Genomic DNA, 57,333 nt, shown 5'->3' with positions numbered 1-57,333 from the left:
TTAAAATTCACAGGCGATTCTTCACTTAATTTCTGCTGCACTTCTTTAATCGTAATACCTTTGTTAGACCAAACAATCTCCATAATTTTCGCTTCAAGCGGTCCAAAGAAATGATTTAACCCGTGCTCATTTAATTTATAGTTTTGAGTAAACATAGTATGACTCCTTTCACACTACGAATTGTAGTACAAATTAAATAAAAGGTCAAACACGAATGAGATACACTAAAATTCACTACTTATAAATACGTACGCCATTCCATTAATTATAAGCCTAACTTATCTCCAAATGTATCAAAAAGATACTGCTCTAATATTTGTACACTAAACTTCTCATTACGCCCAAGTGCAAATAATTCCCGATCTTTCGCTACGATAGTATCTAACGGAATAGCTACATTATCCACTATTTTTGTAATTTCAATTATATTACTTTTTACATTTACTTCTGTTTTAAATTCAACATTTTCTAACACTATATGTGAACGTCTTCCTGATGCAAAAAAAGTAAAATTAGGATTTTTAACAACGCCAATTTCAGTCTCTAACGCATATAAATAGTGAAAAATTACATCTCTGTGCCCATCTTTTATTATTTTTTCATCCTTCTCATCGTCTAAGTATTCTTTCAGCTTCGTTGTAAATTCAAATCGAAAATCCACTTTTTTCACGCTCCTTCTTTGTATTTCATATTAAATAAATATATTGAAATAATTTTACCATATTGTAATACAACTTCCTATTAAAAGTAAAAACTGTTTTGGAAAATCGCTATTATTTCCGATTTCCTTTTAAAATATAAATATAAATTCAATATGAATTAATACTTCATTATATCTATTTAAACATATTTTTCCATTTTTTGAAACATTAGTATGAAATATTATATATCAATGAATGGTTTCTAATTCACTGATATATATAATCAGTGTTTTCTTTACTATTCCGATATACTTAAGCTACATTTTCTAATTATTGATTACATTACAGAAGGAATGTAACTCTCTTCTATCGAATTTTTATATAACAAAAATGATTAGGTGGTGCTTTACTATGAAATTAGCTGTCATTGGTGGCGGTGATTTACAAGATTCAAATCACTTGCCTATTAATGAACGCCTTATAGAATTAACAAATAAACAGTATCCAAAAGTATTGTTTATTCCAACGGCAAGTCATGATGATGAAAGCTATATAAAATTATTTTTAGACACGTTTGAAAAACAATTACATTGTGAAGTACAAATTTTACGTACTACAACAGATTCACCTTCTAAGTATGAAATAGACGAGATGATTCATTCAGCCGATTTAATTTATCTAGGTGGCGGGAATTATATTTATATGTTTACGCAATGGAAAGAACATAGACTCGATGAAAAATTATTATTGGCTCTGCAACAAGGAACACTTATTGCTGGTTATAGCGCTGGTGCTATGTGTTGGTTCACGTCTAGTATCCGATCAGATTATGAAGGTTCTGGTTATATAGAGAGTAACGGATGGGGGATTGTTAATAAAAGATTTTGTCCACATTATAATCAATTAAATAGAATGAACGCCTTCCATTCCTTTTTACAAAATCATCAAGGGAATATAGAAGGAATTGCACTGGAGGATAATTGCGCTTTATATATTACAGAGGAATCCTTTGAGATTATCGGTGAACCAGAAAAAGCGTGGGAGTTTTATATGAGTGATAAAACACTCATTAGACAACATTTTGATATAACTTTAAAAAGCTATTTGTAAACCTGCACCTACAAAAAAATGTCCCTAAGTCAAATAACTTAGAGACATTTTTTCTATTTAACTAACTAATCGTGTAATTCGTTTCTTTTGCCATGAAAGCTTATAATATGCATACTGTAGTATTAAGCTGACAATAAATGCTGCTGGATACCCGATCCAGATCCCTTCTATTCCAAGACTTGTATGGTAAGAAAGATAATATGCTACGGGTACTTCCACAAGCCAAATTGAAACAACTCCAATAACAGTTGGCCAAAGTACTGTACCACTCGCTCGCATTGTCGCACTAATAATTTGTGCATGACCGAAAATTAAATAACTCCATAACGTAATCATAACTAAGCTATGAGCAATTTCAATTGTAGTTTGACTCGTTAAAAATAGTGATAAAATGTCTCTTGAGAATAAGTAAATAAGAGCTATTAACACACCACCGATGACGTAGTTCATAATAATTCCGACCTTCACAACTTTCTGCAATCGATCAAATTGATTCGCCCCAATTGATTGTGCTGCAAAAATAGAAACTGTAATACCAAGGCTAACTGCTGGCATTTGTACATAACTTGCAACTTGATTCACAACTCCGTAAGCAGCTGTTGCATCCGAACCGTAACGATTTACAAACGCGATTACAGCAATTTCAGATAATGAAACTAATATCATATTAATACTCGCTGGAATACCGAGCCTTAGCAATAGCTTTAATAACTCCCCATCCATTCGAAGGTATTTTCTAACCGTGCTGTCTAGTTGTAATGGGTGATTTTTCTTCTTTAAATACAAAAGCATGACAATAAACGTAATAACTGTAGATATAACAGAGGCATAGGCTGCTCCATACACATCTAATTTCGGAGCTCCTAACCATCCAAAAATAAGAATTGGTAATAAGATCATATTTAGCGCTGTACTTACAATTAAAAAGTAAAATGGCGTTTTAGAATCTCCTGTACCTCTCATAAATGTTGTGTATGCGAAATATAAAAATAATACTGGCATCGATATAAATAAAATTCGTGCATAATGTACACTTATTTCAATAATATTTTCTGGCGTTCCCATTAGACGCATAATATCCATCGCAAAAATACTGCCTATTATCGCCAACACAACTCCAATAATAAAGGTAAATGTCAGCGTCGTACCAACGATAGCTTTTAAACGATCTTCGTTTTTAGCACCAAACGCCTGACCAATTAAAATAGAGCTTCCTGAACCGATACCAATTACAAATGAAACGAGCAAGAAAAATAATGGGAAGAATGCTGATATAGCCGCTAAATCATTAACTCCAAGCCATCTTCCTACTACTACCATACCAAATAATTGTCCAACTGATTGTAGTACATTACTTAATAATAATGGTACTAAAAACATCGACATCGATTTCCAAATCGGTTTACTCTCACTTTCCAACTTATGTGACTCCGCACCTTCTTTATTGTTATCTGCAGGTGGTTTCAAATTTCATTTCTCCTTTTATTAAAAATCAATTTTCAATATCTATCTCTTTGTATAGTTGTTATAATACTGTGCTTCTATTCACTTTCTTTTCGTATGATTATAACTTCACCCAATATTGACTTCCATCGGCTGTTCGATCTAAAAATCCATACTCGATTAAATATCTTCTTAAAGTTACGAAATCAGGGTATACATTTTCTATCACTGTATTTACTTCTTTTTCAGTATACTTTTTATTACTATCAAACTTCTTTACTAAATGACGTAATATAATTAATTTACGCTTTTGTTTTTTCGGAAATTTAGAAAGAGGTCCATCTAATCCTTCTGTAAAATGAGCTTTTAATACTTCATCATTTTCTTCTTCCGTAATATTGTATCGATCATCCACCATCGTTGCTGTTCTATGAATTGGTACAAATTTCGTTTGTACTTTTGATTTTTCTTCTGATAATTCCATTAGAGCTAAAAATACTTTTGCTTGCTTCATTTTCTCTCGCAGTGTAAATCGATGATTACGAATTGTTGATGTACTTCCGCCATCCAACTCTTTTACAATTTCTTTATCATTCAGTCCCATATGGAAAAACTGAACCATTTTCTTTTGTAAATCCGTTAAACCAGTAAATTTCTTATCCATATTTAACAAATAATCAAACATAGACGTATGCTCATTTTGAATATGCAATCGGACGAACTTCTCTGCTTCATACAAAACTTGATTATCTTGATAAATAACACCTTTAATAAATGTTTCACCACAAGCTAAGCAAATGTACTCCTCTTTTTCTCCATCAAACACATACCCTTTCTTTAATTCCTCTATTGACGCATCCCAAAACTTCTCTGAAATACCACTCATACTAAACACTCCTTCAAAATGTTTATTCAAAAACCAAACAAATCACTATAACGTTTATTACCACTTCACCATCTTATCATAACACAAACAAACATTTCAACATTTCGTTTACCCATTTTATAAACTTTTATAAAAACATCTACCGAAAGGGTTTAATACAACGAAAAGCGAATGTGTTTATAGAAATTCATTTTATATGATGTGGATTAGAACATGGATATTCTTCAAGACTCTTGGTTTACCGTTAAGCAAATTGCACAGAATACATATGCGATTAGTGAATATGGAACCGGTATTCATCCATTACAAAACTTCAGTATTCAATTTCAACTACAAAAAAGATGTTTCCGTATAAGAAAACACCTTTTACTTTTTATCCCACATTTAAGGGCAGTAAGACTCCCACATCAAAATTCAGCGGAAGCAAAGAAGTTAAATGAGGGCGGGCTGCCCTTAAAAGCCCGATTGGTGAGGGCTAATAATCAGTTGATTAAAGTTTCAATTTATATATTCTATTTACAGTCTCTACTAAAACCTTACTTGCTTGTACAAATGTATGCTTTCGATTTCTATCTTCAACAAATTTATTAGCACAACTACTCATAATCATCATACAACTAATTATGACTAACACTATCTTTCTATTCTTGTAAGTCACTTCATGTCACTCCACTATTACAAAACTTCTTTTGAATTTATCCTATCAAGAAATTTTACATGAATAATAAAACGTGTGAATATGCAATTCTGCATATTCACACGTTTTATCACAATGTTATGATTTAATTTAGTTAAAGAACAAGTATACCGAGGTGACTAACTTGAAATTTAAAGCGAAAAAAAATCCATTCCACGTCATTTTCATTACTTTATTTCTAATTATTTTTTTCGTTTCGTTATTCTTCCAAAATGAAAATTCTATTTTTTTCACTCTCATGATGCTATTAAATATCGTGAATCTTTCTTCATTCTATTTCTCTCACTACAACGTAACGGAATCATCTCTTGTTGTAAAACACGGTTTCATACTTCATACTGAAATCCCATTTAAAGACATTCGCCATATTAAGTACTCTGGCAAAAAACTTCGTTCAAAAAAATGGACTAGGCAACAATTAGAAATTAATTATAATTTATTTGACTCAGTGACCACTTTCGTACCACAAGAAGAAGAAAAATTCATTTCACTCTTAAAAGAGAACTGCCCACAGATGAAAGTAATGAATACGCCTGCTAACAAATAATATATTTTGAAGCTTGCAGTATTGCAAGTAGATGAAACATAAAAATGAACATCAAAAAAGCCAAGATTCTATACTAAGAACCTTGGCTTTTTCTATTACTCTTTTGGAGCAATCATTTTCTTTGGATCTACAATTTCATCAAATTGCCCTTCTGTTAGTAGCCCAGATTGCAATGCTGCTTCTTTTAAAGTTAATCCCTCTTTATGAGCATACTTCGCAATTTTCGCTGCATTTTCATATCCGATATGTGGGTTTAGCGCTGTTACAAGCATTAGTGAACGATTCACATTTTCATTAATTACTTCTTCATCTGCTTCAATACCAACTGCACAATTGTCATTAAACGAAACAATTGCATCCGCTAATAAGTGAGCTGATTGTAAGAAGTTATAAGCAATAACAGGTTTAAATACGTTTAACTCAAAGTTACCTTGGCTCGCAGCAAATCCGATTGTTGCATCATTCCCCATCACTTGCGCTACAACCATCGTTAATGCTTCACTTTGCGTTGGATTTACTTTACCTGGCATAATAGAGCTTCCTGGTTCATTGGCTGGAATAATAATTTCTCCAAGACCACTACGTGGACCACTTGCAAGCCAACGTACATCGTTAGCGATCTTCATTAGATCTGCAGCTAATGCTTTTAATGCACCGTGAGTATATACAACTTCATCATGGCTCGTTAATGCATGGAACTTATTTGGTGCAGAAACAAATTGTTTACCTGTAAATTGACTAATTTCCTCTGATACCATCTCACCAAATTTAGGATGAGCATTAATACCTGTTCCAACCGCAGTTCCACCAATTGCTAACTCTTTCATATATGTATTGCTCTCTGCAATCATACGCTCTGTTTTTTCAAGCATACGGTGCCATCCGCTAATTTCTTGCCCTAAAGTTAACGGTGTTGCATCTTGTAAATGTGTACGACCAATTTTTATAATATGTTCAAATGCAGTTACTTTTTCTGCTAAAGTTCCTTTTAATTTCCTGATTGCTGGTAATACGTGATTTTCTACTGCGATTACACAAGCTACATGGAGCGCCGTTGGAAATGTATCATTTGAACTTTGTGACATGTTCACATCATCATTTGGATGAATATGTACGTCAGATCCATTCTCTTTCAAAATTTGATTCCCACGATTTGCAATTACTTCATTCACATTCATGTTTGACTGTGTACCACTACCTGTTTGCCATACGACAAGCGGAAAATGTTCATTCCATTTCCCTGCAATCACTTCATCAGCAGCTTCTACAATTGCTTCTGCTTTTTCTTCTGATAACTTTCCTAATTTTTGATTGCTAAGCGCTGCACTCTTCTTTAAAATTGCAAATGCTTTTACAATTTCAAGCGGCATTTGCTCTGTTCCAATTGGAAAGTTTTCTTTACTACGTTGTGTTTGTGCTGCCCATAATTTATCAGCTGGAACTTTTATTTCTCCTAATGTATCTCTTTCAATTCTGTACTCCATGTTTTCATCCCCTTGAAAATATAATACCTACATCTCTTATAATAACAGACTTTTTCTTAAATGATAAGAATTCTCACTCTTATATATAGATATTTTATATTTATTTTAAAAAATTCCTCTTGACCTAAACTTAAGTTTAGGCTGTATCCTTTCCATTGTAACCTACTATAACACTACTGGAGGAATTCAATATGAAAAAATATGCTTTTATAACAGGTGCGAATAAAGGAATTGGATATGAACTTGTTCGTCAATTAGCAGAAAAAAATTATCACGTATTTTTAGGTGCTCGTAATGAACAACTTGGACAACAAGCCGTAGACTCTTTAAATGTTTCAAACGTTTCCTATATTCAAGTAGATATTTCAAATTCACAATCCATTCAAGAAGCAACAAAGAAAATTCACGAAACGACTGACCATTTACATTTATTAATTAATAACGCAGGCATTGCATTAGACTTCAATACGCTACCTAGTGAATTAAATATTGAAACTTTACGCCAAGGATTTGAAGTTAACTTTTTTGGAACTTTCCAAATGATACAAGCCTTTTTACCATTATTAAAGAATTCAAGCAACAGTAAAATACTAAATGTAACAACTGACATGGCCTCACTAACAATGTTTGCTAATGGTGAAACACATCCAATCAATACACTAGGATATAATTCTTCCAAAACTGCTATTAATGCTTTAACATTAGCTTTTAGTAAAGAATTTGCTACTAACGGTCCAGAAGTATTTGGGATAACTCCTGGTTTTACAACTACTGATCTTAATGGAAATTCCCCTGGTGGCCATACAACTATTGAAAGTGCTAAAATTATTATTAAATATGCATTAAGTGAAACAAACTATAATGGTAAAATACTAAATAAAAATGGCATTATACCTTGGTAACAAAAGGATGAATGATATGTATTATACAATTGGGCAAGTCGCCAAAATGCAACACTTAACTATTTCTCAAATACGTTATTATGATAAACAAGGACTGTTCCCTTTTCTGCAAAGAAATGAAAAAGGAGATCGAGCTTTTGATGAAGAAGCACTCAAATACTTAGAAATGATTTTGTGTTTAAAAAACACTGGTATGCCTATTCAAAAAATAAAACAATTTATCGACTGGTCTATGGAAGGAGAATCTACCATCTTTCAACGGTTGGAATTAATGAAACAACAAGAGACCAATGTCTTACAGCTCATCCAAGACACTGAAAAAAACTTAAAAAAGATACAACAAAAAATTGCTAAATATGAGAATGAAGTAACTTCAGCAGATGCTATTACAAAATAAAAAATCACCTTCTACATATTGTAGAAGGTGATTTTTATTTTATGATGCTTGCTTTCCTTTATCTGCATCATCTACATACCAGATGAATTTGCCTGTATATCCGTAAATAACTGCTAAAATTAACGATACGAAGCTTAACCACATAAACGGAACGTATGAGAACGTTGCTACACCTAAAATACCCGCCATAAAAATACCATTATCAGACCATGGAACCATACCTGAAGTTAACGTTCCACCTACTTCTGAGTTACGCGCTAATACACGACGGTCTATTTTTAATTTATCATAGCTATCTTCCATAATTTTTGGTGTTAAAATTAGTGATACATACATCGCACAACCAAATATATTAGCTAAGAATGCCACGATTAATGTAGACAATGTTACATTACCTGCAGAATTTAATTTCTTCTCAAATTTTGATACGATTACTTTTAAAACACCTAGTTTTTCAAGTAATCCACCAAATCCTAAACCGAAAATAATAACAGCTACTGAGCCAAGCATGCCGTTAATTCCACCACGGTTTAATAACTTGTCAACAAACTCAACACCAGATTGAATTGAGAATCCGTTATAAGCTGTTCCAATCGCCTCTCCAAAGTTCATCCCTTGGAAAAGAGTTGCCCAAATTGCACCAATTAAAGCTCCCATTGCAATTGTTGGCATAGACGGTTTCTTCATCGCTAATAGAACGATAACAATGACCGCTGGAATAAGCATCCATATTTTAATATCAAATTGCTTTAATAAAGCTTCTTTTAAAAATTCTACTCGATTCAAATCTACATTATCGCCGCCATACATCCAACCAGCTACAGTAAACATAATACTAGTAATAATATAAGCTGGAACATCTAATACGAGCATAGCTCGAACGTGAGCAATAACATCTACTTTCGCCATAGAAGCTGCAAGAACTGTGCTATCAGAAAGTGGTGATAATTTGTCGCCGAAATAAGCTCCTGAAAGAACTGCACCAGCAACAAGCGGAAGTGGTAAACCAAGTCCTTCACCAATCGCCATCATAGCAATACCTGCTGTTCCCACTGTTCCCCAAGACGTTCCTGTTGCGATAGAAGTTATAGAACAAATAATTAATGTTGCTAATAGGAATATGCTAGGGTGAATAAATTCTAATCCATAATAGATTAATGTTGGTACTACCCCACCAGCAATCCACGTTCCAATTAAAGCACCTACTGCAACTAAAATCAGTATTGCTTCTAATCCGTTAGAAATCCCTTTCGTAATTGCATCTTGCAATTCTTGATAACGAAATCCTAATCTTAATCCAAGCGCAATTACTAAAAACCATGAAATAAATAGCGCTAATTGAATTGGGAGATCAAAAATCGTTTGGAAGGAAAAGACAACAGCAAGAAATAGTAATAAAAGAACTATGATTTCTAGCATCGATGGTAATCTTACACTTTTCATTTTTTTCTCTCCTTACAAGTCGATAACATGACGTATGTCGTCTTACATGTATGTAATATACAATTAGCGAAGACAAAACAAAATTTTCATATTATTTCGATTTATTTTTCCAGTATAATATATTCACAACCCTTTCTATTGTAAAAGTAGATTACGTTTTTCGCAATGAAAAATATAAAAAATGTTGTATTTTTATTTATCCCGATATTTTCGGCCAATAAGACCTCCGCCTTAAAATTCAGTAAGCGCAAAGCACTTAGATAAGAAATTAACTACTGTAAAATTCCGAATTGATATGAACGTATTAAAGCTTCACTTTATTTACAAAGAACAATCCCATACTAACTTTTTTAATATTTGCTGCAACAAAACTTTTTACAACTATCTTCACTTTTTAATTAACACCATTATTTTCTACACAAAAAATAGGGCACACATCATTAAAATGATGCATGCCCTATCTTTATTTATACATATTTTGTATTTCTTCTTTATTTTTAAGTATTTCCTCAAACTTATCACTACAACCCTTCGGAAATAACACTCCCAGTCCATATGAATGCGCAAATTGAAAATGAGGGTACTTCGCTTTTACCTCATCCCAAAACTGATATACGCCGAAATCACCACTTCTAACTTCAATATCATGAAATAATACAATACCGTTTTTCGCGACTTTCGGTAGCCATGTGTTATAATCGTGAGAAACAGCTTCATACGTATGATAGCCATCAATATGCAAAAGATTTATCGTTTCATCTTGAAACTGGTCTACAGCATCATCAAAAGTAGATCGAATTAAATTTCCTATATTAAGGTAGTTATCGCTCACTACTTTTTCTACTATTTGAAAAACCCCTTCTCCATATGGACCTGTATGCCCATCTCCAGCCCAAGTATCTACTGCAAAGCATTTAGTCGATAACCCTCCATCTTTTACTCCCTGACAAAAACTGAAGAAAGAAGCACCTAGATGTGTACCTAACTCAACTAAAGTTTCTGGTTTTTCAAATCTTACTAAGTCATATGCAAAATCTAAATGTCCACTCCACGCAGATTGTGACCGAATAATAGGACTAAATGTCTCAAATTCAAATGATGGTTTATGAGTAACCCAGTTCATCGCATAACTCCTTCTGCACATATTTTTAACAAACCAAATTACTCTTATCTTTATTTTTTTATCGCCATGATTATGATTCTATTTCATGAAAATATGAAGAATTTATTCTTTTCTATTGAGGTAAAGCGTCATATACATATGGTTCAGTTGGCTTATCAATTTTCTCGATTTTGTTTACTTTTACAAGTGGAAAGACTGTTCCTTTATATGTCGTTTCATCTAATAATCCTGTTATTTTCACCCATGTTTCTTTTGGAATTTTCCCAACGTTTTTCCCGGTAACAATCATCCCCCAGACTGATGCATCCGCAATACAACAAGTTATGCCATATCGAGCCACTACTGCTTTATTACCCGTCACATCCTTATCATTATATATAAACCCTGAGAATATAATTTCTTTCCCTTTAAACCCTTTTACATCTTGACCAATTATACTCATTGTTTGAACATAATCCTTATCCTCTACTTGTAGTTTATGCTGTCCTAACATACTTTTTACTACTTGCTCTTCCGTTTCATAAGTCGTTGATACATTTGATGTTTCATCTGGATCATCGAATACCTCTCGCCCATCAAAATCATCCTGTTTCCCCTCTTTTTCATTCCCTTCCATACTTCTCGCCTGTACACTTTGATTCATACCCCTTTTTCCTGCTAAACTTCCATCAATTGTTACATTTCCAAATAGAAAAGCACTAATAATCGGAACAACAAATAAAACATATACAAAGAAACTTTTCATCCCTGATTTTAATGCTGTATGATGCTTACAACAATTACAATCATCCTCTTTTTCTCTCCCATCTCTCCAAACTTGTAAAGAACCAAGAAGTAAAATCACTACAAAAGCTATATACGTAAATTTAATCATTTTTGGAGCGATAAAATTATAAATATTCCCTGTTACAAGTAGTTTAAATAAGAGCATTGCTAAACCAATTAAAATAATACCACGAATATAGCGATGATATGCCTTCTGCTCCTCTTTCTCCATTCTTTCTCACCTCCTATAACATTATAATTTGCAGGATGGTATACACAGATACAATGACAATTCCCATTAAAAAGAATACAAATTTCTTTTGAAAATATGCAAATAGCATTAACGTATTTTTCATATCAAGCATCGGCCCAAACACAAGAAATGCGAGAAGTGCCTTTACTGAGAAAACATGTCCAAAAGATGCCGCTATAAAAGCATCGGCTGCAGAGCAAATTGATAAAACATAACCAAATCCCATCATAATAAAGGGGGCAATTACTTCGTTATGTGCTACTGCATCCAGTACATTCCGATCAAAAAACGTTTGAAATACACTTGCTAAAAAAGCACCAATCAATAAATACTTACCAGTATCAAAAAACTCATCTACAGTGTGATTCATAACATCTTTCCAACTCTTTTTTTTGCTTGTTTGAACTGAAACCTCTACGTCTTTTAAAACATTTCTTTCGCGATAGCAATAATACACAATTAGACCTATGAATAGAGCAACTAAAATTGTTATCCCAAAGCGTGCATATACAACATAATCATTTTTTTGAAACGCATATACAGTAGATAAAAAAACGACTGGATTCATAATGGGTGCACTCAGTAAAATAACAATGCCTACATGAAGTGGTAACCCCTTTTGAATGAGCCTTCTTACAATTGGTATAATGACACATTCACACATTGGAAAAAGAACTCCCACAAATACTGCTGGAATCATTGCAACAATCGGAGATTTCGGCATTACTTTTTGAATCATATCTTCCGTCACAAACACTTGAATAAATGAAGAAACAATTACCCCTAATAAAATAAAGGGTATTGCTTCAAAAATGATACTTAAAAATACTGTATTCACATTCAACCATTCCTGTGGTATATTTTTGTGCAAATTTGCTAGACTTGTAAAATCTACAAAAAATAATAAAAAGAGAAACATAGCGATAAGAGCTATGCCTACTAATTCTTTTGAAACTCTATTAAAGACCAAGCTTCTCGCCTCCATTTTATTTATATGTAAACATGTGCTTGTCCAAATGCTTCATACTACAGCACAAATTTTATAGTCTATTTCTATTCTCAAATCGTAATCATTATGATTTATTATTGATTTTTCTTTTTCCATCGTTCAATATAAAACGTAATCATTACGATTTAAGGGGAGATCATTTCATGAAAAAAGTACCTATCACTGTATTAAGTGGGTTTTTAGGATCTGGAAAAACTACCTTACTACATCACATTTTGACTAATAAGAACAACTTAAAAGTAGCTGTTATCGTTAATGATATGAGCGAAGTAAACATTGATGCATCTCTTATAAAAAAGGGTGGTTTTTCACGTACGGAAGAGAAATTAGTAGAAATTCAAAATGGTTGCATCTGCTGTACACTACGAGAAGATTTAATGATAGAAGTGGATCGTCTTGTTGAAAATGGTGATATTGACTATATTATTATTGAATCTTCTGGTATAAGTGAGCCTATTCCAGTTGCTCAAACGTTTACTTATACAGACGAAGTTCTTAACATTGATTTAACGAGAAATTGTCGCCTCGATACGATGGTTACAGTTGTAGATGCAAATAGGTTTTGGGATGATTTTGCAGATGGAGAAAGTTTATTAGACCGAAAACAAGCAATCGATGAGAATGATACCCGGGAAGTTATTGATTTATTAATAGATCAAATTGAGTTTGCAAACGTAATTATTCTTAATAAAATAGATTTGCTAGAAAAAGAAGATGTGATAGAGCTTCATCATTTACTAAAAAAATTAAATCCTAATGCAAAAGTTCTTAAATCTTCGTTTAGCAAAGTACCATTACAAGAAATTTTAAACACAAATCTATTTAATTATGAAGAAGCCAGTCAATCGGCCGGCTGGATACAAGAATTAAATAGTGAACATCATACACCGGAAACGGAAGAATACGGTATCAATTCCTTTGTTTACCGTCGCAAATATCCTTTCCATCCCGAGCGCCTTATGAATTGGCTAGAAAAATGGCCTTTAGATGTTGTAAGAGCGAAAGGATTCTTCTGGCTCGCATCTCGTAATAATATGATAGGGCTTCTATCTCAAGCAGGTTCCTCTATTACAATTCAAGGAGCCGGTGAATGGATAGCCGCATTACCTGAAACTGAAAGAAATCAAATGATTGCAGAAGAACCAGAAGTATTAAAAAACTGGGACGAGCGATATGGAGATCGAATAACTGAGCTCGTATTTATCGGTATTGATATGAATCGTTCTGTGATTGAACAATCATTAGATGATTGTCTATTAACAGAAAAGGAAATGGAACAAAAGTGGAATACATTTATTGATCCTATTCCGGCTTTTACTTATACTTCATAATAATTAATAAAAGGCTTCAGTAGAATGAAGCCTTTTTATTTTATAGCACTCTTATTTAATAGGTTTGCTTTAATTATAAATACAACTGTACCTAAAACAATTAATATAGTATATATGTTACCAACTACATCACCTATTTTTTCTAAGCCAAGCGGTAATATTATAGTAGCAACTCCGACTATATAAGAAAATGCTCCTGAAAGCTTCACTAATTTATTTTTATCTCCAACAAACGTTTCTTCTTGATATCCTGCTAACAAAAACAACCTCTAAAGAACAGCACCCTATTATTCAAGCGCTACAAAAACAAGATGAAAAACAAATGGAACAAATGATGTCTCAAAACTGGCTCCGTCCCATGAAAGAAATATAAAAAATGATTTCTATGAAATAATAAAGCTGGCTACACAAAAGTGTAACCAGCTCCTTATTTACTAATCTATGTGCTATGCCTGAATATTTGCGTAATCCTCAATATCTTCATACTCTTTTTCTAATTCCTCTAAAGACAGCTCGTATAATTGTCGGTCACGAATTTTAAACACACCTGCTCCAATTAACTCATCAATTAAATGCCTCTTACGATTTTCAACAGCAAAACGGAGTTGACTACTCATCTTTAAAAAAACTCCTTTCCACGATCATTGAAAATGATAATCTTTATCAATTACCACTTTTGATTATAAAAGATGACTCTTTATAAGTAAAGTAATTTCATGAAATATTTACCTGACAAAGTATTTGTGGCCACATTATATATATGTATGCCGTGCGAAAAATGTTATGACACATTTTCTTATCCTTTTTCTTTCATACTTTGCAGGTTGTCTCACTATGATTAAATTCACCATCTATTTCTACTTGAATGGTGACATGTTCTACATGAAACTTCTCCTTTAATACATCCGTAGCCTCTTTTAATACATTTTGCGTTTCATCACCTTTAATAATCAAATGGCAAGTTAATACTTGAAAATCAGATGTGACAGACCATATGTGCAAATCATGAACTTCTTTTACAACCGTAATATTTAATAATGTACTTTTTACCTCTTCAACATTTATGTGCTGGGGTGCACCTTCCATTAATATATGGACGGTATCACGTGTTACACGCCATCCACTAATAATGACTAAAATAGACACAAGAATACTAGCAATCGCATCAGCAACCGTCCATCCGAAAAATTTAATACATAGCGCTGCAATAATCGCTCCGACTGATCCTAATAGATCGCCTAATACGTGGAGGAAAGCACTTCTTAAATTCAAGTTCCCCTTCACATCTCCGCCTCTCATTAATATCCAAGCTGATAAAATATTAATAAGCAGACCAAGTACAGCAATAATGAGCATCCCATTACTAGCAATCTCAACTGGTTCTTTAAAACGGCGGATTGCTTCAATAAAAATGTATACCGAAATGACAATAAGAACGACACCGTTACATAATGCTGCTAACATTTCGACTCGCTTATATCCATATGTTTTCGCAGTTGTTGCTGTTTTTTCTCCGAGCTTAAACGCAAGTAAACTTAAGGCTAAAGATACCGCATCACTTAACATATGCCCCGCGTCAGATAATAGTGCTAAGCTATTTGTTACAAATCCACCAACAACTTCTGCAATCATAAAACTTGTTGTTAGTAGGAAGGCAATTAGTAACGCCTTTTTATTTTTTGAATGACCATGATCATGCGAATGTCCCATACGAATACTCCTTTAAGTACAATATCTGTATGTTAGTATGAAACAAACTCCCCATCTTTATCCCGAATTGACTGATTGTAAACGCCCGCTTCCTCTGTATACACACTTCGCTTCTTTTTAAACAATCCCTTTTTCTCAAATAAAACAAGACTACTTCTTTTTTATTTTCATATTGTTTACTAATGAAAGAATTTTTAAGGAGGTTACTAAAATGAAACGTTTATTTCTCTGTATGGAACGTGAACTTGTTGTAGTGAAAGAACAATATGATGACTATGAAACGACTTACCACTTACAAAATATGCAACCTACCTGTATCGCTGTTGATCCATTTCAAAAAAATCGTGTATATTGCGGAACATTTGGACGAGGTCTATGGTTAAGTGACAATAGCGGGGATTCATGGAGACCAATTGGAGATTCTTATCGTTACTTTGATTTTCCTAAAGAAGATGGTATTTTGCACTCCTCTATCACTTCCATAACAATAAGCTCAAATGAACAAGTTAACGGATATGGTGTCGTTTATGTTGGCACAGAACCGAGCGCTTTATTCCGCTCTGAAAATGGTGGTGAAACGTGGACTGAACTTAAAAATATGAAATCATTATTATCTTCTTATACGTGGGCATTTCCGCCTAGACCTTTTACCCATCACGTACGCTGGATTACAGTTGATCCAAACAACCCTAATACAATACACGTTTCAATCGAAGCTGGTGCTGTTATTCAAAGTAATGATAAAGGGCATACATGGATCGATAAAAAATTCGGTGCCCCTATCGATGCTCATCAATTACTTATGCACCCTGAAGCACCAAATCGCCTTTATGCATCATGTGGTGACGGATTTATGGGCGGACCTGATCGTGCATATCTTGAAAGTTATAACAATGGAAACAGCTGGATCTCATGCAGTGAAGGACTTGAACATCATTATTTATACAGCATGGCTATCGATCCCGCTGATTGCAATACGATTCTCGTTTCAGCTGCACCGAGTGCTGATCTCGCTCATCACCATATTCCTTATGAATCTTATATTTATCGAAAAACGAAAGATACTCCTTTCCAGCAAGTACAACAAGGACTACCATCCGCAATCGGTACAGTCATTTCGATGTTTGCGACAAACAAGGCAGAACCACATACGTTTTACACGTTAAATAACAACGGCGTGTTTCAATCCAATGATAGCGGCGAATCGTGGGAACAACTAAACATTCCGTGGAAAGATGAGTATAAAACGCAGCATCCACATGCGTTACTCGTAACTAGTTTTTAGCGAAAAGAGAGACTGCCTAATGTTTTTAGGCAGTCTCTCTTCTATTTCTTTAAATCAATTATGATATCATCTAGAACAATATCTTTACTCTTCGCTTCTTTTTTCGGCACTTCAATTTTCTTCTCTTTTCCATTCACATACTCCACTCCACCATGATTTTCAGGTGTATGCACTCGCAAATTCACATGAGGCGTAACGATAAGCTTTGTAGCATTTTTATTCAATTTTTGGAATGTAGTACTCCAACTACTTTTATGTGGTTCTGCTACTGTACCCGTTCCGCCATTTCCTTCACCAGCGTATTGATTTCCTAAATCATCTTTTATTTCTAGCTCAACATCTGCACTATCCCATATGCGCCTTAATGCCTTAGATTCTTCCTGATTATAAAAAACGATAAATGACATAGGTGTTACTTCCATTTTGTCTATATTTACTTTTATACCTTCTTTTTCGGAAATCCCATTAACTTTTATATCCTTACTATCCATCGCCTTTAAAGTAAGAGCAAAATTCCAATTCCCTTTTATTGATTTTTTTTCTTCGTACATATTAATTGATTCCATATTCCATCTAACATTTGCAACGTCCATTCTTTTACTACCAAGATCACTTGTTGTAGTCATACCTACATATTTTTTATCTCCTACTTTCGTAGTTTTAGAACTTCCAGCCGCACCATTAGACATGCTTACTTGCGGGGAACCAAATATGCTCGGATGCTCTCCTAAATCTTTTTCACTTTCGATAGAATACGTTATCGTTACAGTTCTCCCATCAAACACAGCATCATTAATTGTAACCTTAACCCCATTACTCTCTCTCGTCATATTCAATTCAGTCGAAAACTCTTTATAATTTTCATGTAGCCCTGTTCTACCATTATCTAAAAATCGGAATATATCTCCTACTATAGGAAGACCTCCAGCATAGGTTGGAAAACCAATACCAAGTGTTGCAACTGATAGTCCTACTAAAATAGATGCAGCAGCGACACCTTTTTTCCAACTTTTCATCTTTTTCTTCGTACGTATCGATTGTTTTACATTACGCTTCACTTTTTCTTTTTCAATTTCAGAAGCCTCAATTTCCTCTAGTTCTTTTTCATCTATATCAATATTATTCAATAGTTCATAAATGTCTTTCATATTGCACTACCTCCAAAACTAATTTTCGTAGCATTTTGTTGTAGTTTCTTTTTCCCCCGGTACACTCGATTATCTATAGCTGCTCGAGTTAATCTTAATTTTTCTCCAATTTCCTCTGTCTTCATACCGAGGAGATATTTCATAATGAATACCTTTTGATCTAACGGTTCTAATTGATTAATGAGCTTCAATAATTCTTCCCTATCTTCCATAACGATTAATTCGTCTTCTGCTGATTTTTCTGTACTGATATGAAACTCATCTGAAATAATTTCTACTTTTTTAGTCGCTTTTCGGTAATAATCAATTGCTTTAAACTTTGCAATCGCTGCAATCCACTTTTTAAAATCACTCGGCTCTCCATGGAATTTATTTGCGTTATTCCAAATGGAAAGAAATATATCATTTATACATTCCTCTATGAGTCCATCATTTTGAATTGGAAGTAGAACTTTATGCGTAATCCCCTTTATGAGTGGTAAGTATGTATCGACAACAAATTCTAACGCGTCTTCTTTTTGCCGCTGTAATCTTTTTATAAAATTTTTCTCATTTGATTTCATGTAGCGATTCCCCTTATTGTTTTGTAAAAGCTTTTACACCCTATATAACGTCTGAAGAAATTTTTTCTCTCATCTTTTTTATTTTTTGTATGTAATGGAATACTTCCCCTTAGCCATTGTCTCACATGACTATGCGTTCAAAGAAAATTTTCTCAAGTCCACAATTTAATTCATGTAGTACACTATTTATATAGTCATTCTTTAATTTGGTGTACATTTTATTTCATTAATATATTTTTAAAATTAGGAGATGAGATGTGTATGTGTGGAATTACAGGTTGGGTAAATTGGAATAAGGATCTCTCCAATGAACATGTTATTTTAGAAAAGATGGCAAATAGTATCCAGCATCGTGGTCCTGATGCTGAAGGATTTTGGTTTTCACCTCGCGCGGCCTTTGCACACCGACGTTTAATTGTTATTGATCCAGAAGGCGGGACGCAGCCGAAGACATTTCGTGCTGGTGATTATACGTATGCTCTTACTTATAATGGAGAAATTTATAATTTCCGTGAACTGAGAGAGCAACTTCAAAAATGTGGTCATACATTTGAAACCCATTCAGATACAGAAGTATTACTACATGCTTATTTAGAATGGAAAGAAGACTGCGTACGACATTTAAACGGAATTTTCGCTTTTGCATTATGGGATGAACAGAAGCAACAATTGTTTTTAGCACGAGATCATTTAGGTGTAAAACCGCTCTTTTTTACAGAAAGAAATGGCAGTATTATTTTCGGCTCTGAAATTAAAGCATTATTAGCGCATCCATCTGTCCCTGCTGAAATTGATGCGGATGGAATAAATGAAATATTTGGATTAGGCTTATTTCGCACTCCAGGATGTGGTGTGTTTAAGCATATTCAAGAAGTACGTGCTGGACATTCTATAACATTTACACGTCATAAAAAAGTAGTTACGAAGTATTGGAATTTAGAAAGTAAGATCCATACAGACTCTATAGAAGATACATCTTCGCATATTTTATCTATTTTACAAGACACAGTAAAAAGACAATTAATTGCCGATGTTCCTCTCGTTTGTATGTTATCAGGCGGATTAGACTCTAGCGGTATTACTGCACTTGCAGGTAAAGAATTTGCAGAGGAGCACGAAACACTTCACACGTATTCAATCGACTTTTTAAATAGCGCCAAAGATTTCGAGCTGACATTTGCTCGCACTGGCTTAGACGCTCCTTGGGTAAAACGTGTTTCCGAACATGTAGGGACATCGCATCATGACATTATTGTGAATGCTGAAGAATTAGCAAATCACTTATTCGTTCCCCTCCATGCGAAAGATTTGCCAAGTGCAGGCGAAATGGAAACTTCACTATATTTACTATTTTGCGAAATGAAAAAAGATGCAACCGTAGCTTTATCTGGTGAATCGGCTGATGAAGTATTCGGGGGATATCCTTGGTTTCATCAAGAAGAACTACTGTATGTAGATAAGTTTCCATGGTTAACAAACTGGAAAAACACATCTTCTCTATTATTAAACGAAGTAACAAAGCAATGTAATCCTGAACACTATATCAATAAAAGATTCCATGAAGCTGTTCATGAAGTACCTACTCTTGAAGGGGAAAGTAAAAAATCCGCGAAACAACGCCAAATGTTTTATTTATTTTTAACGAGATTCCTTCCTTTCTTACTTGACCGTAAAGATCGTATGAGTATGGCTGTTGGTTTTGAAGTTCGTGTACCGTTTTGCGATTATAGATTAGTTGAATATTTATGGAATGTTCCTTTCAACATAAAAAGTATTGATAATATTGAAAAAGGCATTTTACGTAGAGCACTACAACCAGCTTTACCTGACGATGTACGCAATAGAAGAAAAAGTGCTTATCCAACTTCACAAGATCCACACTACTTACAAACAATCCGTAATTTAACACTTGATATGTGTAGCAATAAAAACAATCCTATTTTCTCACTTATTAACCATTCCATCTTACTTTCAATTGCTAATCAAAGTAATAAAGAGATTAACAATTTTGAGGCAAGAAGTGCCATGGAGTATATGCTACAAGTAAATGAATGGTTGAAAACATATCATATTCATATTGCTTAACAAAAAAGAGTTCAAGGATAAAAACCTTGAACTCCTTTTATATTAATTAGCACATTGTTTATTATCAGTATCAATAGACCATCCAATAATCGTGGCACAATCTCTACCTTTCCACTGCAATACATTTGTTAATACGGGCTCAATCTGCAAGCAACTTCCGTCGTGTAATATTTCTACTAAAGATTGATCATCATCAAACCTTCGTTTGTCACACTCTAAAATACCATCTGTTGCCATTACAATGTGATTCATTCCTTTTTCTAATCCTCTTACACCTGACGTAAAGCAAGGTGTATTTGCTGCAAAAATATTTTTCCTACCAATATATTCGTAATTTTTCCGTTTATTTAATCGTCCTTTTCCATTTTTCGTTTTCTCAGAATGGAATAAATACGCGAAACAATCACCAACTGATAACCAATATAAAAATTCGCCTTTTCGTAAACAAATTAAGCAAGCGAGTTCCTCATCATCTTGATCACATTTTTTAATAAATAACTCATCTGTAAATAACGCTAATAAGTACATATGTGTATGATGAAAAGCTAAATGTATTGGATATGAGAATAACTCTTTTAGTTTTTCTTTTCTTGCCGAAATCGCTTCTATTATATAATCTATATTTTTTGTTTTGTGATGTGTATCAAAAATCATAACAAATTCAAATTGTAATTCAGGATCCCACCAAGCAAGCACCGCATCTCCTCGTTCATATGCATCACTCTCTTGATTCCCCCCATATACGCCGACTGAAAGAGGACCACATTTTTCAACATGTATTTCATCTACATACATCTGTTCATGACTAATCCATTTGAATGTATTCACAGCTATCATCCTCTCTCTTGCTAAATGTATACCTTTACACATAGATTACCTTATATTTCAATAAAAATAAACTTTTTCAACATTTTTTATCCAAATAAAAGGATTTTATTTCTAAAATAACGAATATATCTTACTATACGATATAAAAAGGGGATTTATTATTATGAACAACATTAATCAACATTGGGAGAGCATTTATTATCACTTACGATACGAATACGAGGACAACCTTTCCCACCAAGCAATTCGTATTTTACAAATCGTTTCTCGTGAGAAAGATATAACAATTGGAAAAGTCGCTACTGAGCTTAGTCTTTCTCATAACACAGCGTCTGAACACATAAAGCGCCTTATTCAAAAGGGCTTCATCGTTAAAGAGAGAAATAAACAAGATGAAAGAGTGGTAAACCTTACATTAACAATTGAAGGGATTGAAGTATTAGAAAAACATACTTTACTGGATAAAGAAAAGATAAAAATATTAGAATCACAGTTATCAAAAGAAGAACAACAATTAATTGAAAAAGCATTTTCGTTATTAGCGAAGGAGGCAAAATATGCATTTCCTCGTTAAAGTAATCGTTTCGGCACTTATTATCGGCGTTATCACTGAAGTTGCTAAACATTTCAGTACGATAGGTGGCTTTATTGCTGCCCTTCCACTCGTTAGTTTACTTAGTCTATTTTGGATTTCATTCGAAGGCGGGAATAAACAAGAATTAAGTCAATTTGCTTTAGGGGTATTATATGGATTCCCCGCATCAGCACTACTATTATTTATCGTCTATATTGGTTTAAAAAATTCATTTACACTTAGTACATCTGTCCTACTCGGTATAGGTGTTTGGTGTATCGTTTTTGCTTGTCAAAAATTATTTCAAGCTTAGGAGGAATTAACATTCATAAATTTGTAGAAATAATGGGGCAAAATATAGAAGTACATATAAAAGGAAGTGGTAAACAAACTGTAGTCATTCAAACCGGAATGAGTTGCTCATTTTATGATTGGTTTCCTATTATAGAAAAGCTTTCAGAGTACTTTACAGTCGTTTCATACCATCGCCCAGGTTACGGAAAAAGTGATGTAGGCCATCAGCCGCGTACAATAAGGCAAGTTACAAAAGAGCTACATATGTTACTAAACAAACTAGCTATTCAAGAGCCATTTATTCTAATCGGTCATTCCTACGGAGGATTATGTGCACAACATTTTGCGATGTTACATGAAGATAAGCTGCAAGCACTTATTTTAGTTGATTCTACTTCGATGAACTTACACCGTTTAGATGAACTTCATTTACCAATTTCTGATCAAACTGATTCTGATGATGTTTGGTTTCAAAAATATAATATGTATTCCAAAATGGATGTAGACACACTTTATAATGAACTAAAATCTATGCTCGCCAATCAATCAAAACAGCAAATTGAATTCTCTACCTCCGCCTCATTATATAAAGCGACAGCTTCTGAACTATCTGAGTGGAAAAACTGTGCTCTCTCACTAAAAGAGCTATGTAAAACATTAGAAATACCATTAATCGTTATCGGTAGAGATCCTCAATATTCTATTACTCAATTGACTAATGGTGGCATGCCAAAAGAGGAAGCAACACAACTTGAAGCAATGTGGCAAGAACTAATTCATGAACAATTACACCTCTCAACTAACAGCCACTATATTCTTGCCCAACATGCTAGTCACGGTATAGAAAATGATCGACCAGATATTATTATTGAAGCAATTCATTTCTTACAAATCAAAAAAGGAAGCAACTAAAGCTGCTTCCTTACTTATCTTCTATTCATAATCTTCTTCATCATCGATTTCTTCGTAATATGAACTACCATTACTTACATATATAGGGCCATTCGCAACATCAATACGTAGTACCCACGCCCATGGCACAGCTAAACGTTTATGTATCGCTCGCCAAAAGCTCATTGATTTTCTTTCGTACTCCTGGAACTCCTGAAGTAACTCTTTGTAGGAGGAACCGTCTAACTGAATATTTGCTTCTAACAAACGAGAATGAGCATAGTACTGTAACTCTAGTTCAGCAGCAATTTCCATTTCTTCTTCCGTTGCCATACCAATAATTGTTCCATCTTCTGGTGCAATTTCATATACGTTTTGAACTTCAATAAGCCCTTCTTTCTCTTTCTCAAACATGTAAACAGCCTCCTTTAACATATATTTTTTATGTTACAAAGTCATACTTCTACAATAACTTCTCTGTTTCCTCTTTTTTTGATAAACTTTTACAAAATATTTAACCGATGACCTGTTTTCTCTATTCTTTCAGCAGAAATGAAGCGATTTTTATCAAAATTTAATTTATACACATCAGGCATATGAAGTGTTTTCCAAAACTCAAAATCATATTTCGAATTAAAATAATTCATTAGTAATACCATAATATTCCCATGCGTACCTATTACAATGTTCTTACCTTCATATTGTTTTAATATATTTTGCATACATATTACAGCGCGCCTTTGTGCGACATCACTCGATTCTCCGCCTTCGTATGCAAAACTCCAATCTTTCCACACATTCTGCATAGCAACATTAAAATCTGCTACTGGCTCTGTACTCAATAATCTTTCACGCAAATCTTCTTCTGTTTGTATTAATAATTTATATGTATTCGCAATTCCTTGTACAGTTTGGATCGCTCTTTTGTACGGACTAGAAATAACAACATCAATATGTTTATCTTTTAATAAATGCGTTACATTCTCTGCATCACAGTGCCCTTTTTCAGATAAAGGTCGTTCCCTTTCTTCTTTTGTATATGTAGAGTGGGCATGGCGAACGAAATAGATTGTCGTCATTTATTCATCTCCCTTTTCCGTTTTTATCCAAATTCAATACATTACCATCAAATCCCTTTACCTTTATTATAAGTACTGTCAAATTTAAATGTTGATTTTCATATTAATAAAAGGGAAACACCTCATATGGTATTTCCCTCAATTAAAATAGACTACATCCAATTAAATACTTTATCAATTTTATTTCTATCGTATTCTAATATCCAATCATTATATGTATTATAAATATCCCTAATTGTATCAGGAGAGATAGCTAATACATCACAACCTCTATCATCATAAACGTGAAATATAGTATTCTTGTTAACATTTATAAAATACACCCTATGAAAAATACTCGGTTTTATTCCCATATCTTGATTACAAATTGCTTTTAACATAGGAATGTATGTAAAGTCAGAGATTTCACATTTCAAAGTATATCTATGTGTTTTATATGCTCCATCTTCATCTTCATCTGGAAAAACATAAGGGATTGTATTTTTCTGTAACTTAAACAAATCGGACTTCTCTTTGACATACTTAGAAAAGATATTCAATTTCTGTTTGAAAGTTTCACCGTTTGCATGGTCATTTACATCCACTACAATATAAATATCATCTTTTGTTGAATGTAAAGACTGAAATAAAGTAATCGTCCTTTTATAAACGCCTTCTAAATATAGACAATTTTCATAAATGTTATTACAATCATAGTCCACACCTAATCTAAAACGAATACCAATATCCCAATTATAAAATAGAGGTGGTCTAAGTTCTAAATTCGGAAACGTTTCAAGCATATACTCATTCAACCTCATCTCAATACCTACCTTTAATAGCATGTTGTTTACATAATAAAATTATTTCATTATAATTTATTTCTAAACTCTTCATCTGTTATAGCATCTTGAATAAAATAATTTATATTATTTCTCAGCTTTTGATATACAACTTGATTTTCTATATCGTTAAACATAATGACAGCTTCTATCTTATTACCTTTCTTATCTGTACTATACAAACTTTTGGTCAATACGAATGCGGTAGATCCACCTTTTTGCCCCGCAAATTCTAACTTACTATTATCAACTGTGCCTTTGAAAATATTCTCGATTTCTTCTTGCATTAATTTAGGAAAATAATTTCTACTATTTATTTTTTCCATTATACTCATATAATCTTTAGCGTTTGCACCCACTAATCGATCTGACCAAATTCGCTGAAATTCCATATCTACTTTTAATGGAATATCCCGCTTTTTCCATTCTTCCTCATCTTTCATCCATTCCTGTATTTGTAACACATGTTTATTATATTCATCTTTTGACATGTTACGTAACGTTTTTAATGACTGATTTTCTGGCACATGAAGTTCTTTTTCTACGTATCCTCTCATATATAGTGCAGCCGTATAAGAAGTGAACTTATCATGACTAGTAAGCTCTAACTCTTTTATACTTTCATTTACTCTTTCTATTCCAAGCTTTTCTAACAAATATGTTGTATTTGCATTAGAACTATAATGAATCATTCCTTTAGCGACTTCTTCTAAAGCGATTTGTCCATTTTTCACTAATTCTCTCGCTTTGGCATCTTCTAACCAGTTAGGATGTGCTCCACCATCAGTATCTTTAACGTAATATTTTTCTAGCTCGTGCAATGAAATTTGTTCATCACGACTTATTTTTCCTTCTGAAACTTGCTTAGCAAATTCAACTGCTATTACGATTTTTGCCATACTTGCTAATGGCAATTTTTTATTTTCATTTATAGAAGTTAATACTTCTCCATTTCTTTTAATAAGTAATGAACATGTTTCATCTTCTTTATGTTCTTTTATGTACTTTAATACGTAATCAGGATCTTCTTTTGACAAATAGTAATTCATAATAACAAAGAAAGCTATAACAGCTACTATAATGACTCCTGCAATTATTCCTATAATCTTTAATATGTTCACAATATACCCCCTCTAACAAATTTCCTTCTATATCATAATTATACCGAACTAAATTACAAAATTATACAAAAACGAATAAATATTCCTACAAGCAAAGAATCATTTTTTTATTTCACACTGTATTGTATGGAAAATCTCATGAATATGTCTAACTTTCACACAACAAAAAAACATGCCTTCATTAGGAAAGCATGTTTTGTGATATCCTTCACATTGTTTCGTTAAAAAATTATCTTTTTATTTACCATGATGTAACATTAAATCACTAAGTTCTTCTTCAATGTGATTTAATTTCGCAACGCTTTCTTTCCATTTATGAATATAACGTGAAACCCCAACAAAAAACAAAACAATAATTGTGGAAAGAATAATACCATATACGATTGCTACAGTACTCATAGTTACACTTCCTTATAATTAGTAATGTGGTTATTAGTTATATTTTTATTATAAACCTTTTTCTTTTAAAATACTTCAATTTCAACTTTTTGTAACAAAATTGATTTTTCTAATATTTCATTCGTAAAAATGGCATATTTTTCACAAATTATACAAAACTTCACCATATGTACTATTACCATATGAGTTATATTATTAAATAGAATAAAGGGGATGATTACTATGACGACTTGGTTTATTGTAATGTTAGTTGTATTTGGGGCATTTAAAATTATCGTTTCTAGCCTTCCTAACACTGTTATTGAATCCATTATTAGCAAGTACGAAACACATCCAAAACTTGAAGAAGAGAATGTGACTATTACAATTCACGGAAATAACGTAGAAGGCGAACAGAAATCAAAAATTATTCATGATTTTAACGAAGGTTTATTTTTAGATCGCTATTATGCACCACCCCATAATGAAGGCACTCCTTTAATTATCAATGCAAAACGTGGTAAAAAAGATTTCACATTTTATATTTACAGTCATGAAGAGCATGTTGATGTTGTAAAACAATATAAAACGAAGGTAGTTGCTTATAGTTTACGCTCTAAAAATCTTCAAAATAGTGATATGTTCGTGTCAGCTGATTTAGCTTAATACTCATATATAAAAAGGAATCCATGGCATATGGATTCCTTTTTACTATTTACTGAAAAATAAGCTCTGTCTTCAAACTATCTTTCGGTAACAACCAGCCTTTTTTCTCTAAACTCGCCATTAATAATTCCCTTTGTTTTGTCGCAATACTTTCTTCATTTGTTTTAAATGACACTTCTATTACGAAGTCATCTTCTAATTTTCCGGTATTACTTAATGGCCAAATTTCAATATTTGCTTTTATGTTTTCAAACTCTCCTGTATATCGTTTCATTAATACAGGACCGTAAATACGGGAATTCTTTAACATCTCTTCTCCCCAATTTGTATACAACCATCTGTTCATTTTCCCTGGTAATTTTTCCATTAACATATTTTGAGCAGCTTGTTCATTTGGTAAATCAAGTATTCCATATCCTTTAGCACTGTAACTTTTCTTATTTGAAATGCTTAATGTTTTCTTCTCAAATCCCCAATCTATTTCCGCCTCATAACTATCCGTATTACTATCGAATCCTTCTTTTTTAGCTACTTCTAGTGCATCTTGAATTACACCATTTTGAATAGGATATCTTTTTTTATATGTTAGTTCAAAATCTTTACTAAATTCTTTCTTTCGAATTCTAGCAAACCAACCTTCATCACTTAAACTTTTATTTGCAGTATCTAAAAATTGTACTTGTATTCTTTCATATTTTGTACCAGCCTGGAAATGTTCTAGCACCTCTTGCTTCATCTCTTTGTTATAACCTAATACTTGTTCTGGCTTCAATAATAACTTTACTTCAAAACTAGGTTTCATTGGACTAGCAGCAAACCCTTCCTTAACGTTATAAAGAAAACAACAAAAGAAAATACTTACGAATACAAATACTTTTTTCATATACCTATCCCCTTTACATTTTAAATGACTTCTATACGTTCCATTGCAAGTGAATATACATTTTCATATCCTGCTGTACTTAGCTTTTGTTGTAATCGATCCGTATCCTCTTTCAAAGCATGCACTAGCACCGTATGTTCTGGTAATAATGTATTTAACATCTCTTTAACGTCTTTTATACTTTGGTGAACTTTATACGGAACTCGCTTCACCCTACATGTACTCCTTACATGTTCTTTCATAACTCTTTCTGCAAAACTCCCTTTCGCAATATGCCCAGTAAAAATAACGGAATTACGTTTTTCATTCCGAAGCTGTTCATAGCATAACTGTGCTCGTTTCGTTTGCATATTCGCATCACTCATTACAACTATTCCATAACTATTTTGCATACTAATGTCATTATCCATCACTATTATGTTTCTTTTTAAACTCTCCATAATCCATTTAAGTTCTTCATTATTTTTTATCCAATCTTTATATATGAACATCTCTTCAAATCCAGCCAAAATTTCTTTATCTACTATAAGCGGAAATTCTTTATATCGTTCATATAAATACAATACTATATCTTGCGCCCTACCAAGTTGTGGAAGCGGTAGCAATGCTATTCCTTTATTCTGCATAACTCGCTCAATTTCTGCACATAGATCATCTAATCTTTCATTTTGCGAAACATCATCTGTGTGGTAAGCGGCATCTACAATTGCAACTTTTATATTGTGGCCCAATTTCTCAGGTAAATTAGCTCGTAGTATATTAGACTCTGCTGAATAATCGCCGGAATAGAACACGTATGTATTACACAAATCAACTAAAAACCAAACAGCTCCTAATACATGCCCACTATATCCCCACTGAAACCGCAATGTAGGAGTAATTTGTATCCATTCATTTGGATTACTAATCTCATCAATACATACATAATTTAAATCTTTTATGTGTTGGTCGCTATAAGGTAAATTCCACCCTTGCATCACATTATAGTTTCTCCATTTTTCATAATATAACGGCAGTTGCTCCTTCGTATAACGAGTCGTCCAAATTTTTTTCTTATATCCATACTTCGCTAATAAAGGTAAACCCATCGTATGATCTTCATGAATATGTGATAAAAATACCGCATCTAAAAATGGAACAGCTTCTCTCTCTATTTTTGGATAACTATCCTCATAAGATCGATTAATACCACAATCAAATACTATTTTCGTCTCTTTATTTTTTACAAAATAGCAGGAGCGACCGTATTCTCCTGCCCCACCCCATACTTCTATCCTCATCATGCTACCCCTTTTCGCTTTTGCTCCATATGTTGTAGCAGTAATAAGCACATTGTTGTAAGTCCAACAGAAACAACGGCCATCGCCATGCCTATAGATACTTCACCCTGTTCAAATTGAGCAAAAATAAACGTTGCTGACGTTTCTACTGATGGAGGTAATACGAGAAGCGATGCTACTAACTCTCTTATCGAAATTGTAAATGTCATCGCCCATCCAGCAAGAATGCCTGGGATAATAAGAGGCAATATTATTTTTCTAAAAATATAAATATAATTTCCCGAAAAAACACTTCCTGCCTGCATGAGAGAATCATCAATTTGTCCGAGTGATGATTTTACATATTGCACCGTGTAAGGTAAAAACAGCACAACATACGTTACGATAACCATGACTGGTGTATTGTAAATTGACAGGGGCATATATGGTGAATTCCAAAATAGAATAAGACCTACAACCATAACGATTCCTGGTACCATATTGGGTAACATACCGCACATATCGAGCCATTTTTCAGAGTTTTTTTTCCCCTTTCGAATCATAAGTGCCAAAAAGACTCCAATCATTACCGCAATAATCGCTGTTACGAGTGAAAAAAGAAAACTATTCCATAAAGCCTCTAATCCCGGAGATCCCATTGTAAACAATGCCTCATAATGGCTTGTTGTAAAGTTATTTACATGTAAACCGCCGCCTCTTAATTTTGACAAAGAAGCAATCAGTATAGAAAAGTATGGAATTCCAATTGATACGATTAATAAACCAATTACATACATCCATGCTACAACGCGCGTAAATATAGACAAAGTATATCTTTTAGATTTCACACCTTTTCCACTAACCATTGCATATGAATACTTTCGATTCAATACATTTTGCATATACCAAATGAGCATACAAGCACTAAGTAATAAAGAAGATAATGCTGTTGCACTACTAAAATCAATTGGCCAACTCGAAATAAATTTATGGATTTCTGATGTTAACACGTGGAATCCTATTCTACGTCCGAATGTAGCCGGTGTTCCAAATTCAGCAATCGTCTTTACGAAAATGAGTAAAGCACCCATTACATAACTTGATACTAATAACGGCAATATTATTTTTCTTAAACGATAGAGAAAACTTCCGCCATGAACTGCTGCAGCTTCTTCTTTACTACTCCCAATCTGAAGTAACGTGTTTTTCAGCATGAAATAAAGGAATGGGAATAAATGCAGACTCATAATTAAGACCATACCTCCTAAACTAAAAAACGATGATGAAACTGTCTTTAGCATCGGAAAAAATTGTTCAAAATAGCCGTTAGGTTGCATGAACAAAATCCAGCCCATTGATCCAATATACGGCGGTGTCATAAATGGAATCATAAAAACAATATCTAACTTACTATACTTTCCTACATCTGTTTTCCTCATAATAAACGCCAATGGAAATGCAAATATTGTAGCTCCTATTACAACGAGTACACCTAGAAGCATCGAGTTTAGAAAAATCCCAGCTAATCCACCACTCTGCATCACTTCAAAAGGCTTTAAAAAGTTCCAGCTGCTATTTTCATATATACTAGAAAATAAAATGAGAAAAAGCGGAATGACGATTAACATCGCCACAAGTAATAACGCTACCGTCATTCCAACTTGTCTTACTGATATGAATCGATTTACCATGGAATCACCATCTTATTGAAATACTTTCTTAAATTGTTTTCCTATTTCATCTTGCTCTTTCTCAACTGTTTTCCAATCAATATTTAATACTGGAATCTCTTCTACATTCGGTCTATTTTCAGCTTTTATATCTGTTCTACCTGGCAATAAATACGCTTTAGCAACTTGTTTTTGCACATCATCTGATAATAAATAATCAATAAACTCTTTTGCACCCTCTACATTTTTACTATCCTTCATAATCCCCGCTGCACGTGGGCTAATAACTGTTCCGCTTTTTGGATATACGATATCAACCGGTTCACCCTTTACTTTTGCGCTGTACGTCATATAATCAACACCTGCAATTACCATATCTTTCGCACCTGTTACTACTGGATCTAAAGCTTCTTGATTTGCTCCTGCTACTGTAACTTCATTTTTCTTAAGCTGTTCAAATAAATTCCATCCATCTTTTCCATTCTTTTTCACATATCCTGTTACAAAGTCTAAAGCTGAACCTGAAAGTGCTGGATCTGGAAGATTCACTTTTCCTTTCCATTCCCCTTTCGTTATATCGCTCCAATCTTCAGGCGCTGTCTTCACATTTTTTGTATTGTACACAATCCCTAATGCTGAAGCACTATACCCGAAATAATGTCCTTTATCATCTGACCATTCAGAACGCAGCTTATCAGCTTGTTTCGCTTCTTTATAAGCTAACGTTTGACCCTCTTTCTTTAATCCTTCCATCGCTGGTAATGATGCAAGTACGACTACATCAACGACTGGATTTTTCTTTTCAGCTTCCATTCTCGCTAAAATCTTACCTGTTGTTCCTTGAAACATTTCTACTTTTATACCTGTTTTCTTTTCAAAGTCTTTTTGAATTTTTTCTGCTAACCCTTTTGGCCCTGCACTATATACAACAATTTTCTTTTCATTCGTATTTTTACTTTTTGCATCTGCATTGCCTGTCTTTGAACTACACCCTGTTACTACAGCCGAAAATAATAAAGTACATACAAATAAAGACTTAAGCGAACTGAATTTCTTCATACGATTCTCCCCCTATATGATGAATACATTTTTTTGGCACATATAACGATACTGGTTTACCGATGCTTAATTTACTATTGTGATAAGCTGTCCATATTCCGAGTGCCCCCATGTTTACTTTTATTTCATACCGTTCTCCTACATATGTAACGTGCTTAATTTCACCTGTATACATTTCGCACACTTCATTTTTCGTCCAGCTCACATGCTCTGGACGAACCATTTTTTTACCCTCTACAAGCCAATTCGCCTTACCAACAAATTTGGCAACAAATTCATGAGACGGTTTAACATAAATATCTTCCGGTGTTCCTTTTTGTAATACTTCTCCTTGTTTCATGACAATAATTTGGTCTGACATTGACATTGCTTCTGTTTGATCGTGAGTGACATACAGTGCAGTTAAACCAATGGAATGAACGATATCCATAAGCTCTATTCTCATTTCTTCTCGCAAAATTGCATCGAGTGCACTTAGCGGTTCATCAAATAAAATAAAATGAGGTTTTGTTACAATTGCTCTAGCGAATGCGACACGTTGTTGCTGTCCACCAGAAAGTTCGTGTGGATACCTTTTCTCCATACCTTGCAGGCGAACTCGCTTTATCGCATCTTCTACTTTTTCTCGTAAATGATTTGTTTGCTTTGTAGCCCTTAAACCAAATGCAACATTGTCAAAAACAGTCATGTGCGGCCATAAAGCAAAATCTTGAAATACCATACCGATATTCCGTTCATGAGGAGATGTCTTTATCTTTTTTGCAGCAGAATACATGCACTGGTCTCCAAAATATATTTCTCCCTTATCCGGTTCTTCAAGCCCTGCTATCATTCTAAGTAAAGTCGTTTTCCCACACCCCGAAGGTCCTAAAAGTGTAGTGAATTCCCCTTGTTTCATTACAATCTGCAACGGCTTTAACGCCTGTGTTTTTCCAAATGTCTTTTCTAATCCACTAATTGTAATATCCATTGCTTCACCTCTCTCCCCTCATTCTTAACCTGCTTTCATTCTATATGGAAGATTTATACTGAATGTTAATGTACTGTAAAGATTAAATTAAAAAACTTCTAATAAACTATTTATTTCTATAGATTTTTTCTATAGTTAAAATAAAAAAGGCGGCAATTCATAATGAATCTCTTAAAATTAGAAATTGTAGTACTTATTAAGAAATACAAAAAGCTTACAATTGTTGCAGAAAAACTTGGCGTTAAACAACCAACTATTACATTTCATATAAAAAGCTTAGAAGAAGAACTCGGTGTGTCTTTATTCGAATTACGTTCTGGAAGGTATTTCTTAACAGAGGCTGGTGAGGCTTTGCACCATTATGCTTCTAAAATAGATGCACTTATGAAAGAAGCTAGACGTGTCACGCAAGAGTTTAAAGATTTTAATAAAGGTGCTATAACAATCGGCGCTAGTTATGTACCAGCGACTTATCTTTTGCCAGAAGTCGTTCATGAATTTCAATGTGAATTTCCCAATATAAAAATAACGCTACTAGTTAAAACAGCCCCTGAAATTCGAATGATGCTACAAAATCACGAAATCGATCTTGGGATAATTTCCGCTGCTCCATTTGATGAACCACTTTTAAAACAAACGAATATAATACCTGATACACTTGTTCTTGCCTTTTCCAAAGAACATCATTTTTCAAAGAAAGAAAATGTATCGTTACAAAATATCGAAAAGGAACGCATACTATTGCATCGTAATCCATCTACAACGAGAGATTTACTTACAAAATGGATGTCAGTTCATAACATTACATTCCAATCAGAAATTGAATTAGACTCATTAGAAACGATGAAACAAATTTTAAAATATGGTAATGGAATTGCCTTTATTTCTAAACTTGCTATTGAGCAAGAAATACAACGAAATGAGCTATGCTATATACCAATCCCAGAATTTGAATTTCAGCGTAATATTTATACGATTCATCATGAGGACAGATGGAATTCTAAAATCATTTCTTTTTTACTACAGAGCATCCATTCATTTGCAACAAAAAATTAAAAGGCTGTCGTTATGCACGACAGCCTTTTACACTATAAATCTATTTATTTTTCTTTGCCTCAATTTTTGCTTGCGCCTCTTCAGCCTTATCTAATGCTTCTGATACTTTCTTCTCTTTTTCTTTCACTTCATCTATACTATCGACAGCTTTAATAATTTTATCGATTCCTTCTTCTTCTACCTTTCTACGCTTTGCTACTCTTTCATTCACTTTCTCTTCTACATCTTTTGCTTTTTGAAGCATATTCTCTGCATTTGATGTTACAGCTTTTTCAAGTGCATCATCTTTTTTCTTTTGTAACACTTCATTTGCAATGTCTTTCGCTTCTAAATACTTACCGTCTTTTAATGCTGTTGCCCCGTGATCCATTTTCTCAGCAACTTCTTTATATGATTTCGCTTCATTTCCTGATTTCGCTTTTTCTGCTTTTTCGAACCACATTGTTGCATCACTATACTTTTCATCTTTCAATGATTGCATACCTGTTTCAATATATGTGTCATAATTGCTACATCCAGCCATTACGATTAATAGAAAAAGCATAACAAAATTTAATTTTTTCATGCTGTTGTCTCCTTTTCTTTGCAAGCTCACTTTACTTTAACATACATGAAAAAGAGTTTCAAAAACTAAAATACTAATTCGGTCATTTTTATTTCGTTAAGTCAAATTTCCTTTTAGGCAGATACATCCACTTGCTTTTTCATTACATGCTTCTTTACTCCTACTAATACAACTAACAATAAGCCTCCGCCTAATGTCATCATAACAATGCTAGTTGGCAACATATCTAATAATAATCCATACACAATCATACCGAGTGGTGCGATTGCAGTAGAAATTGTTTCAAGTAAGCCGAAAACGCGTCCTAAATAATTGGGATTTGTCGTCTTTTGCAAATGTACTTGCATCGGAATATTTACAACCATCATTGATATACCAGTTAACATCATAAAAGCGATATAGTAAATAAAACTTGCTACTTTCGGAATGGTGACTACTAATGGAAACACTGTACATAAACTCAAGCTCGCAAATAAAAACAACCCAATATAAACAGAGCGAAACGGATTATTCACTTCTTTACGTACTGATAACGCAATTGCACCAATTAACATCCCAACTGCTAACATTCCCTCTACAACACCGAGTTGCTTCGAAGATAGATGCAAATTTTGAACAATAATATATGGAAGTGAAACGAAAAGTGCACTCGCAAAAAAGTTTACCCCTACTGCAATTTTCATTAAACCATATATTTCATGCTGTCTTTTTACATATGAAAACCCTTCTTTTATACTTGTCAAGAAATGCTCTTTACTTTCAGCCATGTCTTTTTTATATAAATCGAATACGATAAATAATTGTACAATTACCGCTAAAAAGAATGTAATGCTATTTAGCAGGAAAAACGATTTAATTGAAAAGAAACCAAATACAACTCCACCAATAATCGGTGCTAAAATATTTGATAAAGATGCTGCCGTCTGGTTCAAAGCACTCGCTTTTTGAATACGTCCCTCATCTACTAAACTTGGAATAGATGAAGTTAATGCAACAGAATAAAAACTCGCACAAATTGATAATAATGCTGCTGAAACATAAATAAACAGAAGTGATGGCCCAAAAGTAGTTGCAAGGATAAACATAATAAGCATTGTTAAACTACTTAACAAATCAGTACCGATGACAAGCCATTTTCGATTAACACGGTCAGCTACAGCACCAGCAATCGGTCCACAGATCATCCTTGGAAGTGATCCGCAAACGAGCGTAATTGCAAACCCCATTCCTGAACCCGTTGTCTTTAATACGTATAATCCCATTGCAAACGTATAAATACCCGCTCCTAACAAGGACGTCATTTTTCCAATCATCATTAAAATAATATTTCTCGTTGCAATCTTCATTTTCCAATCATTTTGACCTATATTTATATCCCCCATTATGACACTCTCCCCTTAAAAGTTAAATTGTGTTAAACTTATTATATAATCAACTTTCCAATTTTTACAATAAAAAGTTTAATTGTATTTAACTTTTAAATTATAAAGGAGCATATAATGGCTACTCTCGGTGCAAAAATTAAAACGTTACGAAAAGAAAAAAAGCTTACTCAAACTGATTTAGCAGGTTCAGAGCTGACAAAAAGTATGCTAAGCCAAATTGAAAACGGAAAAGCTACACCTTCCATGAAAACATTACAATATATTGCTGAAAAACTTGGATGCGAAACGAGTTTTTTACTAGAAGATGATGATGTGGAAAAGATAGAACTCATTCAACAAATGGAACAACTAATAAAAGCAAATAAGTACGATGAAGTATATGAGATTTTACTACCTATCGTTCAAAAAGAGCTACCTCCTACTTTGAATACCGCTCGTTTATATAAACAATTTGTAACAGCTGCGGCTAAAATGAAAGATTACAATATTGAACATTACGTGGAAAAGGCTACTTCTATTTTTGAAAAATATACGTTATACCGGGAAAGTACGGAAACAAAATTAAAATTATCCTTTACGATATTCACACGTAAAAAGTATGCTGAATGTTTACAACTCATTGCTAGCATCCGAAATGACTATGAAGAGAAACATTTAGAAATGGATCTCATTATACATATCGAGTTATATTTATATGAGGCGATTATTTTTCTTGCATATGGTAATTACGAACAATGTGAAAGTGTCATTTTAGATGCGCTTGCATTTTCAAAAAAACATCAAGTGTATTATAAAACAGATGAATTTTACCGTATTTTATCTTACCAAAAAGTCCTAACGGCTGATAAAGAACAATATTTACATTACATAAAAAAATCAGAGCAATTTGCCATTTTTACAGAAGATACTTTATCTGCAGCGGTTATTAATCTTTTAAAAGCTTACTACTACAACACAATTACTCATGAATATACTATTGCATTAGAACATGTAGAACAATTTCGAGAACAACTAAAAGATGAGCGAATTTTTCAAGATGATGGATCGTATTATCTTGAAAAAGGAAAAGCTTTGTATGGTTTAAAACAATACGAAGAAGCTTTAAAAACATTACAACGTGCTATCATACCAGATTATATAAACCATCCACTTGATCACGCACGGCTTACAACAGCTGGGGCATATCGTGCTCTTTGTTATGTCAAACTTAATGATAAAAAAAGAGCTCTTGAAGAAGTAACAGAAGCATATGAAATCGTACAGTCCTATCCTGATTCCATCTTCACTTCATTTATTAAAGAAACATTACAAATAATACAAAAACTTTAAGAATGTCTCAAAATGGTATATTATTCCTCTTTTTTAGCAAAGATAATAATGATGGGAGGAATATAAATGAATATACAACGTGCAATAGAGCTTTCTGTGTCAGCGGAACAAGCCAATGTCAGTTTTCAAGGCATGCCTGTTATGATTCAACACGTCGATGAAAGCAATGAAACCGCCCGCATATATGAAGTAAAAAACCCAGGACGCGAATTAACTGTTCCAGTTAATAGCTTAGAGGAAATATAAGAAATGCCACTTCTCTTTTGAAGTGGCATTTTTCTTATGAATCAAAAATACAACTATTATTTCTTCTAATTTTTTAAGCTTATAATAAGAAAATGTAAATTTTATACTCTAACCCTATATTTTGTGATATTTTATACTCTGGAAATAATCAAATCTTTATAGATGAATAATATAAATTTTTTTCTATTTCCCACTCTATACATAAAGGAGGAATTGTATGAGCCTCTCTATATACGAAGGTTTAGGTATTATTTTTTTCGTAATCATTATTACTTACGCCCTTGCACACAAATATTTATGGTCAAAAAAATTACTTATTATTCTATTTCTCATTTGTAATGCTATTTATCTTATTTGGCGAACTTTTTATTCGTTACCAACTATTAATCTCATAAGTATTATCGCTGGTATTATATTGTTAATTACAGAATGGGCTGGTTACTTACAATCTATCGTTTTTAGCATTGTTTCATGGAAACCATATAAACGGAAAGAAGTACCATTATCCACTTTTGAAAAACTACCTACTGTCGACATATTTATTGCCACTTACAATGAACCGATCGATTTGTTAAAACGTACTGTAGCTGGTTGTACGTTGATTACTTATCCGAAAGAGTTACTAAACATTTATATTTGTGACGACGGGCGCCGTGAAAGTGTAAAGCAACTTGCGGCAGATTTTTCTGTTCATCACATAACTCGCACCGAAAACAAGCATGCAAAAGCTGGAAATTTAAATCATGCGATGCTTCATTCAAAAGGTGATATTATCGTAACAATGGATGCCGATATGATACCACGAGCTAACTTTTTAGAGCGAACGATTGGATATTTTTCTAAAAATAATGTTGTATTCGTTCAAGCACCACAAGTTTTTTATAATGCTGATCCTTTCCAATATAATTTGTTTTTTGAAGATAACATCGCCAATGAACAAGATTTCTTTATGCGCCAGTTAGAAGAAGGGAAAGATCGCTTTAATGCTACGATGTATGTTGGTAGTAACGCCCTATTTCGCCGCACCGCGCTTGAAGAAATTGGAGGATTTGCGACTGGAGTTATTACTGAAGATATGGCAACTGGTATGCTACTACAAGCTAACAAATGGGAGACTATATTTGTCAATGAAACACTAGCTGTTGGATTATCCCCAGAAACATTTAGTGATTTATTAAAACAACGGGACCGCTGGTGTAGAGGGAACATTCAAGTCGTAAAAAAATGGAATCCTTTCACTATAAAAGGATTATCTTTTATGCAGCGTCTTTTATATGCAGATGGAATTCATTATTGGTTTTTCGGTGTTTATAAAATGATATTTTTATTAGCACCGCTATTATTTTTAGTATTTGATATTTATAGTTTAGAAATTAATTTCATGCACTTATTTATGTTCTGGGCACCTGCCTTTTTAACATCACAGCTTATTTTCAAAGCTGTTTCTAATAAAAAACGAACAACTACGTGGAGTCATGTGTACGAAGTTGCTATGGCTCCTTATATGGGATTTGCTATTTTATCAGAAATTTTCTTACGTAAAAAGTTTCAATTTCATGTGACAAGAAAGGGAGTTCAAAATAATACAAGGCATTTTTTATGGATTGCAAGCATCCCTCATCTCATATTACTCATTTTAACAATTATTGCACTTATTCGAGCAACACTTATGCTCTTATACCCTGAGCAATATTATATTGAAAGAGAGAGCTTATATATTAACATTTTCTGGTTACTATACAACGGGATAGCTATTGTCACTTCACTATTTGTAGCATTTGAAAGACCGCGTTTTCGAAATTCAGAACGTTTCGTAGTAAATTTACCAGGTACTTTATATGCCGAAGATATGATCATTTCTTGCAATATCCTTGATATTAGTGAAACGGGGGCACGTTTTGAATTAGATTCCTCCATTCCATTTGAAACTTTATCAAGTCTATCTTCCTATATGCTATCTTTTGGCGAGGTAGAAAAGATTTATAGTACAAAAAAATGGATTCGGAGACAAGAAAGTTCTGTACAAGTTGGTGTATCATTTGATGATGTATCCCATGAGCAATATTGTAAACTCATTCTTCATCTATTTAGTAAACCGGTTAATGACCGGGTGGAAAAGGTGTACGATAAAGCATTTCTTACACTAGCAATTGCATCTTTCATAAAAAACACAAAAAAAGCACCAAGACAATTTCGCAGGCAACATATACGTGAGCAACTGATGTCTCCTGGAACATTGCATATGAATGGGATGCCGATTGAAGCGACCATTATCGACTATAGTACAGGTGGGTGCCAAGTACAAACGAACATCCCTCTTGTGATTGACCAAATTATACAAGTAACAATGGAAGAACGTAATATTCAAAAGAAAAATGCACAAGTGTGTTGGATTCAAAAAAAGGGTCGTAAAATATATGCTGGATTAAAATTCACAGCGTAAAAAAGAAAAGAAGCGTCGTGCTTCTTTTCTTTTTTACATGCTAAAATACTTATTAAAGGGGGGGAATGTATATGAAAAATACTTCACAAAAAATGAGTCATTATTATGCCGTGATATTCACTTCTAATTTATCAAATGATACAACAGACTATAATACCGTTGCCGAAACAATGGAGGAACTTGCAAAGCAACAACCTGGATTTTTAGGTGTAGAAAGTGCACGAGGTAATTCTGGACTCGGAATAACAATTTCTTATTGGGAATCACTTGATGCAATTGAAAATTGGAAGAAGAACGCCTTACATAAAGAAGCGAAAAAAAGAGGTCGTGAGCAATGGTATGAAAACTTCCATCTGCGTATTTGCCTTGTTGAGAAAGAATTTAAGTTTCAAAGAGGCACAATATAACTATGAAGGAAAAATTAGCTCTCGTTATTGTTCATGAAATATATGGTGTGAATGACCATATGCATCACGTTACCGAGCAATTTACTTCATCTCATATTGACGTATTCTGTCCTAATCTTCTGCACTTACAACACGCATTTCATTATCGTGATGAAGAAAAAGCATATGAACATTTTGTAAATCATATTGGATTTAATGATGGAAAAGACCAAATTGAAGCATTCATCAATACCCTTTCAAGCAATTATACACATATTGGACTTATCGGCTTTAGTGTTGGAGCTACCATCTCATGGCTATGTAGTAACAATCCGAAAATAGATTTTATCATCGGATGTTACGGTTCTCGTATACGCGACTATGTTCACATAAAGCCTACATGCGCTACACTACTTATATTTCCTGAAAAAGAAGCTAGTTTTTCAGTATCCTCTTTAATTCAAACATTGCAGCAACAAAAAAATCCTTTACTAGAAATACAACAACTACACGGTGAACATGGATTTCTAAATCCGTACACTGAAAAATATAACGGGCACTCTACAAAACAAGCATACAATGTAATAGATTCATTTCTTGTAAAGTGAAACTTTATTAGTTCTTTATTTGGGTTATTGTTGTTAGTTATTTCGGGGATGTAATAGAAGAAGGAAGAAAAGCCAACATTCAACTTTTCTTCCTTCTATCTTTACCTTTAGCTTTCACTGTCACTGATTCACAAGGTGTATAATATATTTGAGGTGTCGCCTTATCAACAAACATCATAAACGTAATAAAGCCGATAATAAAGAAAATAAACAACGTTAACAAAATTGCTCCTATCGTTAAAAGTATCATAACACCACCCCTATATTTTTCATGTTATTACACCTTTCGCTATTATATGAGCGTAATCCTTTTTAGAAAAAGAAACGTAACAAAATAATCACAACCACTCCCGTTAATACTGTACCTAATAAACTACGAGTATATATCGCTACAAGAAATGTGGGAATTGCTGCGATAAGGTAATCCCACTGCATCGTCTCATGCATAAATAAAACTTGTGCTAAAAGCGCTGCTAATATCGCAATTGGTATGTAATTTAACCATTTTAAACCCCAGTCAGGAATTTGTAGTTTGCTAAATACGAGTAGAGGTAAAATACGTGGCACGAGTGTAACAGCTCCTGCTGCTAGTAAAAGTAATAATACATCTAATCTCATTTCCATTTTTCAATCACCACTCCAATCGTCGCAGCTAGTAATGTTGCGATAATAACCGCTATACTATCTGGCATAAATAGGTGTGAAACGTATGCGATGATAATCGCTACAATTGCAACACTTAAATGAATTGCTAGTTTTGGTTTACTACTTATGAGCTGAAGAACAAATAATCCAATAAACATCGCTGGTAATGCATAATCCATCCCGTATGTATGTGGATCTGGTATCCACTCACCAAACAGTCCACCAATAATAGTAGCAAGAATCCAATTTAAATACGCTGTTACGTTAAGCCCGATCATCCATCTTTCACCTAAATATCCTTTTTGCGCCGCGTGTTGCACTGCAACGCCGAAAGTTTCATCTGTAATTTGCGAACCGATGATTAAGTTTTTAAATAGAGGAATTTTCGTAAAGTACGGCGCGAGTGCAGCACTCATAAGAAGGTGGCGCAAGTTAACAAAAAATACAGTAAAAATAATTGCGGAAGCAGGAGCACCGGCTGCATACATACCAGCTAATATAAATTGGGCAGAACCTGCATAAATTAAAGTGGACATAAATGCAATTTCAATGATAGAAAAACCTGCTGTTTTTGCAATTACACCAGCTGCTATACCGATGCTCAAGTAACCAAATACAGTTGGTAAACAATCTTTTACTCCTTGCTGAAATGTATCATCGCTCTGCAAAGCTACATGTGCCTGAGCTTTACTCATCTCTATCATCCTCCATTCCTTCTAAAGTTCGTTTTCCTGTTACGACATGAACTAAATCTATATTTTCACGCCATAACGTATCTAACTTATCAGCTCCAAATTCCTTCGTGATTTCTTCAACCATAATATCGTGCCGCACATACTCTGTAGCAACGAGAACTAGCGCTGGGTCATACGTTGTAACGGCCCATGAAGTGCTATCATTTGAGAAGTTCGCAATTAATACTTCCTCTCCATCACGCGCAATAACAGTTAAATGACCACCCATTCTCTTTTCAACAACGTGAGGCGTCATATAATTATGGTGAAACGTCGCTCCTATTTTTGTTTCTGGAGCTCCAAATAAGATTGAAAATATATGTACGCCTTCCTCTTCCTTTTGATAAATGTATGGCTCAATTTCATGCACTTGATCTTCCCATACAGAAATCCATAATTCTTCCTTTGCCCTATTAATTATATTGCATATTTCTTTTAAAACACGATCATTTGAGCGAATATGCGAAATTACATCTATTTGTCGCTCTTGTTCTAAACAATTTAATTTCTCATCTAAAAATTCAAAGGACTTTTCAAAGTCTTTTCGCATTCGATTCATTAATTCGGTAGCTGGTACTGGTACATATTTAACTGGTTCAGAAGGTACAATATGCACTGCTCCTTTATCCATTAACTTACCGAGTACCTCGTAAATCATAGAACGAGGTACTCCTGTTTGTTTACTCACTTCATAGCCAGTTACTGGGGAATGTTTTAACAATCCAATATACGCTTTACATTCATATTGGGAAAATCCTAACTTTTGTAATTCCTTTATAATTTCATCCATCGGTAACCCCTCACAATCTAAATCGCTCTTACTTCAAAACGGCGATTTTGCTTCCCTTTACTTTTTACTTTATCAATAACAAGTGTTCCTATTTCACTCGTATTTTTCACATGTGTGCCTCCACAAGCTTGTTCGTCTAAGTTTTCAATTGTAACAATGCGGATTTCTTGGATAGTAGTTGGCAGGAGATTTATTGCTGTTTTAATCATTCCTACAGCATTTTCTGCTTCTTCGCGGCTCATATAACGAGTGGAAATTTCTTTATTTTGCTTAATAAGTTTATTCACTTCCTCAACAATTTCTTCTACTTCCACGCTCGATAACTCTTGTAACTCATTAAAATCGATACGTGCTTTATCAGGATAAATTTGATTTCCGGTGCATAGAGCTCCATACTTTTCATAAACTACAGCTCCGATAAGATGCAGTAAAGAGTGATGACGCATTAAATTATGACGTCTTTCCCAATTAATCTCTAATTTAACTGGACCTAATTTTACTTGAGCTTCATCTTTTATATAGTGAACTATTTCTCCCTGCTCCTTCTTTACTTTTTCAACTTCAAATACAGACCCATCTTGTACAATGACACCCGTATCACATTCCTGTCCTCCACCAGTTGGATAAAAAACTGTTTCTTTTACAAATACTTTATTCCCTTCCACTCTTATCACTTCTGTCTCGCAACTCGTTTTGTATGCATCTTCTAAATATAATGCCGTTTTCATACTCTCACCTCTTTAGTAGTTATAGTTATACCTACTAATATAAAAAATAATATTCATACAGTCAACTTATATTTCAGAATTTTTAATTTTAAATAAAAAAAGCCTTTTATAATAAGGCTTTTTTCTACATGCTATTATTTATTTTAACTGTAAAGTATTTAACATGTTTCCCGCCAAATGCTCCCGTAAAGTAGAACCTGTATACTCTTCCCTAAATACTCCCGCCTTCACAAATAAAGGAATGACTTCACTAAAGAATAGATTTAGTGACTTGGGAGGTCCTCCTGGAATAGCAATAAATCCATCTAACGCTCCGGCCTCAAACCTATCCATAATTTGCTTCGCAACGTCTTTTGGTGTACCAACCGCAACCCAATGAGCCGATCCAACAACTTCTGGTCGCTCTAGTATTTGTTCAACTGTTGGTTCATTTTTAATAATGAAATGCCGTAATAATTCTGCATGTGTTTTACTACGTACAGTTTGATCCCGACTTGGCAGCATCTCTTCGGTAATTTTACTTTCTAGCGGAATCCCTCTCGCATCTAATCCGAGAACCATTTCAAGTAACGCATATCTCTTCTCTTTTGTGAGATGTTGATGAGCTTGTCTATGCATTTCTAGCGCCTCTTCATATGTATCACCTATAAAGAAATATAATCCAGGTAATACGCGTATAGCATCTTGCTTCCGGCCATGCTGTTCTGCTCTTCTTCTTAAATCTTGACGAAGTTCAATACCTGACTCTACATCTGGCGTTGCAGCAAAAATTGCATCAGCAACAGAAGCAGCAAAATTCCGACCAGACTCTGAAGCACCGGCTTGAAATAATGGCATTTCTCCTGATATATGCTGTGGGATATTCAGCGGACCTTTTACCTCAAAATATTCACCGCTATGTTCAATTGGCTTAGCCATCTCTCTAATAACTTCAGTGTTATCTATTTTCAACACTTCATAAGGATGGCTCCTCCAAAGTTTTCTTACTAACTCTGTACATTCTGCCGCTTTCGCGTATCGTTCCTCAGATGATGGCATCTCTTCCTCACCAAAGTTTTCAGCACCGTCAATGGATGTAACAATATTCCACCCTACTCGGCCGTTACTAATCCAGTGTAACGATTGTAATTGCCTTGCTAATATATATGGTGGATAAAACGAAGTTGAAGCAGTTGTAACGACTCCAATTTTTTCTGTCGCATAAGCAATAGCAGTAAACAGTAACGTCGGGTCTAAAATGACATTCCCTTTATTACGAGCAATTAAATCTGGGTGGGCCACTAAATAATCGGCTTTAAAAACAAAATCTAACTTAGCCTTTTCTGCCTGTAGTGCCAACTCTACTTGCTCATCAATTCCGGAATTAAACTCATTCTCTTGTTCTTTCTTTCTAGAAATTAAACATAATCCAATGCAAAGTTGATTCTTTTTAGACATCTTCACACCATCCCCTTATTTTTAATTCACTTAGTTAAACAAATGTTGCTGTCATTATGAAATTCTATTCTTATGAAAATAGATAAAATGATATTGATAATCATTATCATTTTATGATGTAACTGTAATAAAAGCAATAACAAAAAAGACTCCCACTTTTGGAAGTCTTTTATCTCAATATTTCATTCGCTTCTTTTTCATAAATTTTATCAAATGACGTCATAACACGCTGTGATGCTTGAATCATTTTTTGATCCGTCATAAGATCTGCCATCTCTTTCGTCATATCAACATTTGAATTTTCTAGCATATGATTTTTTACTATTCCTGTTCCGTTCGGTAAATTAGCAATGTTTCCTTCTGCTAGTGTAAAGCTTTTGTTCTCACGTTGCACGAGACGAGCATTCGTTTCGGCATCTACTGTTTTTGTTTGTAAACGAGCAATATTATTTTGTGTTACTTCATCATATAATGTACCGTCTGCTTGTACAGCAACCTTTGCTCCTTCTGGAATACGAATACGCTCATTATTCTCTCCCATTACGAAAGCACCTGAAGATGTTTGTAAATAACGATCACTATTTAATGTGAAACTACCATCTCTCGTTAAAAACGTTTCATCATTTTTAGAAGTAACGAAAAATGATGTTGTGCCGGCCGCGCCGTCATCTAAAAAGAAATCTGTAGCGCTATTTGTCATTTGTATATTTCCTTGTACTAAATTCACATGTGTTGCAGCTGGTACTACAGCGTAATCGACCGAACCGATATTTGTTACCGCCCCATCTCCTCGGCGATATGTGTCTTGTACATCAAATACTTTAGACGTCATATTTTCTGCTTTAAATCCTGTCGTTTGAGCATTTGCAACGTTATTCGAATGAACATTAATACGCTGCATGTAATTCATCATACCCATAGAACCTATATAAAGACCGTTCATATTCGTTTGAATAAGGCAAGCGCCTTATTCTTCACCTCTTTTCTACGATGTTTGTAACATTTGTTTCGCTAAATGTTCAGCTGTAGCGATATGTATATTTTTCCTTATGTCTTGGCCATCTGTCATTAATACAATAGGAGCTGATGATACTGCTGGAATTTTCAACAATTCGCCACTACTTGCTGTTTCATCAAATTTTGTAAACACAATACCATCTATATGAATATCTTTAAAGTTTGTAATGATTTCAATCATATCTTTACTTTTCATCGAAGCTGATAACGTTAAACAAATATAATCTGGTTCTACTTGTCCCATCGTTTCAATCATTTCTTCCACTGTTTCTGACGTACGATAATTTTTTCCGGCTGTATCAATTAAAATATAATCGACGCGTGCTTCTTCTTTAAAATACGTAAGCGCTCTTGTCATTGCAGCTTCATCACGCACAGCAATTACTTCCGATCCAATTGTCTTTACGTTATCTTGCAATTGCTGCACTGTCCCTATGCGAGAATGATCTGTCGTTATAAAACCAACTGTTTTGTTCTTACCGTGAAATTGCCATGCCATTTTGGCGAGTGTCGTCGTTTTACCAACGCCAGTTGGACCGATTAATGCGATTGTTTGTACTTCTTTTTCAAAGACGTTTTCCGTATTAAAATGAGATTTCATATCTTCCAATATGTACCTGATAACTTCTTCTTCTGTAATCATCGTTGCATTTTCAAACTTTATTTTTAACTTTTCAGCATATGCATAAATGAAATATTGTTCTACATCGTTTTGTTCTAGCATCCGAATTACTTTTTGAATAATAAACGGTACAGATTCTTGATTTTCTTTCTTTGGAGCTACTTCTTCTTTCTTTACCTGAACGACTTGTTTCACAACTTTTTTCTTTTTCGTTACTTCCGCTTCTTTCGTCGGTTTCACAACGACAATTCCTTTTTCGAACAGCTTTAATAGTTTCTCTTTTTTTCTTGCCCATTCTTCACTATTTCCTGTTTGCATCGCCGCGTATGACATAGAAGTCGTTACGTTTTCTAAATTGTGCAGTACTGATTGAATTCCATTCGCCTTCACAATTTGTTCTGAAGGATCATTCACAACATCCATTAACTGTTCATGAAATTGAGCTGTACCTTCATTCACTTCTTCCTGTTTTTCTTCTGGAAAAGCAACTAACATTTCATAATCCTTTTTCCAGAAAAACGGTATATTTCGTTTTACACTTTCATCGACAACGTAATAATAATCTGTACCATATTGGTCAAATAACTTTCGATACAATTCATTTTTCGAAGCTGCTTTTATTCGCATTAACGCTTCTTTCTTTTCTGTACTTTCCATTACTTCACCCCCTACTATTCAATATAGGCAATTTGATCCACAACAATTTCTGGTGCTAATTCGCTAATACAAAGTACTTGTGCTTCCACTTGATAACGTTCTAGCAGTCTTACGATCGCAAATCTAAAATCTTTTCTACGTGTTAATAACACTGGTTCTCTTCCCATTAAACGTGCTTGCTTAAAGACGCGCTGCACTTGCTCAACGACACGTGTTTCTAAATCTAAATCCCAGTTTAATAAGTAACCTTGATATGAATTATTCACAACATCCGCATCTAACTCAATTGAATCAGAGAAGAGCGCTGCATATATTTTTCCGTCCGGATTTTTCGCATTTTCACAAATAACTTTTGAAATACATTCACGAACAAATGATGTCACACCGTCAACGTGGTTTTGATAAATTTCTTTGCCGTCAATAATACCTTCAATAATTGTTGGTAAATCACGAATAGAAATACCTTCTTTTAGAAGTTGTTTAATAACATTTTGAACGAGTGATAAATCAATTTCTTTCTTCTTAATCTCTTCTAATAGAACGCCATTATCATTTTCAAGCGAGTTAATTAAGTCTTTTACATGTTGACGCTGAATTAATTCATGAAGATTACGTCTAACAACAACATCTAAATGTGTAATTAATATGCTAAGTGGCTCTAACACTTGATAGCCTTTCATTTGTGCATCTTGCACCATATGCTCTAAAATCCAATATCCATCTTCACCGAAAATTGGATCTTTAGCTGGCTCTGCATCTAAATCAGCCATTACGTTCGGTGTTTTCAGTGCTAATAAATAACCTGATTTTAAAACACCTTCAGCTGCCTTAGCACCTTTAATTCGAATAATGTAACGTCCGCGTGGTCTAAAGCTCGTATTATCTTTAAAGTTAATTCCAGGAACGTTAATACCAAGGTCAGTAATAATCGACTTCCGCATAAGAACAACTTTATCACGAGCTGTTTCCCCGTTAATTTTCTGCTTTACAAGTGCTGCTAAATCTAAACCGAGTTCTACAATAATCGGATATTTATCCGTAAATACTCCGAATGAATCTTCCACTTGTTGCAGTTGCTCATCTTCGCCTTGAATCATTTCTAATTCTTTTTGAAGCTCGTCTTCTTTTTCTTTCTTTATTCGATTTTTATTACGAATGCCTAAGAAGATAATCGTTCCACCAACGAGTGCGAATGGTAGAAACGGTAGCGGAGTAAAAATACCCATTGCGATAAATAAACCACCTAGTGCATATACAACGACTTCATGCGCTAATAACTCTTTAAAGATACCTTCTGTTACTGTATCCGGTGAGCCGTCAAATACACGCGTTACGATAATACCTGTTGAAATTGCAAGCATTAATGAACCGATTTGGTTTACAATTCCGTCACCGACAGTTAACTGTGTATAATGAAGAGCTGCATCTGCAAAGCTCATTCCTTGCTGCATCATGCCGACAATTAAACCGAAAATAATGTTTACGAATAAAATGACAATCCCGAAAATAACGTCCCCTTTAATGAACTTTCCGGCACCATCCATCGCCCCGTAAAACTCTGTTTCCATATTTAATTTTTTTCGTTTTGCCTGTGCATCTTTTTCTGAAATAATACGCTGGTTTAAATCGGCATCGATAGACATTTGTTTCCCCGGTAAAGAATCAAGTGTAAAACGAGCTGCTACTTCAGCTGTACGAGATGCACCGTTTGCAACGATAAACTGGAATATGATTAATACTGTAAAAATAACGATACCAATTAATAAGTTTCCGCCAATTACGAACTGGCCGAACTCTTCAATAACATGACCTGCATTTCCATCTGTCAAAATCGCTCGCGTCGTCGAAACGTTAATCGATACGCGGAAAATCCCGATTAATAACAACATCGTTGGAAATGACTTTAATTCATCCCACTCGTTAATACTTGTCGCTCGCATATAAATAAGCACTGACATACTTAGTAGAAAAACGATAATGATATCAAGTATAAATGGTGGAAGTGGAATTAAGAGCGCCACTACGAATGACGCTGCTAAAAAGATAGAAAAATAGGTTCTTGCAGACTCTATCTTAAACAAAGAGATCTCCTCCAAACGCGCTATTACACTTCAAGTTCGTTCGTCTGAATTAAATAGCGCATAACTTCAATTACAGCTACGTATAAATCTTCTGGAATCGTCTCATCTTCCTCGACCTGATAATATAAAGAACGAGCAAGCGGACGGTTTTCCACCATTGGTATTTCTTGTTCACGGGCAAGCGTTCGTATATATAATGCGAGCTCATCTTCCCCTTTTGCAACGACAATTGGTGCTGCATCAACGTGTTTATTGTAACGAAGTACAACCGAAATATGCGTCGGGTTGTTCACAATAAACGTTGCACCATCCATCTTCTTCGCGATTGTCCCTTGCAAGATGGCATGCATAAAGTTTTTTCGTTTCCCCTTTACTTGCGGGTCCCCTTCATTATCTTTATGCTCCCTTTTTACTTCTTCTTTTTTCATCTTAATATCTTGCTCGTACTCCCATCTTTGATAAATGAAATCGATAATAGAAAGAACGATTAAAATAATTAAAATGGCTAAAAAGATAAATTTAATTTGGCTAATAATTTCAGTAAGTGACGCTGTCCAGTTAAATCCAATCATACTAACAATCTTCTCTAAATTCTTTTTAAAGAGAACGTACGAAACGTAACCGATTAATCCCATGTAAAACAGTGATTTCAAAATATCTACTAAACTTTTACGACTAAACAATCTCGTAAAATAGTTTTTCGGATTAATACGTGACGCTTTCGGTTTAATGACTTTAGAAGAAAATAGGAAGCCGACTTGAATCATATAATTGAATAAATGAAAAGCATATACGAGTATTAATATCGGAGCCGATACTTTCAGTAATAAAATCCCCATTAAATAAAAATACTCGGTTGAATCTGTATTTTTTCCAATTTGATCAAACAGCACCGCTACGGAATTTGCAATCTCATAACCTAGCCAATCTCCGAAGAAATAAACGACAACTGCTAATACGAGAATGGAAAATAAATTATTTAAATCTTTACTCCGGGCAATATTCCCTTCTTCACGCGATTTTTTACGCTTCTGCGGGGTGGCCTTTTCTGTTTTATTATCCTTTGCCATGCGCGTCCCCCTACTTCGTTAAGAAAAAGTTAAATAGTTTCGTATATTCTTCAAGTAATACATCCGTCATATTTTTAAACACATAACCGAGCATCGGTACACTCATCGCAATAAACAAAATACCACATGTAATTTTAATTACGTATGCATTCATAAAAACGTTTAATTGCGGAGCATTTTTTGCAATTAAAATAAGAACAAAGTTAATGATGAATAAACTTCCCATAAGCGGCAGAGCAATTTCAACCGCTGATGTGATCGCAAATAATAACGTTGCGAGTAGACTATCTAAAAAACTAGTCGTCAACAATTTTGAAATCGCCTCTGTATATTGAAACGACTTTAAAATAGTGGCAACGAAATAGTTAATGCCGCCCAGTGAAATAAAAATAATAAGAAAAAATATATCAAAAATTGTTGATAGCAAAGTGGACTGTGACCCTGCATTTACATCAAACAAACTTGCTTGTGATAAACCAATATCAAAGTCTAAAATATGCCCTGCCATTTTCGGAATGTTCCACAGCATTTCTACAATTTTTGAAAGTGATAATCCAATTACAATTTGCGTTCCTGCATAAGCTGCAACGTCCCAAACTGTCTTGATGTGAGAGACATCCACTTGATCCGCCACTGTAATTGAAAGAGCGAGTCCAACTGTAACCTTCGCCATTGCTGGAATGGATCGGCCTGAGAAAAACGGTAAAAAATATAAAAATGAAGTAATGCGACAAAACGCAAAAAACGTTGCCGCCCATAATTCCATATTCATTTCAGTTCACCTATCTTAGTACGAACGCAATAGCGATGGGATTTTATCAAATAAATCTAAAATAAGCATCGTTAACTCTTGGAACATCCACGGACCTAAAATGATAATTACGAGCACAATACTCGCCATTTTCGGTAAAAACGTCAGCGTTTGCTCTTGAATTTGCATCATTGCCATAATAACCGCGATAATAATAACGACAATCAGACTTACAACGGCAATCGGCATTAAAATCATAACCCCTTTATAAAAAAAGGTTTGGAAAATATCTATAATTGGTGACGTATTCATTTATATGACTCCTATCACATAGCATCAAACGCTTCAGGCGACCGTCTTAAACATAATATCGACAATTTTTGTATATCCACCTAAATATACGAAAACGAGTATTTTAAACGGTAAACTTAAAATCATCGGCGGTACCATCATCATCCCGAGGTACATTAAAAGTGTACTAATAATCAAATCTATAAATACAAACGCTAAATAAATGAACATCCCTGTTAGTAAACCTTTTTGAATTTGCGTTAACGTAAAGGATGGTACGAGTGTAAATAAGGAAAGATCTTTCAAATCTTTCGGCAACTCTTCTCCGCGTACTTTCAGCATCATTTTCAAATCATGCTTATACGTATGCTTTGACATATATTCTTTCATAATAGGAGCTGTCGTTTCCGCAGCTTGACTTACTGTTATTTTCTCTTTCGTCATCGGATCCCACACATCGCTCTTCAGTTGCCCGAGTACAGGCTGCATCGTAAAGAGTGATAAAAATAATGCAAGTCCAACAAGCACTTGGTTTGGTGGTAAATTCATTACCCCAAGTCCTTGACGTGTAATCCCAAGAACAATCATAAAATAAGTAAAATGTGTAAATAATAGAACGATAGAAGAAGATAATGATAAAAGGGTAACGAGCGCAAATAGTTGTACACTTGAATTACTCGTAAACTCTTTTCCATTTTCGAAATTAATAAAACCGTTCGGGGCCGCATACGCTGGATTTACAAAAATAATTGAAAAAACGATAGAAAATACGAAAATAACGGCTAATAATGATAACTGTTTCTTTATTCTCATGATGGATCCTCTACTTTTTTCGTTTCAGTCTTCACCGCGTCTTCTAGTGCTTGTTGAAACTGATTTCCTGTTCCGGTTAATTGCACAGACTGCACACCGTTATTACTAATAACAGTGAACACTTGCTTTCCGTCCACTTCAAATAAAAAGGCACTCGTTTGATGATTTAAATACACGCCGTCTTTTACTTGAATATGGCCATTTTCACCCTGCTTAAAAAACTGCTGTTTGCGCGTCTTTTTTGTCATATAATATGCACCGTAACCGAGCGCACCAAACAGTAAAACGACTTGAAATAAGGTCGTCATATACGACATATGACTCCTCCTCTACTCTTTATCTTGCATTTGACTTTGCGCTTTCATAAGCGCCGCTTGTTTCTTGTCAGCTTCAATTTCAGAAATGATAATACCGAATTTCTCGTCCATTACGATTGCTTCACCGATGCCGACTTTCATATTACTTAAATACACATCTACTTTATGTCCTAAGTTTTTCTCTACTTCAAGAACATCGCCAACTTTTAACTGCTTTACATCACCAAGCGTAATAGATGACTTTCCAAGCTTTACACCAAGTTCAATCGAAATATCTGAAACAGTATCGATATGTGCTTTGCCTGCTTCATTTCGCTTTCCTGCAAAATCTTCTAATCCCATTAATGACACAGGAGATACTTCATGCTTCATATGGATCCTCCTACTCTACAAAACTTTTAAATAGGAGCGCCTTACGCGTTCCATCTTTTCCAATAAAACAATTAAATTTATGCTTTCCATCTACATAACCAAGTAATTCATCCGAAACTTTCGTATGAAGCGGAATAATATCCCCTTCTTCAATTTGTTCAATCTCACTCATTGTCATTTTCTGCTCACCAATCGCAACGTGAACAGGTTTGTACACTTGATTTACTTTCACTTCCACTTCAGACGTATACTTCCTACGTTTATCCGAAGAATGTTCGACAATATTTTCAGACGTTAACTTATCCATAATTTCTTCAACAGATAAGAACGGAATCCCGATACGCACCGTCGTATTCCAAAAATCTGTTTTCATATTTACATTAAGTAATGAAATGATATCGCTCGCTGTCGTAATCTTTAGTGCATTCGGATCTGTTTCCGTCGTTACAAATTTCGGTTCAATCGCAACAACACTTTCAAATGATTGCTCTAAATTTTTACAAAGAAGCAAGAATATATTATCAAGCGTTAAAAACTCAAATGCTGTTAACGGTCTGCGCATCGTAAAGTTACGCTTACTATCTCCGCCAAGCCAACATTCATGAATATAAATAACGAATGCTAAATCAATCTCAATAACAATTTCTCCAAGCTCTGGTAAACCGAGATCAATCACGCAATATAAATAATAATCTTTCGGCATTTTCTCCACATACTCACTCGTAAATGGAACTTGCTCAACTGTTGAAGGCTCTAGTTCAATTGGAATACGCATACGCGCTGATAACGTCTGTGACGTCTGTTTTCCAAACGTAGAAGCAATCGCTTGCAAACTACGTAAATGCTCAACACCGAACTTCTCTGGTCTATTAAAATCATACTCTTGAAATTTCTCTTGCTTTCCTGCTTCTTGTGCGAAAGCTGGCATTTCCTCGCCTTCATTTACCGCCTTCAGCAGGGCATCAATTTGCTCTTGGCTTAATTTTTCGCCACTCATGACAATCCCCTTCCCTACCTTTTCAATTCAACGATTTCAACGTACATCTTCCCATTCTTCGTCAAAATCTTTCCGGTTCCAATCTCTTCATTCTCAAGCATAAGACGCACCGTATTTTTCGTTGAATTTTCAAGACGATACAATGTACCTTTCGTAATATGAAGCAAATCTTCAATTTTCTTTTTCGTATTTCCGATTTCAAAATAAATTGTTAACGGAATATCATCTTGTAATTTCAAATCTAGCCAACTCCCATATCATGTTCACGAAAATTTCATGTTCTCTCTATATATGAAACTCCCTATTTTGAAACGTCGATATTTAATATTTTTTTAATATATCCTTGCGTTTCTTTAAATGGCGGTACGCCTCCGTACTTTCTCACATTCCCAGGGCCAGCATTATAAGAAGCAAGTGCCAATACTAAGTCGCCGTTATTCTTCTTTAAATAACCGCTTAACTCTTTCACGCCACCTTCAATACTTTCAGCTGGTGAAAAGGGATTCTTCACGCCCATCTCCTTCACATTCGCTGGCATAAGCTGCATAAGTCCCATCGCACCTGCATGTGACACCGTTTTCGGATTAAAATTAGACTCTACTTCAATCATTTTTTGAATTAACGTTTTCGGAATTCCGTATGTACGGCTAGTGCGATCAATAATATCCTCATACTTCCCTTCATTGGAAGAACGTATTTTTTGAATATTATACTTCTTCGTTAATTCCCACGTATCAACAGCCTCATTTTTCGTTTCTGGGAAACGTCGTTCAAACTCTTTTTGCGCAACTTGCACTTCATCTGCTTTCTTCGTTTCAGCCTTTTCTTCAGGCTTACTCGCTTCCTCTACTTTATTAATAGTTTCTGCCGGTTTATTAACAACCGCTTCTATTTTCGTAGATTGTACCGGCTGACTCATATCCTCTACTTTTGCCGGCTGCGTAGTTTCTTTCGTCTCCTTCGCAGGCTCACTCTGCAACTTCTCTTGAAAACGACTACTAACAAATGCTTGTGGACTACTTAGCTTTTGCTGAATTTGTCCTTTCTTATATGCAAGCACTTCTTTTACTATATTTCCAACTATCATAATATCACCTTTTCGGTAAACAAAGATAATCTAATATTAGAGTTTTTTTTTAAAGTTTGCAATAATCCTTTTAATAATTATGTAATAAAAAAATGAATATATTGTTAAACTGTTATTTTTTTATATTTATTAATTCGAATTTTTAGTTGACACCCGTTGTAGCAAGGATTACAATAAATCTCGAAATTGATTTTTTCGCATATTACCGTTTTTCAATTTGCAGAAAAGTCAATATAAAAAAATGGGGGTTTCTTAACATGAGAATTAATACAAACATTAACAGCATGCGTACTCAAGAGTACATGCGCCAAAACCAAGCAAAAATGAGCAACGCTATGGACCGTTTATCAAGCGGTAAACGTATCAACAGCGCTTCTGACGATGCAGCAGGTCTTGCAATCGCAACTCGTATGAAAGCACGTGAAGGCGGTTTAAACGTAGCTGGACGAAACACTCAAGATGGTATGTCTTTAATTCGTACAGCTGACTCAGCTTTAAACTCAGTTTCTAACATTTTATTACGTATGCGTGACCTTGCTAACCAATCTGCCAATGGTACAAACACTAAAGGTAACCAAGCTTCTTTACAAAAAGAATTTGCTCAACTTACAGAACAAATTGATTATATTGCAAAAAATACGCAATTCAATGATCAACAATTATTAGGTACTGCAGATAAAAAAATTAAAATTCAAACGCTAGATACAGGATCTACTAATCCTGCTCAAATCGAGATTACACTTAACAGTGTTAAATCCGCTGATTTAGGTCTTGATGTACAAATTGGTGATGAAGGTGATGCTGAAAGTACAGCTGCTGCAGATCCAACGAGTGCTAAGCAAGCAATTGATGCAATTGACGCTGCCATCACAACAGTTGCTGGACAACGCGCTACACTTGGTGCAACATTAAACCGTTTTGAATTTAATGCTAACAACTTGAAGAGTCAAGAAACTAGCATGGCTGATGCTGCTTCTCAAATCGAAGATGCTGATATGGCAAAAGAAATGTCTGAAATGACTAAGTTCAAAATTTTAAACGAAGCTGGTATCAGCATGCTTTCTCAAGCAAACCAAACTCCACAAATGGTAAGTAAATTATTACAATAATCCATTTAGTAACTATAAAAACACACCTCTCTACAAATTGAGAGGTGTGTTTTTATATATCAATATCCCCCCAACAATTAAGGCCAAATATCTATTCACTGTTTGAATGCTTACAAACTTGGCATAGCTATTTCAATGCGTCTAATGCATTCCAAACCATACTTCCCTCTCTTTTATCATTCCACTATATAAAGAAGTTCAACTATTTATTTCATCATAAAATAAAAGAGAATAGCCTAACTGAACTGCACCCAATTGTTAGGCACAGTCTAACAATTGGGTGCAGTTTTTCTATGGCTAAATTTACAGCTGATGAAAAAATACAAATTGTTCTACGTTATTTGAACGGAAATGAAAGTTATCGAGAAATAGGTAGATCGCTCGGTATAAGTGACACAATCATTTTGAATTGGGTAAACCAATATAAACAGAATGGTCTGGAAGCTTTTCTAAAACGATGTACAAATTACACACAACAATTT

General features: G+C 34.2%; 66 protein-coding genes and 1 pseudogene (1 of these 67 only partly in view). 21 read left to right on the top strand and 46 right to left on the bottom strand.

Features of this window, described 5'->3' with window-relative positions:
* Positions 1-155, bottom strand: the 5' portion of a protein-coding gene (locus tag MR160_RS12905) for a BlaI/MecI/CopY family transcriptional regulator (protein ID WP_000495050.1). The gene continues 259 nt to the left of window position 1, outside the view; only the first 155 of its 414 coding nucleotides appear in the window; the start codon lies at positions 153-155; its stop codon lies off the left edge, out of view.
* A gap of 110 nt (positions 156-265) precedes the next feature.
* Positions 266-661, bottom strand: coding sequence for a DUF3942 family protein (locus MR160_RS12900; protein ID WP_000347524.1), 396 nt, complete (start codon positions 659-661; stop codon positions 266-268).
* A gap of 391 nt (positions 662-1,052) precedes the next feature.
* On the opposite strand from MR160_RS12900, the gene MR160_RS12895 reads away from it, so the two are divergent.
* Positions 1,053-1,751: a peptidase E gene (locus tag MR160_RS12895; protein WP_000762127.1), complete on the top strand. Its 699-nt coding sequence runs from the start codon at positions 1,053-1,055 to the stop codon at positions 1,749-1,751.
* A 57-nt stretch (positions 1,752-1,808) separates the two neighbouring features.
* Here MR160_RS12895 and MR160_RS12890 read toward each other — a convergent pair whose 3' ends face one another.
* The gene (locus MR160_RS12890; protein WP_000804121.1) at positions 1,809-3,218 is read right to left on the bottom strand and encodes an MATE family efflux transporter; all 1,410 of its coding nucleotides are present in this window, start codon (positions 3,216-3,218) and stop codon (positions 1,809-1,811) included.
* Positions 3,219-3,315: 97 nt separating this feature from the next.
* Entirely contained in the window at positions 3,316-4,080 is a 765-nt protein-coding gene (locus tag MR160_RS12885) for a DUF2087 domain-containing protein (protein ID WP_000014491.1), read from the bottom strand.
* Positions 4,081-4,293: 213 nt separating this feature from the next.
* Here MR160_RS12885 and MR160_RS35120 point away from each other — a divergent pair, with 213 nt between their 5' ends.
* Complete coding sequence (locus MR160_RS35120; protein WP_002162860.1) at positions 4,294-4,671, top strand: hypothetical protein; 378 nt, start codon at positions 4,294-4,296, stop codon at positions 4,669-4,671.
* Positions 4,672-4,901: 230 nt separating this feature from the next.
* Positions 4,902-5,324: a PH domain-containing protein gene (locus MR160_RS12875; RefSeq protein WP_242297429.1), complete on the top strand. Its 423-nt coding sequence runs from the start codon at positions 4,902-4,904 to the stop codon at positions 5,322-5,324.
* Positions 5,325-5,419: 95 nt separating this feature from the next.
* Here the strand turns inward: MR160_RS12875 and fumC are convergent, their stop codons facing one another.
* On the bottom strand, positions 5,420-6,808 hold the full coding sequence (gene fumC, locus MR160_RS12870) for a class II fumarate hydratase (protein WP_000456612.1): 1,389 nt from the start codon (positions 6,806-6,808) through the stop codon (positions 5,420-5,422).
* 191 nt (positions 6,809-6,999) lie between these two features.
* Here fumC and MR160_RS12865 point away from each other — a divergent pair, with 191 nt between their 5' ends.
* Positions 7,000-7,710, top strand: a complete 711-nt coding sequence (locus MR160_RS12865) for an SDR family NAD(P)-dependent oxidoreductase (protein ID WP_000759560.1) — start codon at positions 7,000-7,002, stop codon at positions 7,708-7,710.
* Between the two features lie 16 nt (positions 7,711-7,726).
* Positions 7,727-8,107 carry a MerR family transcriptional regulator gene (locus MR160_RS12860; RefSeq protein WP_000291857.1) on the top strand — a complete coding sequence of 127 codons (381 nt, stop codon included), beginning with the start codon at positions 7,727-7,729 and terminating at the stop codon, positions 8,105-8,107.
* Positions 8,108-8,146: 39 nt separating this feature from the next.
* Here MR160_RS12860 and nhaC read toward each other — a convergent pair whose 3' ends face one another.
* From nhaC to MR160_RS12840, 4 genes are all read right to left on the bottom strand, one after another.
* Positions 8,147-9,550 (bottom strand): Na+/H+ antiporter NhaC, encoded by a 1,404-nt coding sequence (gene nhaC / locus MR160_RS12855; protein ID WP_000843986.1) that lies wholly within the window; start codon positions 9,548-9,550, stop codon positions 8,147-8,149.
* Between the two features lie 463 nt (positions 9,551-10,013).
* Complete coding sequence (locus tag MR160_RS12850; protein WP_001104666.1) at positions 10,014-10,673, bottom strand: class I SAM-dependent methyltransferase; 660 nt, start codon at positions 10,671-10,673, stop codon at positions 10,014-10,016.
* A 112-nt stretch (positions 10,674-10,785) separates the two neighbouring features.
* The gene (locus tag MR160_RS12845) at positions 10,786-11,670 is read right to left on the bottom strand and encodes a TIGR03943 family putative permease subunit (RefSeq protein WP_242297428.1); all 885 of its coding nucleotides are present in this window, start codon (positions 11,668-11,670) and stop codon (positions 10,786-10,788) included.
* A gap of 13 nt (positions 11,671-11,683) precedes the next feature.
* On the bottom strand, positions 11,684-12,676 hold the full coding sequence (locus tag MR160_RS12840) for a permease (RefSeq protein ID WP_003309320.1): 993 nt from the start codon (positions 12,674-12,676) through the stop codon (positions 11,684-11,686).
* Positions 12,677-12,843: 167 nt separating this feature from the next.
* On the opposite strand from MR160_RS12840, the gene MR160_RS12835 reads away from it, so the two are divergent.
* Positions 12,844-14,031 (top strand): GTP-binding protein, encoded by a 1,188-nt coding sequence (locus MR160_RS12835; RefSeq protein ID WP_000757662.1) that lies wholly within the window; start codon positions 12,844-12,846, stop codon positions 14,029-14,031.
* A gap of 35 nt (positions 14,032-14,066) precedes the next feature.
* On the opposite strand, the gene MR160_RS12830 is transcribed toward MR160_RS12835, so the two are convergent.
* On the bottom strand, positions 14,067-14,297 hold the full coding sequence (locus MR160_RS12830) for a DUF3784 domain-containing protein (protein ID WP_102981840.1): 231 nt from the start codon (positions 14,295-14,297) through the stop codon (positions 14,067-14,069).
* An 8-nt stretch (positions 14,298-14,305) separates the two neighbouring features.
* Here MR160_RS12830 and MR160_RS12825 point away from each other — a divergent pair.
* Positions 14,306-14,404 (top strand): annotated as a pseudogene (locus MR160_RS12825) (GntR family transcriptional regulator); the annotation flags it as partial.
* Positions 14,405-14,477: 73 nt separating this feature from the next.
* Here the strand turns inward: MR160_RS12825 and fbpA are convergent.
* Complete coding sequence (fbpA, locus tag MR160_RS12820; RefSeq protein ID WP_000098300.1) at positions 14,478-14,648, bottom strand: Fur-regulated basic protein FbpA; 171 nt, start codon at positions 14,646-14,648, stop codon at positions 14,478-14,480.
* A gap of 193 nt (positions 14,649-14,841) precedes the next feature.
* A complete protein-coding gene (locus MR160_RS12815) occupies positions 14,842-15,741 on the bottom strand; it encodes a cation diffusion facilitator family transporter (protein WP_000510030.1) in 900 nt (299 codons plus the stop codon).
* 211 nt (positions 15,742-15,952) lie between these two features.
* Between MR160_RS12815 and MR160_RS12810 the strand changes: the two genes are divergently transcribed.
* Complete coding sequence (locus MR160_RS12810) at positions 15,953-17,026, top strand: WD40/YVTN/BNR-like repeat-containing protein (RefSeq protein WP_086389903.1); 1,074 nt, start codon at positions 15,953-15,955, stop codon at positions 17,024-17,026.
* Between the two features lie 41 nt (positions 17,027-17,067).
* Here MR160_RS12810 and MR160_RS12805 read toward each other — a convergent pair whose 3' ends face one another.
* Entirely contained in the window at positions 17,068-18,174 is a 1,107-nt protein-coding gene (locus MR160_RS12805; protein WP_150157922.1) for a DUF4179 domain-containing protein, read from the bottom strand.
* Positions 18,171-18,737: a sigma-70 family RNA polymerase sigma factor gene (locus MR160_RS12800; protein ID WP_044783488.1), complete on the bottom strand. Its 567-nt coding sequence runs from the start codon at positions 18,735-18,737 to the stop codon at positions 18,171-18,173. Before MR160_RS12800 ends, MR160_RS12805 begins: the two co-directional genes overlap by 4 nt.
* Before the next feature lie 261 nt (positions 18,738-18,998).
* On the opposite strand from MR160_RS12800, the gene asnB reads away from it, so the two are divergent.
* On the top strand, positions 18,999-20,822 hold the full coding sequence (gene asnB / locus MR160_RS12795; RefSeq protein ID WP_000334020.1) for an asparagine synthase (glutamine-hydrolyzing): 1,824 nt from the start codon (positions 18,999-19,001) through the stop codon (positions 20,820-20,822).
* A 42-nt stretch (positions 20,823-20,864) separates the two neighbouring features.
* Here asnB and MR160_RS12790 read toward each other — a convergent pair whose 3' ends face one another.
* Positions 20,865-21,692: a PP2C family serine/threonine-protein phosphatase gene (locus MR160_RS12790; RefSeq protein WP_002083203.1), complete on the bottom strand. Its 828-nt coding sequence runs from the start codon at positions 21,690-21,692 to the stop codon at positions 20,865-20,867.
* Positions 21,693-21,813: 121 nt separating this feature from the next.
* Between MR160_RS12790 and MR160_RS12785 the strand changes: the two genes are divergently transcribed.
* The 3 genes from MR160_RS12785 to MR160_RS12775 are packed head-to-tail and all read left to right on the top strand — an operon-like array spanning position 21,814 to position 23,430.
* A complete protein-coding gene (locus MR160_RS12785; RefSeq protein WP_001059787.1) occupies positions 21,814-22,224 on the top strand; it encodes a MarR family winged helix-turn-helix transcriptional regulator in 411 nt (136 codons plus the stop codon).
* Positions 22,208-22,537: a DUF3147 family protein gene (locus MR160_RS12780; protein ID WP_000545623.1), complete on the top strand. Its 330-nt coding sequence runs from the start codon at positions 22,208-22,210 to the stop codon at positions 22,535-22,537. The genes MR160_RS12785 and MR160_RS12780 overlap by 17 nt, the downstream gene beginning before the upstream one ends.
* Positions 22,498-23,430 (top strand): alpha/beta fold hydrolase, encoded by a 933-nt coding sequence (locus MR160_RS12775; RefSeq protein WP_002083200.1) that lies wholly within the window; start codon positions 22,498-22,500, stop codon positions 23,428-23,430. The genes MR160_RS12780 and MR160_RS12775 overlap by 40 nt, the downstream gene beginning before the upstream one ends.
* 21 nt (positions 23,431-23,451) lie before the next feature.
* Here MR160_RS12775 and MR160_RS12770 read toward each other — a convergent pair whose 3' ends face one another.
* The 6 genes from MR160_RS12770 to MR160_RS12745 form a co-directional block, all read right to left on the bottom strand.
* Positions 23,452-23,823, bottom strand: coding sequence for a hypothetical protein (locus tag MR160_RS12770; protein ID WP_000461779.1), 372 nt, complete (start codon positions 23,821-23,823; stop codon positions 23,452-23,454).
* An 89-nt stretch (positions 23,824-23,912) separates the two neighbouring features.
* Positions 23,913-24,488: a histidine phosphatase family protein gene (locus MR160_RS12765; RefSeq protein ID WP_000208260.1), complete on the bottom strand. Its 576-nt coding sequence runs from the start codon at positions 24,486-24,488 to the stop codon at positions 23,913-23,915.
* 152 nt (positions 24,489-24,640) lie between these two features.
* On the bottom strand, positions 24,641-25,270 hold the full coding sequence (locus MR160_RS12760; protein ID WP_000894372.1) for a DUF3885 domain-containing protein: 630 nt from the start codon (positions 25,268-25,270) through the stop codon (positions 24,641-24,643).
* Between the two features lie 68 nt (positions 25,271-25,338).
* Positions 25,339-26,430 carry a serine hydrolase gene (locus MR160_RS12755; RefSeq protein ID WP_001023300.1) on the bottom strand — a complete coding sequence of 364 codons (1,092 nt, stop codon included), beginning with the start codon at positions 26,428-26,430 and terminating at the stop codon, positions 25,339-25,341.
* A 237-nt stretch (positions 26,431-26,667) separates the two neighbouring features.
* Positions 26,668-26,829: a hypothetical protein gene (locus MR160_RS12750; protein ID WP_000108702.1), complete on the bottom strand. Its 162-nt coding sequence runs from the start codon at positions 26,827-26,829 to the stop codon at positions 26,668-26,670.
* A gap of 65 nt (positions 26,830-26,894) precedes the next feature.
* Positions 26,895-27,011, bottom strand: a complete 117-nt coding sequence (locus tag MR160_RS12745) for a hypothetical protein (protein WP_002011946.1) — start codon at positions 27,009-27,011, stop codon at positions 26,895-26,897.
* Positions 27,012-27,051: 40 nt separating this feature from the next.
* Between MR160_RS12745 and MR160_RS12740 the strand changes: the two genes are divergently transcribed.
* Positions 27,052-27,474 carry a YfmQ family protein gene (locus MR160_RS12740; RefSeq protein WP_000214591.1) on the top strand — a complete coding sequence of 141 codons (423 nt, stop codon included), beginning with the start codon at positions 27,052-27,054 and terminating at the stop codon, positions 27,472-27,474.
* 49 nt (positions 27,475-27,523) lie between these two features.
* Here MR160_RS12740 and MR160_RS12735 read toward each other — a convergent pair whose 3' ends face one another.
* The 5 genes from MR160_RS12735 to MR160_RS12715 are packed head-to-tail and all read right to left on the bottom strand — an operon-like array spanning position 27,524 to position 33,315.
* Positions 27,524-28,357, bottom strand: coding sequence for a hypothetical protein (locus MR160_RS12735; RefSeq protein ID WP_000755319.1), 834 nt, complete (start codon positions 28,355-28,357; stop codon positions 27,524-27,526).
* 20 nt (positions 28,358-28,377) lie between these two features.
* Complete coding sequence (locus MR160_RS12730) at positions 28,378-29,640, bottom strand: MBL fold metallo-hydrolase (protein WP_033669464.1); 1,263 nt, start codon at positions 29,638-29,640, stop codon at positions 28,378-28,380.
* A complete protein-coding gene (locus tag MR160_RS12725; RefSeq protein ID WP_000248132.1) occupies positions 29,637-31,307 on the bottom strand; it encodes an ABC transporter permease in 1,671 nt (556 codons plus the stop codon). Before MR160_RS12725 ends, MR160_RS12730 begins: the two co-directional genes overlap by 4 nt.
* Positions 31,308-31,319: 12 nt before the next feature.
* Positions 31,320-32,345 (bottom strand): ABC transporter substrate-binding protein, encoded by a 1,026-nt coding sequence (locus tag MR160_RS12720; protein ID WP_000714683.1) that lies wholly within the window; start codon positions 32,343-32,345, stop codon positions 31,320-31,322.
* The gene (locus MR160_RS12715; protein WP_000355543.1) at positions 32,323-33,315 is read right to left on the bottom strand and encodes an ABC transporter ATP-binding protein; all 993 of its coding nucleotides are present in this window, start codon (positions 33,313-33,315) and stop codon (positions 32,323-32,325) included. The genes MR160_RS12720 and MR160_RS12715 overlap by 23 nt, the downstream gene beginning before the upstream one ends.
* Before the next feature lie 162 nt (positions 33,316-33,477).
* On the opposite strand from MR160_RS12715, the gene MR160_RS12710 reads away from it, so the two are divergent.
* On the top strand, positions 33,478-34,371 hold the full coding sequence (locus MR160_RS12710; RefSeq protein WP_001050622.1) for a LysR family transcriptional regulator: 894 nt from the start codon (positions 33,478-33,480) through the stop codon (positions 34,369-34,371).
* Between the two features lie 40 nt (positions 34,372-34,411).
* Here MR160_RS12710 and MR160_RS12705 read toward each other — a convergent pair whose 3' ends face one another.
* Both MR160_RS12705 and MR160_RS12700 read right to left on the bottom strand, forming a co-directional pair.
* Complete coding sequence (locus MR160_RS12705) at positions 34,412-34,936, bottom strand: DUF4398 domain-containing protein (RefSeq protein WP_000735853.1); 525 nt, start codon at positions 34,934-34,936, stop codon at positions 34,412-34,414.
* A 113-nt stretch (positions 34,937-35,049) separates the two neighbouring features.
* Positions 35,050-36,318: an MFS transporter gene (locus MR160_RS12700; protein ID WP_000502460.1), complete on the bottom strand. Its 1,269-nt coding sequence runs from the start codon at positions 36,316-36,318 to the stop codon at positions 35,050-35,052.
* 117 nt (positions 36,319-36,435) lie between these two features.
* Between MR160_RS12700 and MR160_RS12695 the strand changes: the two genes are divergently transcribed.
* The 5 genes from MR160_RS12695 (at position 36,436) to MR160_RS12675 (ending at position 41,333) form a co-directional block, all read left to right on the top strand.
* Positions 36,436-37,650 (top strand): helix-turn-helix domain-containing protein, encoded by a 1,215-nt coding sequence (locus tag MR160_RS12695; RefSeq protein ID WP_000212330.1) that lies wholly within the window; start codon positions 36,436-36,438, stop codon positions 37,648-37,650.
* Positions 37,651-37,716: 66 nt separating this feature from the next.
* The gene (locus tag MR160_RS12690; protein ID WP_001025734.1) at positions 37,717-37,896 is read left to right on the top strand and encodes an H-type small acid-soluble spore protein; all 180 of its coding nucleotides are present in this window, start codon (positions 37,717-37,719) and stop codon (positions 37,894-37,896) included.
* Between the two features lie 217 nt (positions 37,897-38,113).
* Positions 38,114-40,339, top strand: a complete 2,226-nt coding sequence (locus MR160_RS12685) for a glycosyltransferase (protein ID WP_000059018.1) — start codon at positions 38,114-38,116, stop codon at positions 40,337-40,339.
* Positions 40,340-40,410: 71 nt separating this feature from the next.
* Positions 40,411-40,746, top strand: a complete 336-nt coding sequence (locus MR160_RS12680; protein ID WP_000799455.1) for an antibiotic biosynthesis monooxygenase family protein — start codon at positions 40,411-40,413, stop codon at positions 40,744-40,746.
* 2 nt (positions 40,747-40,748) lie between these two features.
* Entirely contained in the window at positions 40,749-41,333 is a 585-nt protein-coding gene (locus MR160_RS12675; RefSeq protein ID WP_000660112.1) for a dienelactone hydrolase family protein, read from the top strand.
* 79 nt (positions 41,334-41,412) lie between these two features.
* On the opposite strand, the gene MR160_RS12670 is transcribed toward MR160_RS12675, so the two are convergent.
* The 18 genes from MR160_RS12670 to MR160_RS12585 all read right to left on the bottom strand — a co-directional run bounded on the left by MR160_RS12670 (position 41,413) and on the right by MR160_RS12585 (position 55,742).
* Entirely contained in the window at positions 41,413-41,583 is a 171-nt protein-coding gene (locus MR160_RS12670; protein WP_000602229.1) for a DUF3951 domain-containing protein, read from the bottom strand.
* A 62-nt stretch (positions 41,584-41,645) separates the two neighbouring features.
* Positions 41,646-41,957, bottom strand: a complete 312-nt coding sequence (locus MR160_RS12665) for an AzlD domain-containing protein (protein WP_000425944.1) — start codon at positions 41,955-41,957, stop codon at positions 41,646-41,648.
* Entirely contained in the window at positions 41,948-42,673 is a 726-nt protein-coding gene (locus MR160_RS12660) for an AzlC family ABC transporter permease (RefSeq protein ID WP_000030479.1), read from the bottom strand. Before MR160_RS12660 ends, MR160_RS12665 begins: the two co-directional genes overlap by 10 nt.
* Positions 42,666-43,502, bottom strand: coding sequence for a TrmB family transcriptional regulator (locus MR160_RS12655; RefSeq protein WP_000343356.1), 837 nt, complete (start codon positions 43,500-43,502; stop codon positions 42,666-42,668). Before MR160_RS12655 ends, MR160_RS12660 begins: the two co-directional genes overlap by 8 nt.
* Positions 43,503-43,519: 17 nt before the next feature.
* On the bottom strand, positions 43,520-44,230 hold the full coding sequence (locus tag MR160_RS12650) for an alanyl-tRNA editing protein (RefSeq protein WP_000844967.1): 711 nt from the start codon (positions 44,228-44,230) through the stop codon (positions 43,520-43,522).
* A 138-nt stretch (positions 44,231-44,368) separates the two neighbouring features.
* A complete protein-coding gene (locus tag MR160_RS12645) occupies positions 44,369-45,667 on the bottom strand; it encodes an NtaA/DmoA family FMN-dependent monooxygenase (protein WP_000038858.1) in 1,299 nt (432 codons plus the stop codon).
* Positions 45,668-45,836: 169 nt separating this feature from the next.
* Positions 45,837-46,610, bottom strand: coding sequence for a flagellar basal-body rod protein FlgG (locus MR160_RS12640; RefSeq protein WP_001013934.1), 774 nt, complete (start codon positions 46,608-46,610; stop codon positions 45,837-45,839).
* 42 nt (positions 46,611-46,652) lie between these two features.
* A complete protein-coding gene (gene flhF / locus MR160_RS12635; protein ID WP_000446179.1) occupies positions 46,653-47,963 on the bottom strand; it encodes a flagellar biosynthesis GTPase FlhF in 1,311 nt (436 codons plus the stop codon).
* A gap of 14 nt (positions 47,964-47,977) precedes the next feature.
* Complete coding sequence (flhA, locus tag MR160_RS12630) at positions 47,978-50,044, bottom strand: flagellar biosynthesis protein FlhA (protein ID WP_000472586.1); 2,067 nt, start codon at positions 50,042-50,044, stop codon at positions 47,978-47,980.
* A gap of 23 nt (positions 50,045-50,067) precedes the next feature.
* A complete protein-coding gene (gene flhB / locus MR160_RS12625) occupies positions 50,068-51,114 on the bottom strand; it encodes a flagellar type III secretion system protein FlhB (protein WP_001040121.1) in 1,047 nt (348 codons plus the stop codon).
* A gap of 10 nt (positions 51,115-51,124) precedes the next feature.
* Positions 51,125-51,886, bottom strand: a complete 762-nt coding sequence (locus MR160_RS12620; RefSeq protein WP_001055718.1) for a flagellar biosynthetic protein FliR — start codon at positions 51,884-51,886, stop codon at positions 51,125-51,127.
* Between the two features lie 15 nt (positions 51,887-51,901).
* The gene (locus MR160_RS12615) at positions 51,902-52,177 is read right to left on the bottom strand and encodes a flagellar biosynthetic protein FliQ (RefSeq protein WP_001098080.1); all 276 of its coding nucleotides are present in this window, start codon (positions 52,175-52,177) and stop codon (positions 51,902-51,904) included.
* A 33-nt stretch (positions 52,178-52,210) separates the two neighbouring features.
* Positions 52,211-52,969 carry a flagellar type III secretion system pore protein FliP gene (locus MR160_RS12610; RefSeq protein ID WP_001220582.1) on the bottom strand — a complete coding sequence of 253 codons (759 nt, stop codon included), beginning with the start codon at positions 52,967-52,969 and terminating at the stop codon, positions 52,211-52,213.
* The gene (locus tag MR160_RS12605) at positions 52,966-53,286 is read right to left on the bottom strand and encodes a hypothetical protein (RefSeq protein ID WP_000121178.1); all 321 of its coding nucleotides are present in this window, start codon (positions 53,284-53,286) and stop codon (positions 52,966-52,968) included. Before MR160_RS12605 ends, MR160_RS12610 begins: the two co-directional genes overlap by 4 nt.
* A 12-nt stretch (positions 53,287-53,298) precedes the next feature.
* Positions 53,299-53,658 carry a flagellar motor switch protein FliN gene (gene fliN, locus MR160_RS12600; protein ID WP_000680010.1) on the bottom strand — a complete coding sequence of 120 codons (360 nt, stop codon included), beginning with the start codon at positions 53,656-53,658 and terminating at the stop codon, positions 53,299-53,301.
* Between the two features lie 10 nt (positions 53,659-53,668).
* Positions 53,669-54,655 carry a flagellar motor switch protein FliM gene (gene fliM / locus MR160_RS12595; RefSeq protein WP_000012361.1) on the bottom strand — a complete coding sequence of 329 codons (987 nt, stop codon included), beginning with the start codon at positions 54,653-54,655 and terminating at the stop codon, positions 53,669-53,671.
* Between the two features lie 14 nt (positions 54,656-54,669).
* Positions 54,670-54,894 carry a flagellar motor switch protein FliN gene (locus MR160_RS12590; protein WP_000775712.1) on the bottom strand — a complete coding sequence of 75 codons (225 nt, stop codon included), beginning with the start codon at positions 54,892-54,894 and terminating at the stop codon, positions 54,670-54,672.
* Between the two features lie 62 nt (positions 54,895-54,956).
* On the bottom strand, positions 54,957-55,742 hold the full coding sequence (locus MR160_RS12585) for a lytic transglycosylase domain-containing protein (RefSeq protein ID WP_000635229.1): 786 nt from the start codon (positions 55,740-55,742) through the stop codon (positions 54,957-54,959).
* Between the two features lie 257 nt (positions 55,743-55,999).
* On the opposite strand from MR160_RS12585, the gene MR160_RS12580 reads away from it, so the two are divergent.
* Both MR160_RS12580 and MR160_RS12575 read left to right on the top strand, forming a co-directional pair.
* A complete protein-coding gene (locus MR160_RS12580; protein ID WP_001222366.1) occupies positions 56,000-56,851 on the top strand; it encodes a flagellin N-terminal helical domain-containing protein in 852 nt (283 codons plus the stop codon).
* 293 nt (positions 56,852-57,144) lie between these two features.
* The coding region (locus MR160_RS12575; protein ID WP_242297427.1) for a transposase at positions 57,145-57,333 on the top strand (189 nt) is incomplete at its 3' end.

The sequence above is a fragment of the Bacillus cereus group sp. BfR-BA-01382 genome, from assembly GCF_022663475.1.
Taxonomy (GTDB): domain Bacteria; phylum Bacillota; class Bacilli; order Bacillales; family Bacillaceae_G; genus Bacillus_A; species Bacillus_A thuringiensis_S.
Note: the sequence above shows the minus strand (reverse complement) of the source record. Positions and strands in the feature narration are given on the sequence as shown.

What these genes read in the sequence shown, in the direction of transcription:
- fbpA (WP_000098300.1), bottom strand. Translation starts at nt 14,648, where the DNA reads ATGAGTAGTCAACTCCGTTTTGCTGTTGAAAATCGTAAGAGGCATTTA.
- MR160_RS12750 (WP_000108702.1), bottom strand. Translation starts at nt 26,829, where the DNA reads ATGAGTACTGTAGCAATCGTATATGGTATTATTCTTTCCACAATTATT.
- fumC (WP_000456612.1), bottom strand. Translation starts at nt 6,808, where the DNA reads ATGGAGTACAGAATTGAAAGAGATACATTAGGAGAAATAAAAGTTCCA.
- MR160_RS12585 (WP_000635229.1), bottom strand. Translation starts at nt 55,742, where the DNA reads ATGATAGTTGGAAATATAGTAAAAGAAGTGCTTGCATATAAGAAAGGA.
- MR160_RS12645 (WP_000038858.1), bottom strand. Translation starts at nt 45,667, where the DNA reads ATGTCTAAAAAGAATCAACTTTGCATTGGATTATGTTTAATTTCTAGA.
- MR160_RS12760 (WP_000894372.1), bottom strand. Translation starts at nt 25,270, where the DNA reads ATGCTTGAAACGTTTCCGAATTTAGAACTTAGACCACCTCTATTTTAT.
- MR160_RS12835 (WP_000757662.1), top strand. Translation starts at nt 12,844, where the DNA reads ATGAAAAAAGTACCTATCACTGTATTAAGTGGGTTTTTAGGATCTGGA.
- MR160_RS12845 (WP_242297428.1), bottom strand. Translation starts at nt 11,670, where the DNA reads ATGGAGAAAGAGGAGCAGAAGGCATATCATCGCTATATTCGTGGTATT.
- MR160_RS35120 (WP_002162860.1), top strand. Translation starts at nt 4,294, where the DNA reads ATGGATATTCTTCAAGACTCTTGGTTTACCGTTAAGCAAATTGCACAG.
- MR160_RS12670 (WP_000602229.1), bottom strand. Translation starts at nt 41,583, where the DNA reads ATGATACTTTTAACGATAGGAGCAATTTTGTTAACGTTGTTTATTTTC.
- MR160_RS12705 (WP_000735853.1), bottom strand. Translation starts at nt 34,936, where the DNA reads ATGAAAAAATTAAATTTTGTTATGCTTTTTCTATTAATCGTAATGGCT.
- MR160_RS12660 (WP_000030479.1), bottom strand. Translation starts at nt 42,673, where the DNA reads ATGAGTAAAGCTCAGGCACATGTAGCTTTGCAGAGCGATGATACATTT.
- MR160_RS12710 (WP_001050622.1), top strand. Translation starts at nt 33,478, where the DNA reads ATGAATCTCTTAAAATTAGAAATTGTAGTACTTATTAAGAAATACAAA.
- MR160_RS12620 (WP_001055718.1), bottom strand. Translation starts at nt 51,886, where the DNA reads ATGAATATGGAATTATGGGCGGCAACGTTTTTTGCGTTTTGTCGCATT.
- MR160_RS12615 (WP_001098080.1), bottom strand. Translation starts at nt 52,177, where the DNA reads ATGAATACGTCACCAATTATAGATATTTTCCAAACCTTTTTTTATAAA.
- MR160_RS12730 (WP_033669464.1), bottom strand. Translation starts at nt 29,640, where the DNA reads ATGATGAGGATAGAAGTATGGGGTGGGGCAGGAGAATACGGTCGCTCC.
- MR160_RS12770 (WP_000461779.1), bottom strand. Translation starts at nt 23,823, where the DNA reads ATGTTTGAGAAAGAGAAAGAAGGGCTTATTGAAGTTCAAAACGTATAT.
- MR160_RS12815 (WP_000510030.1), bottom strand. Translation starts at nt 15,741, where the DNA reads ATGGGACATTCGCATGATCATGGTCATTCAAAAAATAAAAAGGCGTTA.
- MR160_RS12640 (WP_001013934.1), bottom strand. Translation starts at nt 46,610, where the DNA reads ATGAACGGTCTTTATATAGGTTCTATGGGTATGATGAATTACATGCAG.
- MR160_RS12740 (WP_000214591.1), top strand. Translation starts at nt 27,052, where the DNA reads ATGACGACTTGGTTTATTGTAATGTTAGTTGTATTTGGGGCATTTAAA.
- flhB (WP_001040121.1), bottom strand. Translation starts at nt 51,114, where the DNA reads ATGGCAAAGGATAATAAAACAGAAAAGGCCACCCCGCAGAAGCGTAAA.
- MR160_RS12580 (WP_001222366.1), top strand. Translation starts at nt 56,000, where the DNA reads ATGAGAATTAATACAAACATTAACAGCATGCGTACTCAAGAGTACATG.
- fliN (WP_000680010.1), bottom strand. Translation starts at nt 53,658, where the DNA reads ATGAAGCATGAAGTATCTCCTGTGTCATTAATGGGATTAGAAGATTTT.
- MR160_RS12695 (WP_000212330.1), top strand. Translation starts at nt 36,436, where the DNA reads ATGGCTACTCTCGGTGCAAAAATTAAAACGTTACGAAAAGAAAAAAAG.
- nhaC (WP_000843986.1), bottom strand. Translation starts at nt 9,550, where the DNA reads ATGAAAAGTGTAAGATTACCATCGATGCTAGAAATCATAGTTCTTTTA.
- MR160_RS12685 (WP_000059018.1), top strand. Translation starts at nt 38,114, where the DNA reads ATGAGCCTCTCTATATACGAAGGTTTAGGTATTATTTTTTTCGTAATC.
- MR160_RS12790 (WP_002083203.1), bottom strand. Translation starts at nt 21,692, where the DNA reads ATGTGTAAAGGTATACATTTAGCAAGAGAGAGGATGATAGCTGTGAAT.
- flhF (WP_000446179.1), bottom strand. Translation starts at nt 47,963, where the DNA reads ATGGAAAGTACAGAAAAGAAAGAAGCGTTAATGCGAATAAAAGCAGCT.
- MR160_RS12675 (WP_000660112.1), top strand. Translation starts at nt 40,749, where the DNA reads ATGAAGGAAAAATTAGCTCTCGTTATTGTTCATGAAATATATGGTGTG.
- MR160_RS12690 (WP_001025734.1), top strand. Translation starts at nt 37,717, where the DNA reads ATGAATATACAACGTGCAATAGAGCTTTCTGTGTCAGCGGAACAAGCC.
- fliM (WP_000012361.1), bottom strand. Translation starts at nt 54,655, where the DNA reads ATGAGTGGCGAAAAATTAAGCCAAGAGCAAATTGATGCCCTGCTGAAG.
- MR160_RS12720 (WP_000714683.1), bottom strand. Translation starts at nt 32,345, where the DNA reads ATGAAGAAATTCAGTTCGCTTAAGTCTTTATTTGTATGTACTTTATTA.
- MR160_RS12885 (WP_000014491.1), bottom strand. Translation starts at nt 4,080, where the DNA reads ATGAGTGGTATTTCAGAGAAGTTTTGGGATGCGTCAATAGAGGAATTA.
- asnB (WP_000334020.1), top strand. Translation starts at nt 18,999, where the DNA reads ATGTGTGGAATTACAGGTTGGGTAAATTGGAATAAGGATCTCTCCAAT.
- MR160_RS12865 (WP_000759560.1), top strand. Translation starts at nt 7,000, where the DNA reads ATGAAAAAATATGCTTTTATAACAGGTGCGAATAAAGGAATTGGATAT.
- MR160_RS12745 (WP_002011946.1), bottom strand. Translation starts at nt 27,011, where the DNA reads ATGGTAATAGTACATATGGTGAAGTTTTGTATAATTTGTGAAAAATAT.
- MR160_RS12715 (WP_000355543.1), bottom strand. Translation starts at nt 33,315, where the DNA reads ATGGATATTACAATTAGTGGATTAGAAAAGACATTTGGAAAAACACAG.
- MR160_RS12785 (WP_001059787.1), top strand. Translation starts at nt 21,814, where the DNA reads ATGAACAACATTAATCAACATTGGGAGAGCATTTATTATCACTTACGA.
- MR160_RS12895 (WP_000762127.1), top strand. Translation starts at nt 1,053, where the DNA reads ATGAAATTAGCTGTCATTGGTGGCGGTGATTTACAAGATTCAAATCAC.
- MR160_RS12680 (WP_000799455.1), top strand. Translation starts at nt 40,411, where the DNA reads ATGAAAAATACTTCACAAAAAATGAGTCATTATTATGCCGTGATATTC.
- MR160_RS12765 (WP_000208260.1), bottom strand. Translation starts at nt 24,488, where the DNA reads ATGACGACAATCTATTTCGTTCGCCATGCCCACTCTACATATACAAAA.
- MR160_RS12860 (WP_000291857.1), top strand. Translation starts at nt 7,727, where the DNA reads ATGTATTATACAATTGGGCAAGTCGCCAAAATGCAACACTTAACTATT.
- MR160_RS12810 (WP_086389903.1), top strand. Translation starts at nt 15,953, where the DNA reads ATGAAACGTTTATTTCTCTGTATGGAACGTGAACTTGTTGTAGTGAAA.
- MR160_RS12655 (WP_000343356.1), bottom strand. Translation starts at nt 43,502, where the DNA reads ATGGATGAAATTATAAAGGAATTACAAAAGTTAGGATTTTCCCAATAT.
- MR160_RS12800 (WP_044783488.1), bottom strand. Translation starts at nt 18,737, where the DNA reads ATGAAATCAAATGAGAAAAATTTTATAAAAAGATTACAGCGGCAAAAA.
- MR160_RS12840 (WP_003309320.1), bottom strand. Translation starts at nt 12,676, where the DNA reads ATGGAGGCGAGAAGCTTGGTCTTTAATAGAGTTTCAAAAGAATTAGTA.
- MR160_RS12700 (WP_000502460.1), bottom strand. Translation starts at nt 36,318, where the DNA reads ATGGGGGATATAAATATAGGTCAAAATGATTGGAAAATGAAGATTGCA.
- MR160_RS12605 (WP_000121178.1), bottom strand. Translation starts at nt 53,286, where the DNA reads ATGTCGTATATGACGACCTTATTTCAAGTCGTTTTACTGTTTGGTGCG.
- MR160_RS12735 (WP_000755319.1), bottom strand. Translation starts at nt 28,357, where the DNA reads ATGAAAAAAGTATTTGTATTCGTAAGTATTTTCTTTTGTTGTTTTCTT.
- MR160_RS12665 (WP_000425944.1), bottom strand. Translation starts at nt 41,957, where the DNA reads ATGGAAATGAGATTAGATGTATTATTACTTTTACTAGCAGCAGGAGCT.
- MR160_RS12650 (WP_000844967.1), bottom strand. Translation starts at nt 44,230, where the DNA reads ATGAAAACGGCATTATATTTAGAAGATGCATACAAAACGAGTTGCGAG.
- MR160_RS12610 (WP_001220582.1), bottom strand. Translation starts at nt 52,969, where the DNA reads ATGAGAATAAAGAAACAGTTATCATTATTAGCCGTTATTTTCGTATTT.
- MR160_RS12780 (WP_000545623.1), top strand. Translation starts at nt 22,208, where the DNA reads ATGCATTTCCTCGTTAAAGTAATCGTTTCGGCACTTATTATCGGCGTT.
- MR160_RS12850 (WP_001104666.1), bottom strand. Translation starts at nt 10,673, where the DNA reads ATGAACTGGGTTACTCATAAACCATCATTTGAATTTGAGACATTTAGT.
- MR160_RS12725 (WP_000248132.1), bottom strand. Translation starts at nt 31,307, where the DNA reads ATGGTAAATCGATTCATATCAGTAAGACAAGTTGGAATGACGGTAGCG.
- MR160_RS12805 (WP_150157922.1), bottom strand. Translation starts at nt 18,174, where the DNA reads ATGAAAGACATTTATGAACTATTGAATAATATTGATATAGATGAAAAA.